55 protein-coding genes and 1 pseudogene (2 of these 56 running past the window's edge) are annotated in these 54,927 nt (G+C 73.5%); 27 read left to right on the forward strand and 29 right to left on the reverse strand.

Translation table 11 applies throughout. From position 1 onward, the window contains the following. On the forward strand, positions 1–288 hold the 3' portion of the coding sequence (locus BMY61_RS19495) for a MarR family winged helix-turn-helix transcriptional regulator (RefSeq protein ID WP_042445607.1). 186 nt of this gene lie to the left of the window's left edge; only the last 288 of its 474 coding nucleotides appear in the window; the start codon falls outside the window, past its left edge; the stop codon is at positions 286–288. Between the two features lie 123 nt (positions 289–411). Here BMY61_RS19495 and atpF read toward each other — a convergent pair whose 3' ends face one another. Beyond that, positions 412–912: a F0F1 ATP synthase subunit B gene (gene atpF / locus BMY61_RS19500; RefSeq protein WP_042445609.1), complete on the reverse strand. Its 501-nt coding sequence runs from the start codon at positions 910–912 to the stop codon at positions 412–414. A 207-nt stretch (positions 913–1,119) separates the two neighbouring features. Here atpF and BMY61_RS19505 point away from each other — a divergent pair, with 207 nt between their 5' ends. Both BMY61_RS19505 and BMY61_RS19510 read left to right on the forward strand, forming a co-directional pair. Continuing rightward, the gene (locus BMY61_RS19505) at positions 1,120–1,917 is read left to right on the forward strand and encodes a hypothetical protein (RefSeq protein WP_143094435.1); all 798 of its coding nucleotides are present in this window, start codon (positions 1,120–1,122) and stop codon (positions 1,915–1,917) included. Between the two features lie 68 nt (positions 1,918–1,985). Continuing rightward, on the forward strand, positions 1,986–2,561 hold the full coding sequence (locus BMY61_RS19510) for a hypothetical protein (protein ID WP_075003976.1): 576 nt from the start codon (positions 1,986–1,988) through the stop codon (positions 2,559–2,561). Positions 2,562–2,605: 44 nt separating this feature from the next. Here the strand turns inward: BMY61_RS19510 and BMY61_RS19515 are convergent, their stop codons facing one another. Further along, the gene (locus BMY61_RS19515; protein WP_042445613.1) at positions 2,606–2,881 is read right to left on the reverse strand and encodes a hypothetical protein; all 276 of its coding nucleotides are present in this window, start codon (positions 2,879–2,881) and stop codon (positions 2,606–2,608) included. 536 nt (positions 2,882–3,417) lie between these two features. Here BMY61_RS19515 and BMY61_RS19520 point away from each other — a divergent pair. Beyond that, a complete protein-coding gene (locus BMY61_RS19520) occupies positions 3,418–4,761 on the forward strand; it encodes an MFS transporter (protein WP_052438561.1) in 1,344 nt (447 codons plus the stop codon). A gap of 33 nt (positions 4,762–4,794) precedes the next feature. Here BMY61_RS19520 and BMY61_RS19525 read toward each other — a convergent pair whose 3' ends face one another. After that, positions 4,795–6,258 (reverse strand): aminopeptidase P family protein, encoded by a 1,464-nt coding sequence (locus tag BMY61_RS19525; protein ID WP_042445619.1) that lies wholly within the window; start codon positions 6,256–6,258, stop codon positions 4,795–4,797. A 109-nt stretch (positions 6,259–6,367) separates the two neighbouring features. On the opposite strand from BMY61_RS19525, the gene BMY61_RS19530 reads away from it, so the two are divergent. From BMY61_RS19530 to BMY61_RS19555, 6 genes are all read left to right on the forward strand, one after another. Further along, positions 6,368–6,964 (forward strand): helix-turn-helix domain-containing protein, encoded by a 597-nt coding sequence (locus tag BMY61_RS19530; protein WP_042445621.1) that lies wholly within the window; start codon positions 6,368–6,370, stop codon positions 6,962–6,964. A gap of 338 nt (positions 6,965–7,302) precedes the next feature. Continuing rightward, positions 7,303–7,887, forward strand: a complete 585-nt coding sequence (locus BMY61_RS19535; protein WP_042445623.1) for an ArsR/SmtB family transcription factor — start codon at positions 7,303–7,305, stop codon at positions 7,885–7,887. 37 nt (positions 7,888–7,924) lie between these two features. After that, entirely contained in the window at positions 7,925–9,139 is a 1,215-nt protein-coding gene (locus BMY61_RS19540; RefSeq protein ID WP_042445626.1) for an MFS transporter, read from the forward strand. Positions 9,140–9,177: 38 nt separating this feature from the next. After that, a complete protein-coding gene (locus BMY61_RS19545; protein ID WP_042445628.1) occupies positions 9,178–10,131 on the forward strand; it encodes a carbohydrate kinase family protein in 954 nt (317 codons plus the stop codon). Positions 10,132–10,230: 99 nt separating this feature from the next. Beyond that, positions 10,231–11,067 carry a hypothetical protein gene (locus tag BMY61_RS46315; protein ID WP_042445630.1) on the forward strand — a complete coding sequence of 279 codons (837 nt, stop codon included), beginning with the start codon at positions 10,231–10,233 and terminating at the stop codon, positions 11,065–11,067. Positions 11,068–11,136: 69 nt separating this feature from the next. Next, positions 11,137–11,697: a hypothetical protein gene (locus BMY61_RS19555; protein WP_042445633.1), complete on the forward strand. Its 561-nt coding sequence runs from the start codon at positions 11,137–11,139 to the stop codon at positions 11,695–11,697. Here BMY61_RS19555 and BMY61_RS19560 read toward each other — a convergent pair. After that, complete coding sequence (locus BMY61_RS19560; protein ID WP_042445635.1) at positions 11,694–11,876, reverse strand: hypothetical protein; 183 nt, start codon at positions 11,874–11,876, stop codon at positions 11,694–11,696. The two genes, BMY61_RS19555 and BMY61_RS19560, sit on opposite strands and share 4 nt — an antisense overlap. A gap of 154 nt (positions 11,877–12,030) precedes the next feature. Here BMY61_RS19560 and hrpB point away from each other — a divergent pair, with 154 nt between their 5' ends. Then, a complete protein-coding gene (gene hrpB / locus BMY61_RS19565) occupies positions 12,031–14,643 on the forward strand; it encodes an ATP-dependent helicase HrpB (protein WP_236655955.1) in 2,613 nt (870 codons plus the stop codon). A 26-nt stretch (positions 14,644–14,669) separates the two neighbouring features. Here hrpB and BMY61_RS19570 read toward each other — a convergent pair whose 3' ends face one another. The 3 genes from BMY61_RS19570 to BMY61_RS19580 are packed head-to-tail and all read right to left on the reverse strand — an operon-like array spanning position 14,670 to position 18,142. Next, positions 14,670–15,656: a redoxin family protein gene (locus BMY61_RS19570; protein ID WP_342342527.1), complete on the reverse strand. Its 987-nt coding sequence runs from the start codon at positions 15,654–15,656 to the stop codon at positions 14,670–14,672. Positions 15,657–15,692: 36 nt separating this feature from the next. Then, complete coding sequence (locus BMY61_RS19575) at positions 15,693–17,039, reverse strand: uracil-xanthine permease family protein (RefSeq protein WP_236655956.1); 1,347 nt, start codon at positions 17,037–17,039, stop codon at positions 15,693–15,695. Then, complete coding sequence (locus tag BMY61_RS19580; protein WP_042445645.1) at positions 17,018–18,142, reverse strand: aryl-sulfate sulfotransferase; 1,125 nt, start codon at positions 18,140–18,142, stop codon at positions 17,018–17,020. Before BMY61_RS19580 ends, BMY61_RS19575 begins: the two co-directional genes overlap by 22 nt. 138 nt (positions 18,143–18,280) lie before the next feature. On the opposite strand from BMY61_RS19580, the gene BMY61_RS19585 reads away from it, so the two are divergent. The 3 genes from BMY61_RS19585 to BMY61_RS19595 all read left to right on the forward strand — a co-directional run bounded on the left by BMY61_RS19585 (position 18,281) and on the right by BMY61_RS19595 (position 21,131). Then, positions 18,281–18,838 carry a helix-turn-helix domain-containing protein gene (locus BMY61_RS19585; RefSeq protein ID WP_042445868.1) on the forward strand — a complete coding sequence of 186 codons (558 nt, stop codon included), beginning with the start codon at positions 18,281–18,283 and terminating at the stop codon, positions 18,836–18,838. Positions 18,839–18,916: 78 nt separating this feature from the next. After that, on the forward strand, positions 18,917–19,789 hold the full coding sequence (locus BMY61_RS19590) for an N-acetylmuramoyl-L-alanine amidase (protein WP_143094436.1): 873 nt from the start codon (positions 18,917–18,919) through the stop codon (positions 19,787–19,789). Between the two features lie 142 nt (positions 19,790–19,931). Beyond that, positions 19,932–21,131 carry a phosphodiester glycosidase family protein gene (locus BMY61_RS19595; RefSeq protein ID WP_042445648.1) on the forward strand — a complete coding sequence of 400 codons (1,200 nt, stop codon included), beginning with the start codon at positions 19,932–19,934 and terminating at the stop codon, positions 21,129–21,131. 38 nt (positions 21,132–21,169) lie between these two features. Here BMY61_RS19595 and BMY61_RS19600 read toward each other — a convergent pair whose 3' ends face one another. Continuing rightward, complete coding sequence (locus tag BMY61_RS19600; RefSeq protein ID WP_042445649.1) at positions 21,170–21,433, reverse strand: hypothetical protein; 264 nt, start codon at positions 21,431–21,433, stop codon at positions 21,170–21,172. A 153-nt stretch (positions 21,434–21,586) separates the two neighbouring features. Between BMY61_RS19600 and BMY61_RS19605 the strand changes: the two genes are divergently transcribed. Continuing rightward, complete coding sequence (locus tag BMY61_RS19605) at positions 21,587–23,113, forward strand: hypothetical protein (RefSeq protein WP_042445652.1); 1,527 nt, start codon at positions 21,587–21,589, stop codon at positions 23,111–23,113. A gap of 115 nt (positions 23,114–23,228) precedes the next feature. On the opposite strand, the gene BMY61_RS19610 is transcribed toward BMY61_RS19605, so the two are convergent. Next, complete coding sequence (locus BMY61_RS19610) at positions 23,229–23,483, reverse strand: hypothetical protein (protein ID WP_042445656.1); 255 nt, start codon at positions 23,481–23,483, stop codon at positions 23,229–23,231. Positions 23,484–23,810: 327 nt separating this feature from the next. Between BMY61_RS19610 and BMY61_RS19615 the strand changes: the two genes are divergently transcribed. Continuing rightward, positions 23,811–24,032, forward strand: coding sequence for a hypothetical protein (locus BMY61_RS19615; RefSeq protein WP_042445659.1), 222 nt, complete (start codon positions 23,811–23,813; stop codon positions 24,030–24,032). 5 nt (positions 24,033–24,037) lie between these two features. Here the strand turns inward: BMY61_RS19615 and BMY61_RS19620 are convergent, their stop codons facing one another. Beyond that, on the reverse strand, positions 24,038–25,027 hold the full coding sequence (locus BMY61_RS19620) for an ArsR/SmtB family transcription factor (RefSeq protein ID WP_042445662.1): 990 nt from the start codon (positions 25,025–25,027) through the stop codon (positions 24,038–24,040). 56 nt (positions 25,028–25,083) lie between these two features. Here BMY61_RS19620 and BMY61_RS19625 point away from each other — a divergent pair, with 56 nt between their 5' ends. Further along, on the forward strand, positions 25,084–26,310 hold the full coding sequence (locus BMY61_RS19625; protein WP_042445665.1) for an MFS transporter: 1,227 nt from the start codon (positions 25,084–25,086) through the stop codon (positions 26,308–26,310). 3 nt (positions 26,311–26,313) lie between these two features. Here the strand turns inward: BMY61_RS19625 and BMY61_RS19630 are convergent, their stop codons facing one another. From BMY61_RS19630 to BMY61_RS46320, 3 genes are all read right to left on the reverse strand, one after another. After that, positions 26,314–27,684 carry an outer membrane protein assembly factor BamB family protein gene (locus BMY61_RS19630; RefSeq protein WP_042445667.1) on the reverse strand — a complete coding sequence of 457 codons (1,371 nt, stop codon included), beginning with the start codon at positions 27,682–27,684 and terminating at the stop codon, positions 26,314–26,316. Between the two features lie 355 nt (positions 27,685–28,039). Beyond that, positions 28,040–30,406, reverse strand: a complete 2,367-nt coding sequence (locus BMY61_RS19635; RefSeq protein ID WP_052438564.1) for a protein kinase domain-containing protein — start codon at positions 30,404–30,406, stop codon at positions 28,040–28,042. Between the two features lie 152 nt (positions 30,407–30,558). Then, positions 30,559–31,104 carry a hypothetical protein gene (locus tag BMY61_RS46320; protein ID WP_161791231.1) on the reverse strand — a complete coding sequence of 182 codons (546 nt, stop codon included), beginning with the start codon at positions 31,102–31,104 and terminating at the stop codon, positions 30,559–30,561. 148 nt (positions 31,105–31,252) lie between these two features. Here BMY61_RS46320 and BMY61_RS19645 point away from each other — a divergent pair, with 148 nt between their 5' ends. The 3 genes from BMY61_RS19645 to BMY61_RS19655 are packed head-to-tail and all read left to right on the forward strand — an operon-like array spanning position 31,253 to position 34,763. Continuing rightward, on the forward strand, positions 31,253–32,929 hold the full coding sequence (locus BMY61_RS19645) for an NAD(P)/FAD-dependent oxidoreductase (RefSeq protein ID WP_042445676.1): 1,677 nt from the start codon (positions 31,253–31,255) through the stop codon (positions 32,927–32,929). Then, positions 32,926–34,413, forward strand: coding sequence for an ATP-binding protein (locus BMY61_RS19650; protein ID WP_042445679.1), 1,488 nt, complete (start codon positions 32,926–32,928; stop codon positions 34,411–34,413). Before BMY61_RS19645 ends, BMY61_RS19650 begins: the two co-directional genes overlap by 4 nt. After that, positions 34,410–34,763 (forward strand): UBP-type zinc finger domain-containing protein, encoded by a 354-nt coding sequence (locus tag BMY61_RS19655; protein ID WP_042445680.1) that lies wholly within the window; start codon positions 34,410–34,412, stop codon positions 34,761–34,763. Before BMY61_RS19650 ends, BMY61_RS19655 begins: the two co-directional genes overlap by 4 nt. 15 nt (positions 34,764–34,778) lie before the next feature. Here BMY61_RS19655 and BMY61_RS19660 read toward each other — a convergent pair whose 3' ends face one another. Both BMY61_RS19660 and BMY61_RS19665 read right to left on the reverse strand, forming a co-directional pair. Next, the gene (locus tag BMY61_RS19660) at positions 34,779–35,555 is read right to left on the reverse strand and encodes a hypothetical protein (RefSeq protein ID WP_042445683.1); all 777 of its coding nucleotides are present in this window, start codon (positions 35,553–35,555) and stop codon (positions 34,779–34,781) included. Positions 35,556–35,695: 140 nt separating this feature from the next. Beyond that, the gene (locus tag BMY61_RS19665) at positions 35,696–36,847 is read right to left on the reverse strand and encodes an MFS transporter (RefSeq protein ID WP_042445685.1); all 1,152 of its coding nucleotides are present in this window, start codon (positions 36,845–36,847) and stop codon (positions 35,696–35,698) included. A 63-nt stretch (positions 36,848–36,910) separates the two neighbouring features. Here BMY61_RS19665 and BMY61_RS19670 point away from each other — a divergent pair, with 63 nt between their 5' ends. After that, positions 36,911–37,906: an ArsR/SmtB family transcription factor gene (locus tag BMY61_RS19670; protein WP_042445687.1), complete on the forward strand. Its 996-nt coding sequence runs from the start codon at positions 36,911–36,913 to the stop codon at positions 37,904–37,906. A 51-nt stretch (positions 37,907–37,957) separates the two neighbouring features. Here the strand turns inward: BMY61_RS19670 and BMY61_RS47740 are convergent, their stop codons facing one another. The 3 genes from BMY61_RS47740 to BMY61_RS46325 all read right to left on the reverse strand — a co-directional run bounded on the left by BMY61_RS47740 (position 37,958) and on the right by BMY61_RS46325 (position 38,940). Then, a complete protein-coding gene (locus tag BMY61_RS47740; protein WP_244904214.1) occupies positions 37,958–38,170 on the reverse strand; it encodes a hypothetical protein in 213 nt (70 codons plus the stop codon). A 330-nt stretch (positions 38,171–38,500) separates the two neighbouring features. Then, positions 38,501–38,767 (reverse strand): WhiB family transcriptional regulator, encoded by a 267-nt coding sequence (locus BMY61_RS19680; RefSeq protein WP_052438565.1) that lies wholly within the window; start codon positions 38,765–38,767, stop codon positions 38,501–38,503. Continuing rightward, positions 38,764–38,940, reverse strand: a complete 177-nt coding sequence (locus BMY61_RS46325; RefSeq protein WP_161791232.1) for a hypothetical protein — start codon at positions 38,938–38,940, stop codon at positions 38,764–38,766. The genes BMY61_RS19680 and BMY61_RS46325 overlap by 4 nt, the downstream gene beginning before the upstream one ends. A 242-nt stretch (positions 38,941–39,182) precedes the next feature. Between BMY61_RS46325 and BMY61_RS19685 the strand changes: the two genes are divergently transcribed. Beyond that, positions 39,183–40,277: a GntR family transcriptional regulator gene (locus BMY61_RS19685; RefSeq protein ID WP_052438566.1), complete on the forward strand. Its 1,095-nt coding sequence runs from the start codon at positions 39,183–39,185 to the stop codon at positions 40,275–40,277. Between the two features lie 15 nt (positions 40,278–40,292). Here BMY61_RS19685 and BMY61_RS19690 read toward each other — a convergent pair whose 3' ends face one another. Beyond that, the gene (locus BMY61_RS19690; protein ID WP_042445691.1) at positions 40,293–40,649 is read right to left on the reverse strand and encodes a VOC family protein; all 357 of its coding nucleotides are present in this window, start codon (positions 40,647–40,649) and stop codon (positions 40,293–40,295) included. Between the two features lie 145 nt (positions 40,650–40,794). Here BMY61_RS19690 and BMY61_RS19695 point away from each other — a divergent pair, with 145 nt between their 5' ends. Next, the gene (locus BMY61_RS19695) at positions 40,795–41,070 is read left to right on the forward strand and encodes a hypothetical protein (RefSeq protein WP_042445695.1); all 276 of its coding nucleotides are present in this window, start codon (positions 40,795–40,797) and stop codon (positions 41,068–41,070) included. On the opposite strand, the gene BMY61_RS19700 is transcribed toward BMY61_RS19695, so the two are convergent. Then, on the reverse strand, positions 41,060–42,169 hold the full coding sequence (locus BMY61_RS19700) for an endonuclease/exonuclease/phosphatase family protein (RefSeq protein ID WP_161791233.1): 1,110 nt from the start codon (positions 42,167–42,169) through the stop codon (positions 41,060–41,062). The genes BMY61_RS19695 and BMY61_RS19700 overlap by 11 nt on opposite strands. An 86-nt stretch (positions 42,170–42,255) precedes the next feature. Between BMY61_RS19700 and BMY61_RS19705 the strand changes: the two genes are divergently transcribed. Together BMY61_RS19705 and BMY61_RS19710 are read left to right on the forward strand one after the other, a co-directional pair. Then, positions 42,256–42,954 carry a response regulator transcription factor gene (locus tag BMY61_RS19705; RefSeq protein ID WP_042445698.1) on the forward strand — a complete coding sequence of 233 codons (699 nt, stop codon included), beginning with the start codon at positions 42,256–42,258 and terminating at the stop codon, positions 42,952–42,954. Continuing rightward, positions 42,947–44,083 carry a sensor histidine kinase gene (locus tag BMY61_RS19710; RefSeq protein ID WP_042445886.1) on the forward strand — a complete coding sequence of 379 codons (1,137 nt, stop codon included), beginning with the start codon at positions 42,947–42,949 and terminating at the stop codon, positions 44,081–44,083. The genes BMY61_RS19705 and BMY61_RS19710 overlap by 8 nt, the downstream gene beginning before the upstream one ends. Here BMY61_RS19710 and BMY61_RS19715 read toward each other — a convergent pair. The 5 genes from BMY61_RS19715 to BMY61_RS19735 form a co-directional block, all read right to left on the reverse strand. After that, positions 44,068–44,661, reverse strand: a complete 594-nt coding sequence (locus BMY61_RS19715; RefSeq protein WP_236655957.1) for a dihydrofolate reductase family protein — start codon at positions 44,659–44,661, stop codon at positions 44,068–44,070. The genes BMY61_RS19710 and BMY61_RS19715 overlap by 16 nt on opposite strands. Positions 44,662–44,768: 107 nt before the next feature. After that, the gene (locus tag BMY61_RS19720; protein ID WP_052438567.1) at positions 44,769–45,875 is read right to left on the reverse strand and encodes a hypothetical protein; all 1,107 of its coding nucleotides are present in this window, start codon (positions 45,873–45,875) and stop codon (positions 44,769–44,771) included. 174 nt (positions 45,876–46,049) lie between these two features. Continuing rightward, positions 46,050–48,308: a M9 family metallopeptidase gene (locus BMY61_RS19725; protein WP_075003978.1), complete on the reverse strand. Its 2,259-nt coding sequence runs from the start codon at positions 48,306–48,308 to the stop codon at positions 46,050–46,052. Positions 48,309–48,505: 197 nt separating this feature from the next. Then, on the reverse strand, positions 48,506–49,447 hold the full coding sequence (locus BMY61_RS19730) for a LysR family transcriptional regulator (protein WP_042445705.1): 942 nt from the start codon (positions 49,445–49,447) through the stop codon (positions 48,506–48,508). 124 nt (positions 49,448–49,571) lie between these two features. Next, positions 49,572–50,267: an AfsA-related hotdog domain-containing protein gene (locus BMY61_RS19735; RefSeq protein WP_236655958.1), complete on the reverse strand. Its 696-nt coding sequence runs from the start codon at positions 50,265–50,267 to the stop codon at positions 49,572–49,574. On the opposite strand from BMY61_RS19735, the pseudogene BMY61_RS47745 reads away from it, so the two are divergent. Further along, positions 50,188–50,471: pseudogene (locus tag BMY61_RS47745) on the forward strand (IS701 family transposase); the annotation flags it as partial. The gene BMY61_RS19735 and the pseudogene BMY61_RS47745 overlap by 80 nt on opposite strands. 17 nt (positions 50,472–50,488) lie before the next feature. Here the strand turns inward: BMY61_RS47745 and BMY61_RS19745 are convergent. Further along, positions 50,489–51,031 (reverse strand): hypothetical protein, encoded by a 543-nt coding sequence (locus tag BMY61_RS19745; RefSeq protein WP_042445709.1) that lies wholly within the window; start codon positions 51,029–51,031, stop codon positions 50,489–50,491. Between the two features lie 495 nt (positions 51,032–51,526). On the opposite strand from BMY61_RS19745, the gene BMY61_RS19750 reads away from it, so the two are divergent. Beyond that, the gene (locus tag BMY61_RS19750; protein WP_174514486.1) at positions 51,527–52,624 is read left to right on the forward strand and encodes a hypothetical protein; all 1,098 of its coding nucleotides are present in this window, start codon (positions 51,527–51,529) and stop codon (positions 52,622–52,624) included. 134 nt (positions 52,625–52,758) lie between these two features. Here the strand turns inward: BMY61_RS19750 and BMY61_RS19755 are convergent, their stop codons facing one another. The 3 genes in view from BMY61_RS19755 to BMY61_RS19765 are tightly spaced (each overlapping or abutting the next) and all read right to left on the reverse strand, a layout consistent with a single transcriptional unit that may run on beyond the window. Continuing rightward, complete coding sequence (locus BMY61_RS19755; RefSeq protein ID WP_042445711.1) at positions 52,759–53,382, reverse strand: TetR/AcrR family transcriptional regulator; 624 nt, start codon at positions 53,380–53,382, stop codon at positions 52,759–52,761. After that, positions 53,375–54,211 (reverse strand): fatty acid desaturase family protein, encoded by an 837-nt coding sequence (locus tag BMY61_RS19760; protein WP_082014926.1) that lies wholly within the window; start codon positions 54,209–54,211, stop codon positions 53,375–53,377. Before BMY61_RS19760 ends, BMY61_RS19755 begins: the two co-directional genes overlap by 8 nt. Beyond that, positions 54,208–54,927: the end of a phytoene desaturase family protein gene (locus BMY61_RS19765; RefSeq protein ID WP_201777548.1), read on the reverse strand. 771 nt of this gene lie beyond the right edge of the window; only the last 720 of its 1,491 coding nucleotides appear in the window; the start codon falls outside the window, past its right edge; it ends in the stop codon at positions 54,208–54,210. The genes BMY61_RS19760 and BMY61_RS19765 overlap by 4 nt, the downstream gene beginning before the upstream one ends.

Genomic DNA, 54,927 nt, shown 5'->3' on the forward strand with positions numbered 1-54,927 from the left:
ATGAAGCAGGTGGCCGACGCGGTCGTCCTCAGTCAGAGCGCCACGACCCGCCTGGTCACCCGCCTGGAGGACCGGGGCCTGCTCGCGCGTTACCTGTGCCCGACCGACCGCCGTGGCATCTACACCGACGTCACCGAGGACGGCCTCCAGTTGCTGGCGCAGGCTCGCCCGACGAACGACCGCGCGCTGAGCGAGGCGCTGGACGAGGCGGCGGCCAACCCCGAGCTGGCCCCCCTGGTCGCGGCGGTGAGGGCGATCAACCCGCCGGCGGCACTCGTCCGGCCCTGAGCGGACCCAGGGCATGAAGGCCGGAGGCTGAAGGCGTGAGCCGGAAGCCTGGTGCGTGAATGCCGGAGGCCGCCCCGCAGCAGCGGGGCGGCCTCCGGCATTGCAGCAGGTTCGGCGTGGCGCTCAGTCGGTCGCCGTCCTGAGGGCGTCCAGGTAGCGCTGGATCGCCGGGCTGTCGTAGCCGGCGTCGTCGAGCGGCTCGCCGACCATGCGCGAGGCCAGCTCCGTCGAGAGCCGGGCGATGTCGACCCGCAGGGCCGCCTCCACGAGCTCGCGATCGGCGTCGAGTTCGGCCTGCGCGGTGGCGAGCAGGCGGTCGCGCTGCTGCTCCGCCTCGCGGCGTGCCTCGGCGACCAGGACGGCGCCCTCCTCCCGCGCCTCCTGCACGATGCGCGCCGCCTCGTGGCGGGCCTCGGCCAGCTGCAGGCGGTACTCCTCCAGTGCTGCCGCCGCCTCCTTGCGCGTGGCCTCCGCGCGGACCAGTCCGCCGTCGATCGCTTCGGTCCGTTCGGCGATGATCCGCCGGGCCCGGGGCAGCAGCACCCTTCCGAGCATCCCGAAGATGGTCAGGAAGCACACGAGCCCGACGACGAGCTCCGCCTTGCTTGGATTCAGCGGTCCCATGCGATCAACCTATCTTGGGCTCAAGCGAGTTGACAATCACACGCGCACGAACGGCCGAGCTCCGGGCCTTGGCCTGTCCGGCGTCCGGTCCCGAACGGCGCAACGGGGCGTGCGAACCGCGTGGCGATGGCTTTTGTTGGGTGAGTGATACGTCCCCGGCCCCGAGCATGGCTCCTTGGGCTCCTCCCGCTCCTGCTGGTCTCCTCGGTGACACCCCAACAGGCCGCGGCCTCGCAGGTGGTGCCGCCACAGACCACCCTGGTCTTCAGTGACCTGTTCAAGAAGGCGGACTGGGGTCGGCCCGGCGCCGTCTGGTGCCCCTACACGTCCGCCTATCCGGACGGCCGGACCAACCCCGGTGACTGGAAACTGGATCGCACGACGGCCGGGGCGATGACCGTCGTCAAAGGCGGCGGGGTGCTCTTCCGCGCCCACCCGCTGACCAGCTCGCCGTTCGGGCTCTGGGCCACGGGTCTGCTCACGACGGAGCCCTGGGACGGCGGCCCCTGCGGAGGCGACGGGTTCATGGTCCAGCCCGACGACTTCCTGCTGGTCCACCTGCGCCTGCCCGGCAAGAGCGATGCAGGCGGGCACGCGGCCTGGCCCGGCGTGTGGACCTGGAAGGACGGGGACAACGAGATCGACGTCCTGGAGTGGCACAGCGAGTCGCCCGGCGCGGCGGAGTTCGTCAACCATGTGGACGGCGACGTCGGTGGACTCGTCCGGAGCAGTCTCCTCGGCTTCGGCAAGTGGGTCTACGTCGGCGCCCGCCTCGGCAGGGACAGCGTCACCTGGTATCTCGGCGACACCGTCCGGGACCTGAAGGCCGTCTTCAGCGACCACAAGGGCGTCCCGGCCGACTGGAAGGCGTACCTGATCCTCAATCTCAGCGTCTCCGGGCAGCCGAGCCGGGAGCCGAGGGCCCTGACGCCCATCACGAGCGAGATCTCCGGGGTGCAGGTCTACCGCCCGGTCGCGAAGCCCATGGGACGGACGGCCCCGTGACCCGGGGTCGTCCGCCGCTTCTGCCGCTGTCACCGCTTTCGCCGATCGAACGTCCGAAGGAGAAGTTCATGCGACGAGGCCTCACCATTGTTGCCTCCGCTCTGGTGGTTGCGTCCTCACCTGCGCTCGGCGCCGCAGCTCCCGTGCATGCGGCAGGAGTTCAGCTCCTCTCCTGCGCCGTCAGTTCCGAGCTGAACTTCACCCCGGGCGTCCAGATGGTGTCCGGTCCGCAGAGCGTCCTCGGGGCTCTGCAGGGGGAGCGGAGTACGGGGCCCGCCTGTGCAACGTCCGCCGACGGCATCACCGGAGCGGAGGCCACCTTGGCCGGAACGGGCTCGGCGGCCTGCCTGCCGGATCCGGTGCTGGCGACGGTGGACCTGGCCGGCACCATGGCGGTCACCTGGAAGAAGGCCGGTGGGGCGACCGTCGGCTCTTCCCAGATCACGTGGACGGCGACTCGGCTGAACCTCGGGAGCGTGGTGTTCACCGGCACCGTGTCCTCGGGACTGTTCAAAGGGGCGGCCGCGTCCGTTTCCGGCCTCTCGGCGGACGCGGTGACCAGTGTGAACGGTGGATGCATGGGGAGTTCGCCGCTCACGAGCGTCCGCACCACGGAGTCGTACCTGCGGCTCACGCAGAAGTGACCGGCGCGAGAAGCGGTCGACTCAGATGTGTCATATGTGAAATACTACTGCGCACCGAGGTGGGTCGATCGATCGGAGACTGACGGTGGCGCGGCCATGGAGCAGTGTCCTGGGTGTCCGCGCCCTGAGCCTCCGGGGCCGCGAGAGCCGAAGGCCGCGCCGTCGGTGACGGCCCAGGAGACGGCGCCGCGGGGCGCGCTGAGCACGCGCGAGCCCGCCGAGCCGCGGACCGGCAGGCCGTTGGTGCGGTCGCCGCAGGCGCGGACGCCGAGCACGAAGTGGCAGGGGCCGAGGTCGCCGTCCTCGTCCGGCAGCTCCAAGGTCGAGGCCTGCCCCGCTCGTTGGCACGTCCAACCCTTGACGTCGGTCGGCCGGGTGCCGGTCGGCCGACTGCCGGGCTGCGGCGAGCTCCCGCGGGCTGTGCTCGGCGCGCAGCCGGTCCAGGGAGTGACGGTTCTCAGCGGCGAACATCGACGGGCTCCGCAGGCGGGGCCGAGCCGGCGCGGGGGGACGAGTGCGAGGACCGCGTCCGGATTTCCGCCGCCGACGGAGAATGCTCGGGCGAGGTAAATCTTCCGGTCCCGACGACAATTCCCGCCCGGGGTTCGGGGAAGCGGGGAGCCTCCTGGGACGCACCCTTGAATCGGACCATTCCGGCACCTACCAGCCAGGTGGACAGGCCTGGTTGATGCGGGTGTTGACGCCGCCGCCTTTTCCGTGGCTAGATTTCGGGGCGGCCGGAACGCCCGCATTCGCCGGTGCCGGTTCATTCGTTCACCCACTCCCTCGAAATGGCAGTCACATGGCCGATGCGACCAGTCTGGATAAACCGCTCCGGGCGGCGGAGGACGTCGGGGTGGTGCGACCGCGACGGGTCCTCGTGGCGGCGAGCCTGGCGACCGGCATGTGCGTCATCGACATCAGCATCGTCAACGTCGCGATCCCGGCGATCCGGGCGGACCTGCGGGCGGGCCTTCCGATGATGCAGCTCGTCGTCGACGCCTATGTGGTCGTCATGGCGGGTCTGGTGCTGGCCGGTGCCGCCCTGGTCGGTCGGTACGGGGCCGTCGCGATGTTCCGTCTCGGGGTGGCTGTCTTCGGGACCACGTCGGTGCTGTGCGGTCTGGCGCCGGACGGGCCGGCGCTGGTGGCCGCACGTGTGCTGCAGGGACTGGGCGGGGTCCTGCTGACCCCTGCCACGCTGGTGATGCTCACCGACACCTACCCGGACGGGGAACAGCGCGCCAAGGCGATGTCGGTGTGGGCGATGGTCGCCGGCAGCCCGGCGGCCTTCGGCCCCGTCCTGGGCGGCGCGCTGGTCACGGCGGTCGGGTGGCGCAGCATCTTCCTCGTCAACGTGCCCGCGGTGGTGGCGATCCTGTGGCTGTCGTCCCGGAACATGCCCCGCGGCCGGGCGAGCGCCACCCGGCAGCCCCAGGACTGGCCGGGCCAACTGCTGGCGGTCGTCGCCCTCGGCGGCCTCGCCCTCGCCCTGACGGAGGGACGCGAGCTGGGCTGGACCTCCGCTCTTCCTGCCGCCGCGACGGCCACGGCCGTGCTGGCCCTCGGCGCGTTCGTCGTGCGGCAGCGCCGCTGCGCGCACCCGATGATCCCCGGTGACCTGCTCCGTGCACCCGGCTTCCGCAGCTTCGCCGTCCTCGGACTGTTGCTCTTCGCCGGCTACTACGGGCTGGTCTTCTCCGTCAGCGTCTTCCTCCAACAGGTGCGCGGCTACGGGCCGGTCACCACCGGCGTCTGCTTCCTGGCCTCGGCGCTGCCGATCACGCTGATGCCACTGGTGGCGGGACGCGTCCACGCCCGACTGGGCGCGCCTCGGGTCCTGGGCATCGGCGCGCTGCTGACGCTCCTCGGTGGCGTCGTGCTGACCGTCGTCGGCGGCGACGCCCCGGTCGGCACCTGCGGCGGACTGTTCTTCATCGGCCTCGGCTTCGGGCTGGTCACTGTTCCTCAGATCACCCTGACGCTGGCCAACGTCCCGCCGCACCGTTCGGCGATCGCCGCCGGACTGATGTCGGCGGGACGCTCGACGGGCACCACGATCGGTGTCGCGCTGCTCGGCGGCCTCCAGGCGGGCCCTGGGATCACCGCCCCGGCTTTCGCGGCCGTCGTCATCTACCTGCTCATGGCGCTGGCGCTGGGCGTCGGCAGCCGCGCGCTCCCCGCCGCCGCGCCTGCGTGACGCCCGGCCGCCGCCGTTCTCGGGCCAGGGGGATCAGCCGCGCAGCGCGGCCATCCAGGCCTCGACCTCGTCCGGCGTGCGCGGCAGGGCCGCGGAGAGGTTCTCGTTGCCGGCTTCGGTGACCAGGATGTCGTCCTCGATCCGCACGCCGATGCCGCGGTACTCCTCGGGCACCGACAGGTCGTCGGACTGGAAGTACAGGCCCGGCTCGACGGTCAGCACCATGCCCGGCTCCAGGGTGCCGTCGACGTAGGAGGCGTTGGGGGCCACGGCGCAGTCGTGGACGTCCATGCCGATCATGTGGCCGGTGCCCGCCAGCGTCCAGCGGCGGTGCAGGCCCAGCTCGAAGGCCTCCTGCACCGACCGCCCGCCCAACAGGCCCCAGGCCACCAGGTGCTCGGCCATGGTCCACTGCGCGGCGTGGTGGAAGTCCCGGTAGGCGGCGCCCGGCTTGACGGCCGCGATGCCCGCCTCCTGGGCGGCGAGGACCGCCTCGTAGACGCGGCGCTGGATCGCGCTGAACCGGCCGCTGACCGGCAGGGTGCGGGTGACGTCGGCGGTGTAGAGGGTGCGGGTCTCCACGCCCGCGTCGAGCAGCAGCAGGTCGCCGGGGCGCGCCTCGCCGTCGTTGCGAACCCAGTGCAGGGTCGTCGCGTGTGGGCCCGCGGCCGCGATCGTCAGGTAGCCGAGGTCGTTGCCCTCGATGCGGGCGCGCAGGAAGAAGGTGCCCTCCACCGCGCGCTCCAGGGTGGGCGAGTCGGTCGCCAGCATGCGGACCACGTCCTCGAAGCCGTGGGCGGTGGCCGTGCAGGCGTGGCGCAGTTCGCCGATCTCGAACTCGTCCTTGACCAGGCGCATCTCGGACAGGAAGGTGCGGAACTCCGCGTCGCGCTCGGCGGCGAGTTCCACGTCCGCGACGCCCCGCAGGGCGGCCTCGATGCCCGCGTCGTAGCCGCGCAGCACCCGGACCGGGCCGTCGGCCGCGCCCAACTGCTCGGCCAGAGTGCGCACGTCGCGGCAGGACAGGCCGAGCAGGCGCTCGTTCTCGGTCAGGCTGTTGCGGCGGCCGGTCCACAGCTCGCCGTGGTAGTCCAGCCAGAACTCCCCGTTGTCGCGGTCGGATCGGGGCCGCACGTAGGCGAACGCCTGGTGCCCGCCGTCCGCGACCGGCTCCAGCACCAGTACCGCGTCCTCGGACTGGTCGCCCGTCAGGTAGACGTAGTCGGAGGAGGGGCGGAAGGGGTAGTCGACGTCGTTGACGCGGACCTTGGGGTTGCCCGCCGGGACGACCAGCAACTCGCCGGGGAACCGGGCGGAGAGCGCGGCGCGGCGGCGCGCGGTGTGGGCTGCCTGGGGGAGCGGTTCCAGGTCGAGCCGCTCGGTGTCGGCCCAGCCCTGGCGCATGTGCGCGGCGAGCTCCTCGCTCACCCCCCGGTAGAGGCCGTTCTTGCGCTTCGTGCGCTCGTCGTCGGGGGCGCCAGAGGTCCGCTCGGTCACAACCGTCTCCTGGGTCGAAAGGTCCGCACTGCCCGGCGGCTGGGATATTGATCCAGTCGGGGCATTGCCCGTACGGTATACCGAACGGCAGGCGGAGAGAAGAGGAAGTGTGAGTGCCACCGAGGGCTCGGTCCGGGACGTGCTGGCCGCCAACCTGAAGCAGGTCCGCGCACGGCGCGGCCTGTCCCTGTCGGAGGTTTCACGGCGCTCGGGGATCGGCAAGGCCACCCTCTCCCAGCTGGAGTCGGGCACCGGCAATCCCACCATCGAGACGGTCTTCAGCCTGGCCCGGGTGCTGGAGGTGCCGATCTCGGACCTGGTGGAGCGCAGGCCCGCCGCCGGTCTGACGGTGGTACGGGCGCAGGACGCGGAGGTCCTGCGCGGGGAGGGCGTCGACCTGCGCTCACTGCGCCGTTTCGAGGTCGGCGACGGCGTCTTCGAGCTCTACGACCAGCAGGTGCGCGCCGGTTGCACGCAGGAGTCGCTGGGCCACGGCGGCACCGAGCACACCGTCGTCCAGGCAGGCCGGCTCGGCGTGCGGGTGGACGGCCAGGAGGTGGAGCTCGGGCCCGGCGACTACGTGGGCTTCGACGCGTCCGCACCGCACGCCTACACCGCGCTGGACGGCACCGTCCGCTCGGTGCTGCTCATCCAGTACCCGGCCCGGCCCCGGCCGCACCTGGCCGGCCCGGACGACGAGGACTGATCCTCCCGCTCTCAGGTGTTCGGTCTATCGAACGGTTGAGGGCGGGCTCGGCCGCACGTAGCGGCGGCCGAACTCGGCCTCCGGCACGGCTCCGGCCCGCAACGGCGCGTCCTCCCAGGGCGCTCGCCCACCGGCTGCACGCCGATCGGAGGGCCGTTGTCGGCGAAGCCCGGCGGCAGCGGCAGCGGCAGCGACATCGCCGGCTGGCCGGTGGCGGAGCGAGGGCGGCGGCGAGGGCGAGGGCGACGGCGAGCGCGACGGCGATGGGCGGAGCTCGCCAACTCGGCTTTCCAAGCGATTGCTTGACATGGCGTCGGGCAGGCGCCGATACTCCAAGCATGTCCTTGGAATCTGGCCCCGCCACTCCGGCGGACCCCGCCGGCAGCGCCGTGGCACTGCGGGCCCTCGCCCACCCGCACCGCCTGGCGATTCGCGAACTGCTGACCAGGCAAGGCCCGTTGAGTGCCGCCGAGGCGGCGCGGGAGCTTGGCATCAGCCAGGCGCTGGCCTCCCACCACCTGCGCCTGATGGCCAAGTACGGCCTCGTCCTCCCGGCCGCCGCACGCGACCAGCGGGAGCGGCGGTGGCGTCTCGCCAACGCCGAACTGTCCCTCGGCGGCGGCGAAAAGCAGGGTGTCGAGGTGGAGCAGGCCACCCAGGCCCTCGAACGGCTCTACCTGGAGCGGGCCCTGACCCGGTTCACCCGCTGGCAGGAGCAGCGGGAGAGCAGCCCCCGCGCGTGGCAGGACCAGGCCGGCCTGAGCGACAGTCTGCTGCGGATGACCGTCGACGAGCTCGCCGAGTTCAACCGCGCGGTGCAGGCGCTGCTGACCCCCTTCGTGCAGCGCGCCGCGGAGCCCGGGCGACAGCCGGCGAACGCCCAACCCGTGGCGATCACCATCCTCGTGACACCGGGCAGTTGAACTCCCCCTCGGCAGACACCTCGTAGTCAGGACCCCGATGCGCACCCTGCTGACCCACCGCGACGCCCTGCTCTTCCTGGGCGCTCAGAGCCTGTCCCAGTTCGGCGACAACGCGATGCTGCTGGTTCTCGGCGTCTGGGCGAAGACCCTCACCCACAGCAACGCCTCGGCCGGGCTCGTCTACTTCGCTCTGACCGTCCCTACGCTCGCGGCACCCCTCGGCGGGATGCTGGTCGACCGGGTCCGGCGACGCCCGCTGCTCGTCGCGGGCAACCTCGCGACCGGCACGGCCGTCCTGTGCCTCCTGGCCGTCCACGACGCGGGCGGCATGGCACTCCTCTACGCGGTGGCGCTGGTCTACGGCGCGTCCCGCAGCGTCCTTGGCGCCGCGCAGTCGGCGCTGCTCACCACGCTGCTCCCGGCCGAGCTGCTCGCCCCCGCGAACGCGGCCCTGCAGACCACGAGCCGCTCCCTGCGGTTGCTCGCACCGCTCGCGGGTGCCGGCCTCTTCGCCGCGTTCGGGGCGGGCCCGGTGATCTGGATCGACGTCACCACGTTCGCCGTAGCGGCCGCCGCGACCGCGGCTCTCACCCACCGCGAGGCACGCCCCACGCCCACCCCGGCCGGCACGCGCTGGAGCGAGCGCGTCCTCGCGGGCAGCCACCACCTGCTGGCCCGCGGCCCGCTGCGGGACGTGACGCTCGCGGCCGCGGCCGCGATGCTCGTCCTCGGCTTCGGCGAGACGATCGTCTTCGCCGTCGTCGGCACCGGCCTGCACCGCCCGCCCGCCTTCCTCGGCGTGCTGCTGACCCTCCAGGGCATCGGCGCCGTCCTCGGCGGGCTGACCGCCGCAGCCGTCATCCGGCGTCTCGGCGACGTCCACGCGGCCGCGCTCGGCATGGCGGCCTGCGCCCTGGGCAACGCCTGCTACCTCACCCCGTGGCTCGGCACGGTCACGGCGGGCTTCGCCGTCAACGGTCTCGCCACCAGCTGGGTCGCCGTCGCCTTCGTCACCACCTTCCAGTCGCGCACCCCCAAGGACCTCCAGGGCCGCGTCTACGCCGCCGCCGACCTGCTCACCAGCGGCCCCCAGGCCCTCTCCATCGCCGTCGGCGCCGCGCTGGTCGGTGTGCTGGACTACCGCGTCCTGCTGCTGGCCATGACCACCGTCCCCGCCGCCGCCGCGCTCCGCCTGCGCCTCCGCTCTGCGGCCCGCCCCGCGGCGCCGGTCGCCGACGGTGCCGCGGGATAGGCTGCCGGGAAGCTGCAGCACGACCGGAGTGTGAGGGCATGTCCGACTTCCTCGTGATCGGCGAGAGCGTCGCCGACATCGTCCGCGCGCCCGGGCGGGCGGACGTGCCGCATCCCGGGGGCAGTCCGGCCAACGTCGCCTACGGCCTGGCCCGGCTCGGGCACGACGCCACGCTGCTGACGCAGCTCGGCGACGACGCGATGGGTGGGCTGATCCGCGCCCACCTGGAGTCGGCAGGGGTGCGGTTGACGGACGACGGGCAGCGAGGCGTCCGGACGCCGACCGCCGTGGTGTCGCTCGACGGGGACGGGAAGGCGTCGTACGCCTTCGACATCGCGTGGACGCTGCGGCCGGTGGCGCTTGCCGGGCCACCGCCTGCGCACGTCCACCTCGGCTCCATCGCCGCAGTGGCCCACCCCGGAGCCGATGCGGCGCTCGCCCTGGTCGAGGAGCTGCGCGAGCACGCCACCGTCAGCTACGACCCGAACGTGCGCCCCGCGCTGATGGGGGAGCGGGCGGAGGCGCTACGGCAGGTGGAGCGCTGCGTCGCCGCCGCGGACGTGGTCAAGGCCAGTGACGAGGACCTGTCCTGGCTCTACCCGGACGAGCCGGAGGCGTCGGTGGCCGCCCGCTGGCTGGCGGCAGGCCCCTCGCTCGTCCTCGCGACGCGCGGCGCCGCCGGAGCCGTGGCCTACACCCGGACCCACACCGTCGCGGCCCCGGCGGGCCGGGCCACGGTGGTGGACACGGTCGGCGCGGGCGACTCCTTCATGTCCGCCACCCTCCACACTCTGCGCGCTCTGGCCCCGGACCGCGCCGGGCTCGCCGCCCTCGACCGGGCCGGGCTCGCGACCGTGCTGCACTGGGCGACGGTGGCGGCCGCGCTCACCGTCTCCCGTGCCGGCGCCAACCCACCGACGGCTGCGGAACTGGCCGCCACGCCGGCATCGGTGTCCCGCGGCCCGGAAGGCCGTATGATCACGGGCGGTTGACCGGTCAAGGGGGATGACGCAACCGTGATCAGTGGGTCCGCAAACGCTGCACACGCAGTTCCGTCGGTGGTCGTTCAATCCGGCCGGACGAGGGCCTGGTTGACCCAGGACGGGATCCTCTGGGAGCCGGGCGGACGGAGCGACGAGGAGCGTCGGTTGATCCCGTACCGCGCGATCCGCAGCGTGACGGCCGAGCCCGACCGCCGTCGAAGCTGCGCACTGCGGATCGAGGCCGTCCTCTCGGAGTCCGCGGCATCGGAGATCTTCGCCCTGCGCTGCGGGCGCAACGACGGGATCGCCTTCGCGGACGTGGTCACCCGCCTGCTGCCGCACCCGGCCGCGGCCGAGGCGGCGACGGACGCGGCGACGGACGCGGCGACGGACGTAATGACGGGCGCGGAACGGAAGACGACGGGCGCCGCGCTCTGGTGGTGGTCGGGCGGCGCGCTGGGCGCCGCGTGGCTCGCCCAGTTGCTGTACGTGTTGTCCGAGCACCGGAACGACGCGGTCCTCGGCACTGTGGTGGGTCTCGTCCTCTGGGGGGCGCTCGGCTTCATGATCTTCTGTGCGCGCGTCATCCTGGGCGGCGCCTGGCGGGCTTGGCGGTACGGAGTCCACTTCGAGTCCCGCTTCGTTTCCACCCGGATCAAGCGCAGCCGCCAGTACAACAGTGCCACCCGATCCTCCACCACCTCCACCACCGTGCTGGACGCTTACGAGTTCGTCGACCTGCACGGTCGGGTTCGGCACTACGAGAGCACAGGCAAACGCAGGCCGACGCGCACGGTGCTGGCCGTGTCGGGGGACGAGGGCACGGCCGACACCGCCCTCGGCACTTATCTGCTGGCGGTGTTCGTGTCCGTGCTGTACTTCCCGCTCGCCTTCCTGGTGGGCGTACTGGCCGTGGTGTGTGTTCCGGGGATCGCTCTCGAGTAGGTCCAGGGGCAGGAAGCGGGGCCGGCGGAGACCGTTCCTTACGGGCCTGCCACCGGTCACGATGGCCGGGTGAACCTCGAAGTCGTCTTCGCCGGTGACCACGTTCGTCTTGCGGAGCCTGTCCTCGCGTCGGCCGACCTCGCGCCGGGGAGCGTCATCCCTGCGACGGCGATACGCGACGCCGACCCGGATGCCGTTCCACCGGAAATCCGTACCGTCTCGGGCAGGACTGTCTTCGTGTCAGCGGTACAACGTGCCGAACTGGAACGCTTCTGCCTCGCCAACCGGATCCGTCTGCAGTCCAGGCCGAACGTATGGGGAGACCTTCTCGAACCGTTTCTCGACACCGAGTTCACTCCCGAGCGCAGGACCGTAACTCAGGCACGTCTGAGCCAGGTCGGTCTGGATGAGGACGCGGTGGCCGGCATCAGGGCGAAGGTCGCCCCACTCATGGTCGCCTACAACGCGATGCACTGGGACTGGTGCGACCTCGGCCTCGCCGACCTCATGGACGCGGCAACCGCCCCGTGGATTCCCGAGGACCGGCAGATCAAGCCCGCCGAAAGATCTGCCTTCTGCACCTGGGCCATGAAGATCGCGGATCTCGGCCACTCCCACGACAGACCCTAGCTACAGCTGACCCGGACGGACGACGCAGCCCTTGTCCGCGGCCGGCGCGCCAGCCGGAGTGGGGCCCGGTCGGTGGCGGCCGGGGTGGCCCCGTCCAGGGTCGGGCCGGCCGGATCGCAGGCGGGGAGGCCGAGCGCGAGCGCGCCGACCGCGATCACCAGGGTGGGGATCCGCTTCATGCCCCGCAGCCTGCTGCCTCGGTCGAGGTGGCGTCAGGGAAGTCGCCGGACCGTGACCGAACGGGCGAGCGAGCCCGGAGAGGGTCAGCCGCACGATCCGCTCCGCCGTGAACGCGCCGCGAATGCGCCGCGGGTGCGTTCGCGGGGATCGCCGGTGATCGGGGAGACTGCCGGGGTGAACCCCGCCTGGCTCGACCTGCCCGTCCGTACCGCCGTGCCCGCGCTCTGGCGCGCCCTGGAGGAGCGTGGGGCGGCCGTGCTGGAGGCGCCGCCCGGGACGGGGAAGACGACGCTGGTGCCGCTCGCGCTCGCGGGGTTGGTGGAGGGACTGCCCCGGGAGGTGGAGGACGGCGCGCACGCGCGGCGGGTGTTGGTGGCCGAACCGCGGCGGCTGGCGGTGCGGGCGGCGGCGCGGCGGATGGCGTGGTTGTTGGGGGAGCCCGTGGGGGAGCGGGTCGGGTTCACGGTGCGCGGGGAGCGGAAGGTCGGGCCGCGGACCGTCGTCGAGGTCGTCACCACCGGGGTGCTGCTGCAGCGCCTCCAACGTGACCAGGAGCTGGCGGGGGTGGACCTCGTCCTGCTCGACGAGTGCCACGAGCGGCACTTGGACGCGGACACCGCGCTGGCCTTCCTGCTGGACGTGCGGGCCGCCCTGCGGCCCGAACTGCAGCTGGTGTGCGCCTCGGCGACCTCCGACACCGCCGCCTGGGCCCGCCTGCTCGGCGGGGAAGCCGGGGAGCCCGCGCCGATCGTCGAGGCCCACGGCATCCAGCACCCCGTGGACGTGGTCTGGTCGCCGCCCCCGCGCCCGGTCCGGCCGCCGCAGGGCCTGCGGACGGACCCGGCCCTGCTGGAGCACGTCGCCGCGACCGTGCTGCGGGCCCTGCGCGAACGCGACGGCGACGTGCTCTGCTTCCTCCCCGGCACGGGCGAGATCGCCCGGGTCGCCGGGCTGCTCGGCGCCGTGCGCGACACCGTGGACGTGTTGCAGCTGCACGGTCGCGCCGACCGTGCCGTGCAGGACGCCGCGCTCTCCCCCGGCGCCCGGCGCCGCGTGGTGCTGACCACGTCCGTCGCCGAGTCGTCGCTGACGGTCCCGGGCGTGCGCAGCGTCGTGGACTGCGGGCTGGCCCGCGAGCCGCGGACCGACCACGCACGGGGCCTGGCCGGGCTGGTCACCGTGCGGTCCTCCCTGGCGACCGGGCGGCAGCGCGCCGGTCGCGCGGGACGGGAGGCGCCCGGCGCGGTCTACCGCTGCTGGGCCGAGGCCGAGGACGCGCTGGCGCGGGCGCTGCCGACACCGGAGATCATGCAGGCGGACCTCACCTCCTTCGCGCTGCAGACCGCCTGCTGGGGTGCGCCCGGTGCCACCGGGCTCGCTCTGCCCGACGCTCCGCCGTCCGGCGCGATGGCCGCCGCGCACACGACGCTCGCGGCCCTGGGCGCCGTCGACGCCGAGGGGCGGGCGACCGGACGGGGCGTCCGCATCGCCCGCACCGGCCTGCACCCCCGCCTCGGCCGGGCGCTGCTGGACGGGGCAGCGCTGGTCGGCGAGCAGCAGGCAGCCGAGCTGGTGGCGCTGCTCTCCGAGGAACCGCCGCGCTCGCTGGGCGAGGACCTCGCCGCGGTCCGCCGCGCGGTGCGCGGCAGCAAGGACCCCTACGCGGCACGCTGGCGCGAGGAGGTCCGGCGGCTGCGCCGGCATCCGGACGCCGAGGAGCCGCCGCAGCAGGTCGGCGACGCCGCCGCGGCCGGGCTGATCGCGGGGCTGGCGTTCCCCGAGCGTATCGCCAGGGCGCGCACCCCCAAGGCCGGGCAGCCCAGGCCCGAGCCGGGCGCGCCGGCCGCCTACCTGATGGCTTCCGGCACCGCCGCCGCGACCGGCGCGGGCTCGGCCCTGTCCGGCGCGGAGTGGATCGCGGTGGCGGTCGCCGACCGCCCGGCCGGATCGCCCTCGGCGCGGGTCCAGTTGGCCGCCGTCACCGACGAGGCCACCGCCCGGCGCTGTGCGGCGGCGCTGCTGACGGACCGTGACGAGGTGCGCTGGGCGGTGCCCCCGGGGTCGCGTCGCGGCGAGGTGGCGGCCCGCCGAGTGGCGTCCCTGGGCGCGGTCGAGCTCGCCACCGAGCCGATCGCGGCGCCGGATCCGGCGCTGCTGCGGGCGGCGCTGCTGGAGGGACTGGCCACCGAGGGCGTCGGCGAGCTGCTGACCTGGTCGGCCGAGGCGACCGGTCTGCGGCAGCGCATGGCGTTCCTGCACCGCGTGATCGGCGACCCGTGGCCGGGGGTCGACGACCGCTCGCTGCTGGAGCGGGCCGGGGACTGGCTGGAGCCGGAGCTCTCCCGCGCCCGCCGCCGCACCGACCTGGAACGGATCCCCACCGCCACGGCCCTGGCCCGGCTGCTGCCCTGGGCCTCCGGCGCGGCCGGTCGCCTCGACGAACTCGCGCCCGAGCGGATCACCGTCCCCACCGGCTCCCGGATCCGCGTCGACTACTCCACCGACCAGCCGTTCCTGGCGGTCAAGTTGCAGGAGCTCTTCGGCTGGCAGGACGCGCCCCGGCTCGCCGACGGCCGCGTCCCGCTGACGATCCACCTGCTCTCCCCGGCGGGCCGTCCGGCCGCCGTCACCGGCGACCTGGCGTCGTTCTGGCGCGAGGGCTACCGCGCTGTCCGCGCCGAACTGCGCGGCCGGTACCCCCGTCACCCGTGGCCGGAGGACCCGACCGCCGCCGAACCCACCCGCCGGGCCAACCCGCGGCGCTGACCGGCCCGTCCGATCGAGCCGGGTGTTCAGTTCTCAGGGTGCTCGCGCAGCCAGGCGAGGACCTGGCCGGCGTGCGCGTTGGGCGGGAAGATCGGGTAGAAGACGTGCTCGATCACCCCGTCGCGGACGACCAGCGTGATCCGCTTGAACAGCGTCATCCCGTCCACCTCGAAGGTGGGCAGGTCGAGCGCGGCGGCGAGGGCCAGCCGCGTGTCCGAGAGCATCGCGAACGGCAGCCGCAGACGCTCCACCAGCTCGCGCTGGTAGGCGGTGTCCTGACTGGAGAGGCCGAAGACCCGCCGGGCGCCGGCGTCCAGCAGCTCCTGGTGGTGGTCGCGGAAGTCGCACGCCTCGGTGGTGCAGCCGCGGGCGCCGGGGATGGCGTCCCAGCCGTCGGGCAGGTCCGCCTCCGGGTGGCCCGTGAGGGGGTAGAGGTAGAGGACCGTGCGGCCGGTGCCGAGGGCGGCGAGGGCGACGCGCTTCCCGTCCGTGCCGGCCAGGGTCAGTTCCGGGGCGGACCGACCGACGAGGTGGTCGGCCGCGCCGTCGTCCTGCGGGACGGGGAGGTTCTCGGGAAGCCGGTACAGGTCGCTCATCTGGTGCTCTCCATGGTGCGTCTGGGTCGTCCGGTCCGGCGGCGGGGTGCCGCCGTTGCGATGAGCGGCCTCGCGCAGCTGCGCGACCAGCGTCCGCCGACGGGACGACAGCGCGTCGATCCGCTCGGTCAGTTCGTCGATCGCCGCCCGGTAGCCGGCCAGCGACGCCGGGCAGTCGTCGGCGTGCTCCCGCCCGGACGCCAGGCAGTCCAGGAAGGGCCGCGTCCGGTCGACCGCGATGCCGAGGCCGCTCAGGGCCCGGATCTCCGCCACGACGCGGACGTCGTGCTCGTCGTAGTCGCGGTAGCCGTTGGCCAACCGGCGCGGGGTGACCAGTCCCAGCGACTCGTAGTAGCGAATCGCCTTGATGGTCACACCGGCGCGGCCGGCCACGTCGCTGATCTTCATGCCGCTCATCTCCAGGAACGCTAAACCCTGCCCCTTGGGGCAAGGTCAACCCTGTCCGGAGACTTTCACGGACCGGCCCACCGGCCAAACCCTGCGCAGGCCGGTCAGCAGGACCGCCGCGACGGTCCCGGCCACCACGCCGCTGCCCAGCACGCTGCGGGGCGCGTCCGGGAGCCCGGCGTAGAGGCCGGGCGCCACCACCGGCAGCAGACCCGCCGTCAGGGCGAGGCCGACGACGAGCGCGTCCGCGTCGGGGGCGTTCTCACGGGCGCCGAGGCGCTGCTGACCGAGAAGCCGGACGCCCAGCACGGTGATCGTCGCGTAGACCACCAGCGCCGAGCCCGCCACCACGGTCGTCGGCAGCGCCGCCACCACCCGTGAGAGCGGCGACAGCACACCCGCCGCGATCAGCAGGACACCCGCCGCCGCGGTGACGTAGCGGCTGCGGACGCCGGTGAGGGTCGTGACGCCGATGTTCTCCGAGCTCGTCACCATCGGCGGCGCACCGAGCACGCCGCCCACCAGCGAGACCAGCGCGTCCGCGCGTGCCACCCGGGGAACGTCCCGGCCGAGGTCGGGCACCTCGCTGTTGAGCGCCGTCTGGCCGGTGGCCTCGGCCAGCGAGGAGAGGCTGAACAGCAGCAGCGGCAGCGCGGCCGACAGGTCGAACCGGGGCGTGCCGTAAGGCAGCGGCTGCGGCAGCGAGACGCCGGCCCCGCCGGTCGGGGCGAACGAGGCCAGGCCGCAGGCGACGGCGACCACGGCGCCGCCCACCAGCCCGACGAGCACCGCCGACTGTCGCCAGGCGCCGCGCAGCAGCAGGTGGGCCGCGAGGGTCAGTACGACGGTCAGACCCGCGGCGGCCAGGGCGCGTGGCCCGGCCTGCCCGCCCGGGCCGGTCAGCAGCTGCGCGGAGATCCGGACCATCGAGATCCCGACGAGCAGCACCGTCACGCCCGTCACCAGCGGCGGGAAGAGCCGGACGACCTTGCCGTACAGCGGAGTGACGGCGAGCAGCACGGCCGCCGCCAGCAGGACCGAGCCGGAGGCCACGGCCGGGCCGTGGTCGCGCGCGACCTGGAGGAAGAGCGCGGTCGCGGCGCCGCCCGGCAGCATCACGAACGGCAGCCGGGCGCCGAACCCCCACAGCCCGAGCGACTGCAGGACCGAGCCCGCACCGGACAGCAGCAGTACGGCGCCGAGCAGGGAGGAGGTCTGGCCGGGCGTCAGACGCAGCGTGGTGGCGGCGAGGAACACCGTGGAGACGGGCGTGGCGGCCATCGCGACCACGTGCTGCACCGCGAGCGGGACCAGGCGACGCAACGGGGGACGCGCGTCGACGGCGGGCGTGGGCGGGGGCGTGGGCGTCGTCACGGGCGGGCGTCCAGCCACGGGATCTCCTCGGGGGCGTGACGGTAGGCGCGGAAGACGGCGTTGGGCTCGGCGGGGAAGAGCGAGCGGACCTCGGACTCGGTGTACGCGCCGAAGTGCGGCACGACGTACTCCCAGCACAGGTAGCCGTCCGCGGTCACCTCGAACAGGCGGCCCGCCGGCGAGTCGGTGACCAGGGTGGTGCCGCCCGGCAGCCGCTGCGCGGAGCCCATGAACGGCGCGAAGAAGGACTCCTTGGCCGGGTCGTGGTACTCCCAGGCGACCTTGCCGGAGGCGCGGTCGATCTCGACGACGCGCGAGTACGGCACGTCGTGGCCGGGCCGGAAGACGCCGTTGTCGAAGACGAGCAGGCGGCCGTCGGCCTGTTCGGTGGGGTGGTGCTGCTGCGAGACGGTGCCGGGTTCGGAGCGCCACAGGATCTCGCCGGTGGTCCGGCTGATCACGACCACGGCGGAGACGCTGCGCAGACTGGCCAGCACGTTGCCGTCGGCGAGCGGCGTGACGCTGTTGATCAGCGGCCAGTGTTCGCGTGCGTAGTCCGGGTGGAGGGGGTAGGCGTCGCGGTCGAGGTGGTCCGCGGCACGCCAGGTCCAGCGGGGCGAGCCGTCGGGGCCGACCTCGGTGACGGTGTCGGCCCACACGGTGTCTCCGCCGGCCTCGGAGCCGGGGACGCCGCCGCGCACCGCCGCGGCCTCGGCGCCGCGCAGCGGCTCGACCCCGGTGTACAGGACGCCGCCGTCGTCGAGGTGGTGGGCGTCGTGGTGCTGGCGCGGGTCGCGGTGCTCCCACAGGACCGTGCCGTCCGCGGCGGCGCGGAGCATCACGCCGCCCCGGTACTTGTGCCACATCGGGAAGAGCGCCGCCTCGCCGGGCAGCACGCCGTTGTAGGCGAGCTCGCCCCCACGCACGATCCGGGCGTGGCGGCCGGGGCGGTAGGGGAGGTGCCAGCGGTGGGCCTCACGGCCCGCGAGATCCACCAGGTACACGGCGCCGCCGCCGGTCAGCGGGGCGAAGAGGGTGAACCCGGGGAAGGCGGCGTCCGGATCGAGGGCGATGAGCCCGGTGCCGCGGCGGCGGCGCTGGTTCTGGTCGACTCGGGACATGACGACGAACTCCTGTCAAAGATTGTTTGATGAGCTCAAAGTGCTTTGACCCTAGGAGTGTCCTGTGACGACTGTGTTGCAGCCGTGCGAAACGTGCCGGGAGGGTGCGTAAGGTGGCTGCAGGGAGGAGCGGTGATCATGGACGAATCGGAACAGGGGGAGGCGCGCCTGGGCGGCGCCGTCCGGCGCCGGCGCCGAAGCCTCGACCTGACGCTGGCCCAGGTCGCCCTGCGCACCGGCCTGTCGGCCCCGTTCCTCAGCCAGGTCGAGAACGCCCGCGCCCGCCCGAGCATGCGCTCGCTCCAGCGCATCGCCGACGGGCTGGAGACCACCGCCGTCGACCTGCTCGCGGCCGCCGACGCCGTCGACCGCCCGGTCGACCTGGTCCGGTCGTCCGACGACGACGCGGGCCTGGCCCGGGACGCCGGGACGCGCAGCCTGGTGCGCGGCCGACGGCAGCTCCACGCCCTGGAGTTCACCGGTGAGCACGCAGCGGACCGGGAGTTCCTGCACCCCAACGACGAGCTGCTCCACGTCGTCGACGGAACGGTCGAGGTCGAGGCCGACGGCCGGGTCCACCTGCTGCGCCGGGGCGACACGCTCTACCTGGCCGGCGGGGTCCGGCACCGCTGGCGCAGCACCGCCCCCGACACCCGCCTGCTCGTCGTCGCGGTCTCCGACCACGTCACGGCGTGAGCCCGTCCGCGTGACGGACACGCCGTGTGGTCGGGAGGGACCGGCCCGAATGCGACAATCGTGCTTATCGTCGTGGGCATGCTCGTCGAACGGCGTTTGATGCTGCGCAGGGCGGCCCAGGTCGCCCTGGCCGGAGGAGTGACCGCTGCGACCGCGTGGGCCGCGGCGGAGTTCGGGTCGAGGCCGAAACAGGCTCCGCGCGCGTGGGCCGACCCGGCCGCGGTGCGGTGGGTCGCGAACCAGCCCGCGATCGTGCGCCGGGCCGACTGGGACACCGTCGCCCCGCACAAGGGTCCGCTGCCCGCGCCGCGTTACGCGAGCGGGGTGCGGGCCGCCTTCGTGCACCACACCGACAGCGGGAACGAGTACGGGGCGGGGGAGGTCCCGGACATCATCTGGAGCATCTTCGACGACCACACGGGCCGTCAGGGCTGGGACGACATCGGCTACAACTTCCTGGTCGACCGGTTCGGCACCGTCTACGAGGGGCGCCACGGCGGGATCGACCAGCCGGTGATCGGTGCGCACGTCAGCGGATTCAACGTCGGCACCGTCGGGATCGCCGCGATCGGCACCTTCACCGAAGGGACCGAGGTGCCCGCGGCGATGCTGCGGGCCATCAGCGGCCTGGCGGCGTGGAAGCTGAGCCTCGGCGGCGTGGACGCACTGTCGACGACGACGCTCACCTGCTGCGACTCGCTCAGCCGCTACCGCGCCGGCAGCCGGGCCACCTTCGCGGCGGTCTCGGGCCACACCGACGCGGACTGCACCTACTGCCCCGGCTCCTCGCTCTACGCGGCGCTGCCGCGGATCCGTCAGGCGGCGGCGGCCGTCCAGCGGGCCACCACCCACCCGGTCTTCGGCCCCCAGCGCCCGATGCTGCTGGCCCGGCCGGACGCCCGTCCCTGTTCGGCCGGTGGGGACTCGGCGCCACCGCCGTCGTGCGGGTGATTCGACGCCGGATCAGGTGTCACCCGTCGCCGGGCACGGCATGGATGCAGTCAGACAAGCCGATGAACGGCAGGCGCCCGAGGTCGCAGACCGCGCCTGGCCGCCTCGGTGCCATGCCGCCGCCCGGGACGAGGGAACCACCATGACCACCACCGACGAAGCCCCCGCCAAGCCACCGCGAGGGCGCCGTCGGCGCCTGCTGCCGTGGAAGCACCGCCGCGACCTGACCCCCGGTCAGCTGCGCCGCCGCCGGATCGTGACGCGCAGCGTGCTCGCGGTGGGAGTGGTGTGCACCGCCTGGCTCGGCTGGTCGGTCGGCCAGGCCCTGACCTACCCCGGCAGGGACGGGGTCGAGGCCCGGCTCGCGGAGTGGGGGCGCGACCACGACCTCGGCCTCGTGGTCAACCAACTCGAGGACTGGCAGTACGCGCTGGACCCGCCCCGCGTCGGCGGATCGCTCTCGCCGGAGGCGCTGGAGCGGATGCGGGCGACGCAGAGCGCGAGCGCGGCGACCGCCGTCCCCCTGCAGGCCCCGATGCCGACCAGCGTCACCCCCCGGCTCCCCGGCGAGGGTGTCTGGCGGACGCTGGTCAGCTACCACGGCCTGCCGCTCGTCCAGGGCACCTACGTGCGCCCCGACACCGAGCACACCTCCTACGAGGCCGCGGTGGCCTGGATCAGCGCCGCGCACGCGACCTTCCACCTGCATCCCGGCTTCATGGAGCCCGGCGGCAGCTTCGCCGTCCCGCCGACCATCCCCGTCGGGCAGCGCACCGGGCTCATGGCCACCTGGAACGGCGGTTTCCGGATCACCGACGGCACCTCGAAGGGCGGCTTCTACCTCGACGGCCGCACCGACGGGACCCTGCGCGACGGCGCCGCCTCGGAGGTGTTCTACCGCGACGGGTCCATCCGGATCGGCACCTGGGGGCGGGACGTGCGGATGACCCCGGACGTGGTCGGGGTCCGGCAGTGCCTGAAGCTCATGGTCGACGGCGGGCGGCTCGCCGACGACATCGACGTGCCCTACCAGTACGGCTGGGCGTACCAGGGCAAGAAGTTCGTCGAGCGCTCCGGCGTCGGGGTCACCGCCAAGGGCGACATCGTCATGGTCGTCGGCCAGGCCCTGTCCGCCCGCACCCTCGCCGAACTCATGCAGCACGCCGGCGCCGTCCGCGCGATGCCGCTCGACATGAACGGCGCCTGGCCGTCTTTCATGAGCTACGACTCGACCGTCTCCCGGACCGACCCCAAGCCCAGCAACATCCTGGACTTCGGCGAGGCCGCCGACCGCTACTACACCCAGGCCACCCGGGACTTCGTCGCGGTCTACGCCAAGTAGGCCCGGCAGGTCACCGTCACTGCGACGTCACTGCGACGTCACTGCGACGCGGGGACGGGGGCGGCGCCCTCGTCCTCCGCCTCCGCAGCCTGGCGCAGCAGCAGGTGGGCGACGGCGCGCGCCTCGTCCGGGGTGAGCCCCGCCCAGGCGCGCGACCGCCCGCCGGGCTCCGGGCCGACGTCCAGCGTCACCCGCGCGTGGGCCCGCGAGCCCAGCGCCACCCGGAACTCGCCCACACGGATCCGCCGCCCGCACGCCGTCGTGAACTCCTGCCGCCGACTGCGGCCCACGCCCTCGTCCATCGTCCTCACCTCACCGGGAACCCCTCGCGAACACCCGGATCAACCCCGGCCGGACCCCGCGCATTCCGGGGCGGGCCTCGGTCCGGCGGCCGCCGCGGACGGGCGTGGTCGGGCAGCCGCCGGCTGTCGGTGGCCGGTGTTACGTTCTGCGTCATGACCGATCACGCACTACGGCTGCTTCGGCAGGACCGCCGCCTGGCGGAACTGGCGGCCTTCCCCTTCGATTTCGACCTGGACCGGGCCGTCCACGGCCATGTCGAGGAGGTCCGCCTCGCCTCGGGCGGGCCGCTGGAGACGGTGGCCGGGGACGACACCGGCGGTACGTACTTCGTGTGCGCGGACGGCTCCGTGCTCTACGCGGACTCCGAAGGCGCCGCGGGGATCATCGGCTCCAGCGTCGACGAGGCCCTGGAGCTCGTGATCGGACTGCCCGGCTGGCGCGGGTACGCGCGTCTGTCGCCGGACGACGGCGAGGACAAGATCCTCACCTGTGTCGCGGAGGCCGAGGACGAGATCCGCGAGTACTACGGAATCGACGAGGAGCGGGCCGAGCTCCGCACGGCGATGGGCTTCCCGGAGCGCTCCCCGGCCGAGTTGGTGGGCAGGCTGCATGCCGCACTGCTGCGCACCGAGCCGGGCTACGTCCTGCTCAACGCGGACGAGGGGTGTGCCTACGAGCGGATCGGCCCGGCCGGCCCCCCGCTGTGGGAGCCGGTGCTCGCGGCGGGCCGCGCCGATCTCGCCCGGCTCCGGGACGGCGACCGTTCGGCCTGGCGGGACGTCGCCGAGGATCCGACGCGTCGCCGGATCACCCTGCGGGCAGCGCAGTTCGACCGGGCCGAGGGCGATCAGGAGTTGCTGCGTCATCTGCTGCGGCACGAGGCACGCTCGTCGATGACGGACGAGCTGCGGCTCGCGGCCGTGCTGGTGGGGCTGCGCGGGGACACCGGGGACCTGCCCCTGTTGCTCGCGGTCCGGGAGACGGACTTCGACACCGCGTGCGGCCTGGGCGGCATGCCGGAACCGGGTGCGAGCGCGGACGAGTTGCAGCAGTGGGCGCGGGCGCTCGACGAGTCGATGTTCGGGACGGACCCGTCGGACGAGCCGGTCTCCACATGGATCGATCTGGCGCGATGCCAGGGGATGACGGATCTCGCACGGGTGACGCTGATCCGCGAACTCGACAGCATCTCCATGGACCAGAGCAGACTCCGTCGCCCTGAGGCGCCCCGCACGTTGGACACGGCTCCGCTGAGCGGGCTCGCCCGGGACTTCCAGGAACTCGGCGATCTTCCCCAGGCGCTGCGCGCCCAGCGCCTGTACGCCGCCCTTCAGGACACGGCATGGGACCGGGCCTCGGCCCGGCACACCCTGGCCTGCCTGGAGCGGGAGGCGGGCCAACTGCCCCAGGCGGTGGCGAGCCTCGCCGCCGTCCGCGGTGCCCTGTTCAACCCGGGCGACGACTCCCTGCGCCACTGGCAGCAGGTCAACCTCGGCCGCTTCATCGCCGAGGAGCACTACCGGCTCACCCTCGCCCTCGTGGACGCGTGTCGCCCCGAGGAGGCCCGTGCCCTCCTCGCGGCCGCGGATGCCGTCCTGGGTGAGCTCTCGGAGCACGCGGCCAACGGCATCCGCGAGCTCGCCGAGCGGACCGCTGCGCGGGTGCGGGAGGCCGGCTGAGACCGAAGCCGACCTGGACGGCATCCCTGCGTGTGCGGCTCTTGGCCGGGCCCCCGTCCCGGCGGTCACGGGGGATGGTGCCGCCGGGACGGGGAGTGCGGCGGGCGGGGAGCCGTCAGTCCTTCGCCGGCTCGATGGAGTCCAGCAGCGCGGTCAGGCGCTCCGCCGTGTCCTGGTTGACCCGCCCGAGCATGATCAGGGGTTTGTTGCCGAGTGGATGGTCGGCGTGCAGGGACGGCAGCGTGATGCCGTGGCGGCCGAGCGCGGCGCGCAGTTCGGTCGCCAGCGTCTCGCCGAGGCGATTGCCGTCGACGGGCCGTGGTGCGGGGGTGGCGCGCACGGAGGCGGCCTCGTCGGTGGGTGATGGCATGGGTGTGGAACCCCTCGGGTCGAGCGGTGGCGTGCGGTCTGCCGTGTCCAGAATGCCGCTGACCGGCGGCTATTGACATCAAGTCCAGCAGAGTTGGCATGTGCCATTCGGCCACGGACAGCGGGGGTGGCGAACCGGCGGCGATCCTTCGGGTCGTCGGGGTGATACCCCCGGCGGGCATGCACGGGGGGCGCCCGGGCGCAGAGATCCGCTCCCGCGTGCTCCCGGGCGGCGACCGGACGCCGGTTCCGGACCGCACGCTCGGGTATGCCGTGACCGGGCCGACCCGAGCGGGGCGGCCGTACGGCCTCGACGCGGGGAGTGGACATGGACCAGCGTGAGACGAGCCGGCTGGAGCCGGTGGCGACGTTCTGCGGCAACTGCGACTGCGGCTGCCCGCAGCTCTTCGTCGACCCGAGCGCCCCCGCGGAGCGCCGGGTGGTGCTGACCGACGACTTCGGCCAGCGGATCCAGATGAGCGCCGACCAGTTCGCCTCCTTGGTCGAGGAGGCGAAGGCGGGCCACCTCGACTCGGCCGCGAAGGCATAGCCGGATCACGGCGTCAGCCGGTCGCCCAGGGCGCTGCGCCGGTAGAGGACCTGGCGTCCCTGCCGGGCCCGGGCGACCAGGCCGGTCGCGTGCAGCACCTGCAGGTGCTGGGAGACGGCACTCGGGGTGACCTCGAGGCGGCGGGCGAGCTCGACCGTGGGCAGCGGCTCCGCGAGAAGGACGAGCAGCCGGGCCCGCGGAGCGCCCAGCAGTGAGACGAGCGCCTCGGCCGCGGGCGGGGGAGTCGGCGCCCACAGCGTCGCCGTGCCGCGGCACGGGTAGACCAGCGACGGCGCCTCGTCCGGGCTGACGGGCGGCGCCGGCTTGTGGGCGAAGACCGACGGCATCAGCAGCAGTCCGCGCCCCGCGGCCGCGACACGGTGACGGCTGATCATCTGGCTGATGTGCAGCACGCCGTCGTCCCAGCGCAGGTTCGGGTGCATGTCGGCGAAGAGCAGTCGGGCCCCGCCGGTGGCCAGCCGACGGGCGCGGTAGGTCATGTCGGCCTCGACCACGAGGCGGATCTGCGGCCAACCGGGGGCGACGGCGAGCTCCCAGTACTGCTGCAGAAGGTCGCAGACGGCGTCCCGGAGAGCCGCGACGTGGCCTTCGTTCTCGGTGGCACCGGCACCGGTCCCGGCAGCGGCGAGCGCGGCGGGCAGCGGGTCCGGCGCGTGGGCCAGGACCAGGTCGTGGCGGACCCGGGCGGGGGGCGTGCGCCGCACCAGGGCGAGCTCGGCCTCGAAGGCGGGCGCGAACTGTGTCGGATTGGGCGTCAGGAAGTCCGGGATGGTACGCCTGCGCGCGACCAGCGACATCAGCAGCCCGGTGTCGATGCCGTCGAGTCGGCCGAGCACCGCTCTGCGCCAGGGCAGGTGCACCGCGGACAGGCCGGGGTCCTGCAGCACGCGCAGGCTCATCAGCGTCTCGTGCAAGGGCGAGACCGCGAACCTCGTGTCCGCCAGGTCCTCGACGCCGAGCTCGAAGCTGATCATTAAGCTCCAGGCTACATCGATGGGCCGGTGCGCGGGGATGCCCTGCACTGGAACGCATGACACAGACAGGACGGCCGAGCCGTCGCCTGACGCTCGTGCTCGCCGTGGTGTGCGGCGTGGCGGTGGGGAACGTCTACTTCCCGCAGGCCCTGACACCGGTCGCCGCGGCCTCGTTGCACGTCCCCGCCGACGCGGCTGCGCTCGCGGTGACGGCCACGCAGGTCGGCTACACGGTCGGCATCGTGCTGCTGGCGCCGCTCAGCGATCGGCTGCCGAACCGGTCCCTGTTGGTCGCCCTGCTCGTGCTCAGCGGTGCCGGTCTGGTGGCGGCAGGGTGCGCACCGGCGCTCCCCGTGCTGGTGGTCGCCGGCGGGCTCGTCGGGCTCACCTCCGTGGCCGCCCAGGTCGTCGGCCCGCTGGCGGCGTCGCTCACGGCGGCCGACCGCCAGGGATCGGTGATCGGCATCCTGCTCAGCGGCTCCACCGGCGGCATGCTGCTGGCGCGCGCCTTCAGCGGGACGCTCGGTCAGTGGCTGGGCTGGCGCGCTCCCTACCTCGTCGCGGCGGCGGCGACGCTGCTGCTGGCGGCCGTCGTCCGCCTGGCCGTGCCGCCGGGCGTGCCACCGGCGCGCGAGCCCTACCGGACACTGCTGACCGAGCCGCTGCGGCTGCTGCGCGCCGAGCCCTCCCTGCGTCACGCGAGCCTCAACCAGGCGGCCGTCTTCGGCGGTTTCTCGGCCGCCTGGACCGGCCTGGCCTTCCTGCTCACCGGTCCGTCCTACCGGCTCGGGGCCGCGTCCGTCGGTACGTTCGCCCTCGTCGGCGCGGCGACGATGTGCTGCACCCCGTTCGTCGGCCGCCTCGTGGACCGCCGCGGGCCCGACGGGGTGAACCTGGTCTGCATCGTCGGCGTGCTCGCCTCCGCCGCGCTGCTCGTCGCCGGAACCGGGGGCGGCGCCGTGGGTTTGGCGGCACTGACCTTCGGCATGCTGCTCCTCGACGTCGCGATGCAGTCGGGCATGGTGGCCAACCAGGCCCGGGTCTACGCCCTGCGCCCGAACGCCCGTGGCCGACTGAAGACCGCTTACATGACCTGCGCCTACAGCGGCGGAAGCGCCGGGAGTTGGCTCGGCGCGCAGCTGTGGGGCCGGGCCGGCTGGCCGGGCGTCTGCGCGCTGCTCGCCCTGCTGGCCGGGCTCGCCCTGACCGGTCACCTGCTCGCCGTCCATCGCCGGAGCAGCGGTGCGGCCGAGGCGCCCGCCCCGGCGAACGGCCCGGCGTGAGCCTCACTGCAGGGGCAGCACCACCAGCGTGTTGCCCTGCAGCGCCGCGACCACGGTGGCGGCCGGGTCGTTGGCGATGTCCCACGGCTGGGTCGTCGTGCCTGGCTCGCTGTAGCTCCAGCGGTGCGAGCCGTCGGAGGTGGACAGCACCCAGAAGCCGTCCGTGCCCGAGGCGGCCGGGACGGCCAGGACGTCGGGGCCGCAGAGCGCGATCGCGCCGCCGTCGGTGCGCAGGGCGCCGGGCGAGGCGCGCCACAGGACCTTGCCGGTGGCCGCGTCGACCGCCATCACGGCGTTGGCCGGGCCGAGTTCGGTCGTGTAGAGGGTGCGGCCGTCGGGGGAGAGCAGGGAGTTGCCGAAGTGGTTGGCGGGCGTGCTGGGCTCGATCCCCCACCGTTTGGCACCCGTCCGGGCGTCCCAGGCGACGGTCTTGCGGCGCGTGGTGAAGAACAGCCCGAGCGGCTCGGAGACGGCGTTGAACGCCACGCCCTTCGCGCCGATGCCCGGCTCGGAACCGATGTTGACGTCCCACAGGGCCTTGCCGGTGGCGGGGTCGCGGCCCGTCACGTGGTCGGCGATGTCGACGCTGAACACCAGCGGCCCCTGGCCGGCGAGGTAGGTCGGCTGGACGACCGCCAGGGTGCCGAGGCCGGGCTGGTGCCACAACAGCTGGTTGGTCGTCGCGTCCCAGGCGGCGACCGTGGCCGGGGCGCTGTTGGCCAGCCCGTCCCCACCGGGGTTGTAGGTGCCCCAGGTGTAGACGGTGTTGCCGTTGGTGGCCTCCACGACCAGGACGTACACGCCGGTGCCCGGGCCGAGGTCGCCGCTCTTGCGACCGGTGGCCGGGTCCAGGACGAGGACGGTGCCCATCTCCTCGCGCATCACGACGTGGTTCCCGGCAACGTAGGCGTGTGTCACGTCGAGCGCCGCGACGCCGGGATACGTCCAGCTCAGGGTCCCCTTGGCCTGGTCGTACGCCTGCAGGTCGGCGATCTCGGTGGCGTCCTTGGTCACGTTGGCCTTGACCAGTACCTTGCCCGCCGCCAGCACGGGCCGCTCCTGCGAGGCCCGGTTGAGGCTGATCCGCCACAGCGGCTGCGGCGCGGTCCCGGGCGCGTGGGACGCCGGGGGCGAGGCGACGGTGGAGGCGGTGGGCTCGGCGGGCCGCGAGGAGGTACCGGCCCCCGGCCAGCCGCTCGCCCTGCCGTGCCCGGAGCCCGTGCCGCCGCGGGTCAGCGCGTATCCGAGGGCGGTGCCGCCCGCGAGGACCACACCGGCCCCGATGCTCCACAGCAGGTGCCGTCGCCCGTGGTCGACGGCGGTCGGCTCCAGGCTGCCGCCGGTGGCGAGCGGGTCCGGGAGAGTGGGGTGCACCGGAGCGCCGGAGGCCCGCGCCGACTGCTGCGCGGGGATCCACCCGCCGGGCTGGGCGGTGGCCGCGGGTTCACCCGGGCCTTGGGACGGCCATCCCGTCGGGCCTTGGGACGGCTGCCCGGGCGGGCCCGGGGGCTGCTGCTGGTTCGGCCAGGACCATCTCGGTGCGGCGGGGGTCGCGGGTGGGCCCGTAGGGCTCGGCTGGGCAGGGGGATACGCGTCCGGCCCGGGTCGGGACGTGCCGAACTCGCCCCCGTGGTCTGGCTGCACCTTCTCTTCCTTCCTCGTCAGTCGGTCATTCCGTCGGTCGGTCATTCCGTCGGCCGGTCCGTCCGTCGGTCCGTTCCTGGGTCCGTCAGTCGGCGGGCAGCGCCGCCAGGACGCCGCTGCCGGTCAGCGCGAGGACGACGCCCGCGCTCGGTACCGCCGTCAGCCGCCACTCGTTGCCGGAGTCGTCGCTGCTGTCCCGGTACTGCCATTCGTCGCCGCCGTCGGCGGACTTCAGCGCCACCAGCACCGGCTGCCCGGTGACCCCGAGCAGGATCAGGCCGCCCGCCAGCACCGGGCGGTGGTAGGTCGGGTTGGGGTAGTCGATGGTCCAGCGGGTCTGCCCGGAGCGGACGTCGGAGGCGACGAGCTGGCCGACGCCGTTGTGGACGCAGTAGGCGCGGGTGCCGTCCGCGCTGAGCGCGGTGGGGCTGTAGGAGTCCTGCCCGCCGTCGGCGGTGAGGCTGCCCTGGGACCAGAGGTGCGTTCCGGTCGACGGGTTCCATGCCGTCAGCCGGCCGCGGGCCGCCAGCAGGACGCCGCTCGCGAGGGTGAGGTCGACCGGCGGGTTGCCGGCGAGGTCGCTGCTCTCCCCGAGGCCGGCGGTCCACCGGACCGCGCCGGAGGCGACCGTACGGGCGGTCAACTGGTGGGTGTGGTCGGCGAGGACGACCTGCTGGTCGTCGGCGACGGCGGAGGAGGGCAGGGCGTGGTCGCCGGTGCCGGTCTGCTGCTGCCACAGCCGGGCGCCGTCGGCGACCCGCACCGCGGTGAGCGTGTAGGCGGCGGGACCGCCGGTCCCGGGGGTGGCCGAGACCTGTCGGCCGAGCACGAACGCGGTCGAGGCATTGACCGTCAGTACGGACATGAAGACGTGGCCGGGATCCGGCGGGACGGTCCGCACCGGGCTGCCCGTCGCGGCGTCCACCACGACCAGGCCTCCGTCGCGGTTGACGGCCAGCACGTCGGTGCCGAAGGCGGTCAGGTCGTTCAGGTCCCCGTACCCGGGGTCGCTCCAGCGCTGTCGGCCGGTGGCCAGGTCGAGCCCGGTCAGGGTGGCGACCCCGACGCTGCCAGCGTTGTCCTCGGTCTTCACCAGCACCGTCTGCCCGACCACCAGGGGCGTGGCGTCGGCAGGCTTGGTCAGTCGCACGCTCCACACCGGCTCGGGCGCGACACCCGCCGGTCGGGCGGACGGCTTGACGCTGAAGCCGCCCGAGGGACCGGCCGCTCCCGCTCCGCGACCGCCGCCGCCCGCGTTCGCGTGCGTCTTGCCGGTGAGGTCGTAGGCGAGCACGGCGCCGCCGCCGACCAGCGCGGTGCCGGCGGCGGCCAGCACTCCGGCGAGCAGTCGACGTCGCGACGGCGAGGCCGGCCCGGGGGAGGTGACGCCCTCGTGGCCCGGGGAGAGCAGCACCGTCCCGTCCCTGGGCCCGCCGTCGGACCAGGCCATCGAGGGCCCCGGGACGCCGTCGGCGGGCGTCGGCGCTCCCGGTCCCCAGCCGCCGGGGCTGCCGTGTCCGCCGAGGTCGCCGCCGCGCGCGCCGGGCGGGAGGCGGTTCGGCGACTCCAGGTCGACCAACTGGGCGGCGGCGCGGGCGATCGCCGCGGTCACCGGGCCGGGCAGCCATGCTCCCGTCAGTGCGGCGGTGGCGCCCTGCGGGCACAGCACGGCCGCGAGGTCGCGTGGCGCCGGGCGCCGTGCGGGGTCCTTGGCGAAGCAGGGCGCGAGGATGTGCGTGAGGGCGGCCGGGACACCGGTCAGGTCGGGTTGGCCGTGGACGACCTGGTAGAGCTGGCCGGCCGCGCTGCCCTCGCCGAAGGGCGCCCGGCCCGTCGCGGCGTTGGCCAGCACGGAGGCGAGAGCGAACACGTCCCCGGCGGGTCCGGTTGCCGCACCCGAGGCCTGCTCGGGTGACATGAACCCCGGTGAGCCGACGACCACGCCGGTCCCGGTGATCCTGGTCCCGTCGACGGCCCGCGCGATGCCGAAGTCGATGACCCGCGGGCCCTCCGGCGAGAGCAGCACGTTGCCGGGCTTGAGGTCGCGGTGGACCAGCCCGGCGGCGTGGATGCCGACCAGCGCCTCGGCGAGCCCCGCGCCCAGCGCCCGCACGCTCGACTCGGGCAGCGGCCCGTGGTCGGCCAACGCCTCGCCCAGCGTGGGGCCGAGGATGTAGGCGGTGGCCAGCCAGGGGGTCTGCGCCTCGGTGTCGGCGTCGACGACGGGCACCGTCCACCGGCTCGAGACAGCCCGGGCCATCTCGACCTCACGCGCGAACCGTTCGCGGAACTCGTCGTCCGAACTCAGGTCCTGGCGTACGACCTTGACCGCGACGGTCCGGCCCGTGGACGAGTGCGCCAGGTAGACCCGTCCCATCCCGCCGGCACCCAGCCGGGCCAGCAGCCGGTACTGTCCCAGCTGCCGTGGGTCGGAGTCCTGCAGTGGCCGCACGCGTGTCCCCCTCGATCGCCGTCGCCTGGCACCCCCTGACGCAGGCTCACGCATCGTAGTGGTACGGATGCGAACCTCGCGACGGCGGAGTGACCGAGTATCACAGTACGGAATGGATGGTCGTGGCGCGCAAGGTGTCACGGATCGCGAGATCAGGAACTGAGTTGTGAGATCCGCGTCGCGAAGGCGGTGAACTCACCCACGGCCGCCATCATGGCGTTCCCGGTCCGGTGCAGGCCCGTCACATCCTGACGGCCGGCCGCGGGGACGCAGGTGGTGGCCGCCAGGTGCAGATCCGCCAGGGCCTTGGACCACTGCGTCTCGGCGGCGGCGTCCGGCACCGGCCGGTGTTGTTGCAGGGTGACGACAACCTGGGCCAGACCGGTGCACCGCGCCGGGAGGTCGGCGAAGTCCAGGCGCTGGATGTCGGTCACGACCGGCCGCACGGCAGCGGTGATCGCGCTGGTGTCCGGGTTGCCGACCTCGTCGAGCCATGCGCCCAGCACCGCCCGCTCCTCGGACGGGGGCGTCGCCGCGAACGTGGGTGCCGGGGCGGGCGTCGAGGGCGACGCGGACGTCGTCGCCGCACCGGCGGAGGCCTGCGGAGAAGGCCCAGGGCCGCCACTGCATCCCGCTGCCAGGCATGCCACTGCTGCCGCGGCTGCGGCGCGCGCTGCGCCGCCCATGATGATGATCATGGCGCGAGTGTAGGGTCCCCGCCCCAGGGCGGCCCTGGATCGGCCGCTTCGCTGCCGATTCGGAACGCGCCGTGGTGCGCACCGGCACGGGGACTGGAAAGGTGGTGCCCACAAGCCACAGCCCTGCGACAGCTCCGGGTGGTGAACCATGGCAGAGGCCGCCGACGCGGTGCGGACCGTGATCGTGACCGTGGACGACGATCCCGCCGTCTCCCGTGCGGTGGCCAGGGACCTGCGCCGCCGCTACGGGGACCGCTACCGGGTGGTCCGTGCCGAGTCCGGCGCGTCCGCGCTGGAGGCCCTGCGGGAGCTGAAGCTGCGCGGCGTGCCGGTGGCGGCGATCCTCGCCGACTACCGGATGCCGCAGATGAACGGCATCGAGTTCCTGGAGGAGGCGCTCGACCTCTACCCGGGTGCGCGCCGGGTGCTGCTGACCGCCTACGCGGACACCGACGCCGCCATCGACGCCATCAATGTCGTCGACCTCGACCACTACCTGCTCAAGCCGTGGGAGCCGCCCGAGGAGAAGCTCTACCCGGTCGTCGACGACCTGCTGGAGTCGTGGCGGGTCACCGACGGCCTGGCCGTGGACACCACCAAGGTCGTCGGCCACCGCTGGTCGGCGCAGTCCTCGCAGATCCGCGAGTTCCTGGCCCGCAACCAGGTGCCCTACCGGTGGTACTCCAGCGAGGAGCCCGAGGGCAGGCGGCTGCTGGCCGCCGCGGGGGAGTCGGGGCTACGGCTGCCGCTGGTGGTCACCCCCGGCGGCACGGTGCTCGTCGAGCCGTCGGAGCGGGACCTGGCCGCGCAGGTGGGGTTGTCGACGACCCCTGCGGCCGACTTCTACGACCTGGTCGTCGTCGGTGGCGGCCCGGCCGGGCTCGGCGCGGCCGTCTACGGGGCCTCGGAGGGGTTGCGGACGGTCCTGGTGGAGCGCGAGGCGACGGGCGGCCAGGCCGGGCAGAGCTCCCGCATCGAGAACTACCTCGGCTTCCCCGACGGCGTCTCCGGCGCCCAGCTGACCGAGCGGGCCCGGCGCCAGGCCACCAAGTTCGGCGCGGAACTGCTCACCGCCTGCAAGGTCACCGGCCTGGAGGTGAACGGCGCCGCCCGCACCCTGCGGTTCGCCGACGGCGCCGCCGTCTCCGCGCAGGCCGTGATCCTGGCGACGGGCGTCTCCTACCGGCAGCTGAACGTGCCGGGCGCGGCCGAGCTGACCGGGCGCGGGGTCTTCTACGGTTCGGCTCTGACCGAGGCGGCGGCCTGCCAGGGGCAGGACGTCTACATCGTCGGCGGCGCGAACTCCGCCGGTCAGGCCGCGATGTTCCTGTCACGGACGGCCCGGCGGGTCACGCTGCTGGTGCGGGCGTCGCAGCTGGCCGCGTCGATGTCGTACTACCTGCTGCAGCGGGTCCAGGACTCCTCGAAGATCGAGGTGCGCACCGACACGGTCGTGGAGACAGCGCACGGCGAGGAGCACCTGGAGGGGCTGACCCTGCGCAACCGGGCCACCGGCGAGGCCGAGCGGGTCGACGCGCAGTGGCTGTACGTCTTCATCGGCGCCGAGCCGCTCACCGACTGGCTGGACGGCACCGTGCTGCGCGACGCGCACGGCTTCGTGCTGACCGGTCCCGACCTGACCGCCGACGGGCGCCCGCCCGCCGGCTGGACCCTGGACCGGCCGCCGTACCACCTGGAGACCAGCGTGCCGGGTGTCTTCGCCGCGGGCGACGTGCGCGCGGAGTCCGCCAAACGGGTCGCCTCCGCCGTCGGGGAGGGCGCCATGGCCGTCATGCTCGCGCACCGCTACCTGGAGCAGTCATGACCACCCGCCCGGCCGGTCCGGCCCTGTGCAGCGAGGAGGAGCTGCGCACGCTCTTCCTCTTCGAGAAGCTCACCCCCGAGCAGCTCCGCCGCCTGTGCCGGGACGGCCACGTCCAGTGGTTCGAGCCGGGCCCGGTGTACCGCGAGGGCGACCCGGCCGAGAACCTGTACGTCCTTTTCCACGGCACCGTCGTGCTCTCGCGCGACGTCGGAGGCCAGGAGGTCGACGTCAGCCGCACCTCCGCGCCCGGGGTCTACGCCGGGGCCTTCCAGGCCTACCTGGGCGACCAGGTGCCGCAGGTCTACAACAACACGCTGCGGGTGACCGAGCGGTCCCGCTTCTTCGTCCTGCCCGCGGACGCCTTCGCGGAGGTCATGCACGCCTGGTTCCCGATGGCGGTCCACCTGCTGGAGGGTCTGTTCTTCGGCTTCAAGACCGCGCAGGAGGCCATCGGCCAGCGCGAACGACTGCTCGCCCTGGGCTCGGTGACGGCCGGGCTGACCCACGAGCTCAACAACCCGGCGGCGGCCGCGATGCGCGCCACGGCGACGCTGCGCGAACGCATCGCCCGGACCCGCCGCGAGTTCGGCGCGCTCGCTGCGAAGCCGCCGCACGGGGAGGAACTCTCCTGTCTGGGCGAGCTGCAGGACCTGACGATCGGTCGGATGGGCCGGGGCGAGCCGCTCGGGCCGCTCGAGGCGGCGGATCGTGAGGACGAGGTCGACGACTGGTTGGCGGACCACGACGTCGCCGACGCCTCCCAGTTGGCACCGGTCCTGGTCCAGGCCGGGCTGGGCACCGACTGGTTGGAGGAGATCGCCGACGCCGTCCCCGAGCCCCTGCTGCCCGGAACGCTGGACTGGCTCGGCTGCACCGTCGAGTCCGAACTGCTGCTGGGCGAGATCGAGGACGCCACCCACCGCGTCTCCGCGCTGGTGGGCGCGGCCAAGCAGTACAGCCAGCTGGACCGGGTGCCGTACCGCAACGCCGACGTGCACGAGCTGTTGGACAGCACGCTGCTGCTCCTCGACGGGAAGCTCAGCCCCGGGATCACTGTCGTGCGCGACTACGACCGCGCCCTGCCGACCGTCCCCGGCTACCCCGCCGAACTCAACCAGGTCTGGACGAACCTCATCGACAACGCCGCCTGGGCCATGCGCAACACCGGCGACGGGACCGGAACCCTCACCGTGCGCACCGCGCGGGACGGCGACCGGGTGCTCGTGGAGTTCCGCGACACCGGGCCCGGCGTCCCCGCCGAGATCCAGAGCCGGGTCTTCGACCCGTTCTTCACCACCAAGCCGGTCGGCGAGGGCACGGGCCTCGGTCTGGACATCTCCTGGCGCATCGTGGTCACCCGGCACGGCGGCGACCTGCGCCTCACGTCCTCCCCGGGGGACACCCGCTTCCAGATCCGCCTGCCCGTCGACCCCCCACCGTCCGAGTCCGCTGTGACGACCGATCCGAAACAGGAGCCGCGATGAGCGCCGAGAGCCCGATCGACCCCACCGTCCCGCCGAGCGGCACCGGCTGCGTCGAATGCGACGCGGCCGGCGGCTGGTGGCTCCACCTGCGCCGCTGCGCGCGCTGCGGCCACATCGGCTGCTGCGACGACTCGCCGTCCAAGCACGCCACCGCACACGCCAAGGAGACCGGCCACCCGGTGATCCGCAGCTTCGAACCGGGCGAGGTCTGGTTCTGGAACTACGACACCTCGGAGTTCTACGAATCCGGCCCCGACCTCGCCGCCCCCGACAGCCACCCCTTGGACCAACCCGTCCCCGGCCCGGCCGGCCGCGTCCCGGCCGACTGGTCCCAGCGGATCGGCGGTTGAGGGCCTGCGGCCGACTCAGCCCGGACAGACGAGTGACCCGAGCGGCGGACAGGGAACGACCAGCGTGCTGACGCCAGGGCGCTCGACGAAGGCGCGGGCGGTGGCGGCCTGGCGGCGCTGGGAGTCCAGGTCGTCGGCTCGCCAGGCGTCCTGGCGGGCGCGGGAGTCGTTCCGGTTGTAGGAGACGGCGCTGATGGAGGCGTTCCCCCCGGCGCGGCTGATCTTGGCCTTCATGATGGCGCGTTGGAGCGCGGTCTGCGTGGCGGCGAGGTCGATCCGGGCGATCCGGACGCCGGGGGTGTTCGGCACCCGGGTCGGGATGAAGGCCTGGGGGAGCCGGGAGATCCCCATGTCGAGGCGGCCGATGTTCTCGGTGGAGGCCCTCGCGGCGTCCCGGGACATGTGGTGCATCTCCTGGTGTATCCAGGTGAGTTCGTCGAGGTCGGCCATGGTGATCCGGATCCGCTCGTAGATCGCTCGGAAGCGGGGGTCCTCGTGCAGCGGCCGGAGCGCGGAAGCGTGGAGGGCGACGCAGTCGTTGAACCCGGCCGTGACGGCGGCGTCGAGATGGGACAGCGCCCGGTCGATCTGCCGGTGCAGGAAGGCCACGGCGGCGAGCCCGCTGTGCCCGGCGCCGACCAGCCAGGCCGCGTCCGGACCGAGCGCGGTGGCGCGCGCGATGACGTCGTGGAGGCCCTTGGCGACGTCGGCGGCCGAGGCCGCCGGATTGGTCAGGTTCGCCACCAGCAGCTCATGGACGCGGGAGGCGAGCGAGTTGATGGTGTCGACCATGGAACTCCTCGGGCTGGGACGGCACATGCGGTCGGTCGGCACCAACGTACGGCAACGGTCGGACAATGCCGGGTGCCAACCGTGCACAGCCGGCCCCTGCTCGAGGTGTGCACCCGCCGCTCCCCGAGCGCGGCCGTGCGTCAAGAGAGCCGTCGGGCCAGCAGCGCGGTGACCGTCAGGGAGGCGGCCGCGGTCAGTGTCATGCCGATGGCCGGGGACGTGAGTTGGGCGGCGGTGCCCGCCGCAGTGGCGCCGAGGCCCTGCATGGCGAGCATGCCGGAGCTGTGCAGGCCGAGGGCGTGGCCGCTCGACTCGTCCGGGGTGAGCGCCAGCAGGCGGTCCTGGAGGAGCAGGCCGGACCCGTAGCCGACGGTGGCGATCGCCACCAGGACCGCTGCCGCCGCCGGGGCCGGACGCAGAGCGAAGAGCAGGTAGGGAGCGGCGAGCAGAGCGCACAGCGGGACCGCGGCCCGGTGGCGCCAGGACGAGGGGAGCAGACGTCCCACCACCGCGTCCCCGAGGAGCATGCCGAGCGCCCCGACGGCGAAGAGCAGCCCCGCGCTCCCCGGCGCGTAGGGGACGTAGAGCGACTCCACCCCGACCACCAGTCCGTTCGGGACCCAGAGCGCGAGCAGCACGCTGCGGCGCGAAGGGGAGGACCACAGCCTGGCGTTGGCGCGCCAGGTCTGCGGGACCGAGGGGCGGCCGGTGGCGCGCGGCGGGCGCGGACGCAGACCGAAGCGGGTCGTCGCTGCTGCCGCCAGGTGCAGGGCGGCCGCGGCGAGCAGCGCGCCGCGTGGTGAGAGCGTCGCCACGAGCAGGCCGCCGACCGCGAAGCCGCCGATCTGGACCGCCCCGGCGCACATGCCGAACACCGAACGGCCGAGCAGGTAGCCCGTGCGTGGCAGGATCTCGTGGAGCAGGCCGTAGCGGACGCCGCCGCCGACCGATCCGGCCAGGCCCAGCGCGAGCAGCACCGCGAAGAGCGCCCACACGGGCAGCCCCCGGATCGCTTGGAGCCCGGTGGCCAGGGCCGAGAGCAGGTCGAGGACGGTCAGCGTCGCGCGCGGCGGCAGCCGGTCCGCTCCGGACAGCACCGTGGCCGCGCCCAGCAGCTGGGCCAGGGCGGGTCCGAACATGGCGAGGGAGGAGAGCAGCGGGGAGCCGGTCCGGTCGAGGACGAGCAGGCCGAGGGCGAGCCCGCCGACCGTCTGCGCGCCGGTCAGTCCTGCGAAGGCGAGCAGCAGCGGGGTGAACTCCGGGGTGCGGAAGAGGTCGCGGTAGGTGCGCATGGGCGGGGAGTCTGTCTGGCATGATCGGCGGGGCGTGAGACTTTCGCACGGAGGCGAAACCACATGGGTTGGTGGCAGGTCAGCGCGGACACGCTCGCCGGGAGCCGGTTCGTGACCTCGCCCCTCGCCGAGACGGTCGCGGCGCTGAAGACCCTGCATGACGCGAAGGCGGCCCACCCAGGTGAGCGCGCCTGGTTGGACGCCCATCTGGCCGACTACCGGGCCTGGTTGGCCGCCGACCCGATCACGGCGGCGCTGGTCGAGACGGCGCTCGGGGCGCGCTGGAACGCGACCTTCCTCACGCCGACGCCGTCAGGGGACGGGGCGGGGTTCGAGGAGGAGCTCGCCCGGATCCGCCGCACGCCCGCAGAGGTCGCCCGCGCCGATCTGGTGGAGTCGTCGGACGGGCGGCTGCCCGCCGGGCTGCTGGATCGCAAGGACCTGCCGGGGCGGGCCGCCGATCTGCTGGAGCGGGTGTGGCGCGAGAGCGTCCGGCCGACCTGGCCGCGGCGCCGCGGCATCGCCGAGGCGGACGTCGTCGCCCGCACCACGCGGCTCGCCGCGGGCGGCTGGGCCGCCGCGCTGGCCGACATGCGTCCGGGGATGCGCTGGCTGGGCGGCGACCGCCTGCAGATCACCACCCGGGAGAGCCCGCCGCTGGAACTGGCGGGGGTGAGCCTGCTGTTCGTCCCGGTGACCTTCGCCCGGAGCTGGGTCTGCTGGGACGTGACCACGGACACCGTCCCTGCCGCATCCGGGCGCCGGTTTGCGGTGGTGTATCCGTGTTCGGGCGTCCTGGCCGCCGCGGCGGACGGTGCGGGCGCGCCCGGCGCGCTGGCGGCACTGCTCGGCTCGGCCAGGGCCGAGCTGCTCGCGTGGCTGGAGAGTCCGTGCAGCACCACGCAGTTGGTCGCTCTCACCGGCCTGCCGCTGGGCTCGGTCGGCCGCCATCTGCGGATCCTGCGGGAGGCCCGCCTGGTCGAACGCCGCCGCGCCGGCCGGTCCGTGCTCTACTACCGCACGACGGCGGGCCAGGCTCTGCTGGACGCGCAGGGGTAGCGGTTGCGCGTGCCGTGAAGGCGCGTGCTCGCCCGGGCTCCGCCGCCCGCCTCACTGCTCGCGCAGGCGCTGATGCCACCAAGGACCCGCCGGGGGCAGCGGTTCCGCGAGAGTCCGGCGCAGGAGTTCGCCGTCCAGTCGGTCGACGATCACGCGCAGATCGGCGCGGGCCCGAGGCGGTAGCGCGAGCAAGGCCGTCTCGAGCGTGTCGCGGGCCGAGACCACGTCACAGCACGGGCAGTTCGCCCACGGGAGATAGAGCACTCTCCCTGGGCTCCTGAGGAATCGGCGGAGTGTCACGAGCGCATCGAAAACTGCGCCCGACCACAGTCTCCCGGCCTCGAGCCGAGTCACCGCCGCCTGTGAGCCGCGGGCGAGACCGTCGATCTGCTCGCGTCGCCGATCTCTGTCACGAGGGCGTCGTGGAGCGCGCACAGCGCTGGGCGGCCTACGCGGCATTGCCCCTTCGGGTCGTCATGGCTGGATTCTGCCATGCGTCGGGGCGCCGACGGGGGCGAGTTTCTCCGGTCGCCATCGGCGTTGTCGAGATGGACGCTGCCGCCTCCCCCTTCGCGGCTCGCGGTGGCGGTGGGCTCACCTGGCGCGGGAGCCGTGCTCGCGTTCGGTGTGGCCGCCCCAGATGCCCCACTCCTGGTGGCGCAGGGCCCAGGTGCGGCACTGGTGGCGGCGCCGGTCGGGGCAGGCGTCGCAGAGGCGGCGGGCCTGGGCGACGCGTGTGGTGCGCTGGAGGGTGGACTCGGCCGCGTCGTCCGGGGCGAAGAACAGGTCGGGCTGCCGGGTGCAGGGCAGGACCTCGTCCGCTGTGGGGGGTACGAACGCCGGGACGTGGAGGACGGTCATGGCGCGACGGCCTGGAGGGCGGCCAGCGAGATGATCGTCGAGAGCAGGACGAGGAGCACGGCCACGCCGACGACGACGTGCCGGCGTGCGAGCTCGTGTCGCTCGTCCGCGTCGAGCAGTGCGCGCAGGTGGGGCGGGATGGTGTCGATCTGGGCTGCCTGGTGGGGACGCACGGGAATCTCCTCGGGGTGCGCGGCGTGCTGCGGGGGTCAGGGAGTGACCACCTCGTCCACGCTAGGCACGCCGTACGGGGCCGGGCAGTGGCCGAGGGCCTGTCGTGCGCGTGCCGTTGGACCCGGTCGGGCGGTTCGGAAGGGGCAATCCTCCCGCCACAATTGGTCCAGACCAATTGTGTATCATGGCCCTGCGCCATCCACTTTGACGATGCATGGACAAGACCTGTGGGGGGTCATACATGCCGGCCAGCAAGCGGTCCACGTCGGATCGCCACAAGTACGCACGCATCGCCGACCAGATCGGGGAAGCCATCGGCCGCGGAGAGTTCCCGCCGGGCCACAACATCCCCTCGGAGCGGGACCTCGCCGAGCGCTTCGGCGCCAACCGGCAGACGATCCGCGCCGCCGTCCTGCGGCTCCGCGCCGAGGGACGCCTGGCGAGCGACAGTCTCGGCACCCACGTGCTGCCGCCGCCCGCCGGGACCGGGGAGGAGCAGGACGAGTTCCCCGGCCTGCTCGTCCCCGCCCGCGGGCCGGTGCGCGCCCGTGGCAGGCTCAGCGAACTCCAGGGCCGGGCAAGGGAGGTGGAGCTCCCGGCCGAGCACGAGTCGGTGGTGTTCGAGCACGACGTCGAGTCGCCGGAGGCGGTCCGCCTCCAGCGGTCCGTCTCCACCTTCCATCCGCTCCTCGTGGACCGGACGCCCGCCCTTGCGGGCGCGCTCGTCCGCCTGCGGACGCGGGCCGACGGCGCCTCGGGCCCGGCCACCGAGCTCGACCTGCGCGACCTGCACCGGGGGCTGCGCACCGCCTTCCCCGCCCTGCGCCGCACCGACCGGGTCCACGTGCAGGCCGCCGATCCGGCGGCCACCGGGTCGGTCCGGGTCGAGCGGGTGCTCCAGAGCCCCGGTGGGCCCGTGCTCCTGCGGACGGTCTTCCACCTCGACGGTTCCACCGTCCTGCTGCCGTCGGCGCCGCTCGCTCCCGGCGCGCCCGGCGGCGAGCAGGAGCCGCTCGTGCTCACTCCCGCCGAACGCGCCTGGCTCGAGGCCTGGACCCTGCCGGGCGCGACCTCGCGAGCGCTGGCGATCCGGGCGCGCATCGTGCTGGCCTGCGACCGGTCCACGATCCGCGACGCGGCCGAGGCGCTGCGGCTCAACCCCGATCTCGTCCGCGCCTGGCTCGCCCGCTTCCGCGCGGGCGGACCCCAGGCGCTGCGCCAGCGGGTCAAGTCGGCCCGCGGCCCCGGCGACGGTCACGGCGACGAGCAGCGCCCGCGCCCCGGACCGGGGGCCACCCGGCGTGCCGCACTCCCGCTCGGGGCGCCCGCCGCCTGAGGCCGGTCACTCCGGTCAGGCGGGCTGCCACAGCTCGATCCGGCGGCCCTCGGGATCGGTGACCCAGCCGAACGTGCCCACCCCGTCCATCTCCTGTGTCTCCGCGTCCACGTCCGCGCCCTTGGCCCGCAGCTGCGCGAGCATCGCATCCAGGTCGCGGACGCGGAAGTTGAGCATGATCTGCTGGGTCGGGGAGCCGAAGTAGTCGGTGCCGGGCTCGAAGGTGGCGAACACCGTCGGGCCCGCGTCCGGGTGCCACAGGCCGTTCTCGTCCGCGTCCAGACCGAGGCAGTCCCGGTACCAGGCACCCAGGGCCTCCGGATCGGCGACGGAGCGCAGGAAGTAACCACCAATACCAAGCACGCGTTCCATACCGTCATGCTGCCAGGCCGCGCATGGCATCGTGGGCCGACGGGCCGGTACGAGGGGAGACGTCGGAGTGGGCCGGCACGTCCGGAGCCGGTGCCTGGCATGGGGGGCGAAGCCGGCGGGCCAGGCCGCACTATGATCGGCGGCCATGGAATCCTCGCCACCGCAGGACGTCGTCGTCGGCAACAGCGTCGTCTCCTTCGACGGGCGCGTGCTGGAGCTGTTCGGGCATGCCGCCAGGCAAGGGAACCGCGTGCATGTCGCGCTGGTGACGGGCGTCGTCGTCCACGACACGCAGGCCGTGGTCACCGTCCGGGGTGGCACCGACTACACGGTGGTGCTGTCCGGGGTCGACGAGGCGACGAAGGCCGGGGTGCGCGCGCTGATGGAGCGGGTCGCGCAGGCCGCAGGCCTCACCAGCTGAGACGGGCGGCGATCGGCAGGTGGTCGCTGGTGGTGGCCGGCAGGATCCAGGAGCTGTCCGGGGTGAGGCCGCGCACCAGGATCTGGTCGATGCGCACCATCGGGAACGCCGCCGGCCAGGTGAAGCCGAAGCCGTTCCCGGCCGCGACCTGGGCCGAGCGCAGCTGCGAGGTGAGGCCGCCGAGCTCGCGGTCGTCGACGGTGCCGTTCAGGTCGCCGAGGAGCAGCACCCGCGGGCTCGGATCGGCGGCGACGGCCGCGGCCAGCGCCTGCACGCCGATGTCCCGCGAGGTGGTCCAGAAGCCCGTCCGGGGCGTCACCCGGACCGATCCCAGATGCGCCACGTACACCGTGAGCGGGCCCCGGTCCGTGGCCACCGTGGTGCGCAGCGCGCGGTTCGCGGTCAGCTTGGCGGCGGCCGGCTTCCGGGCCGCCAGCGGTCCGAAGTCCATGATGTCGATCGTCCGGGTGTCGGACAGCGGCAGCCTGCTCCACAGACCGACCGTGCCCTGCACCGTGTGGTACGGGTACGTGCCGGCCAGCCCCCGCTCGTAGTCGGCGGTGGCCCGCGGGGTCAGCTCGACCAGGGCCAGCAGGGACGCGCCGGAGCGGGCCAGGGAGCGGGCGGTGCCGGCCGGGTCCGGGTTGCCGGCGTTGACGTTCTGCTCGGCGACGGTGAGGTCGCCGCCCGCGTGGGACTTGTCGGCCAGCAGCCCGCCGAAGAGCGTCACCCACGCCACCACCGGCAGCAGCAGCGCGACCACCGTGGCGGGGGAGCGGCGCCACAGCGCCGCCGCCAGCAGCAGCGGGACGAACCCGCCGAACCACGGCAGCAACGTCTCCACCAGGCTGCCCAGATTCCCGAACCCGTTCGGCAGCTGTCCGTGCAGCAGCATCAACAGGCCCAGCAGCAGCGCCGACGCCGTGAGCAGCGGGCCGCGCCGCCAGGTCCCGGGCCGGGCTGCGGCCCGCGCCCCACGGCGGACCAGGCCGCGGACGCGACCACGGGCGCGCGCCGCCCGGGAGGTCCCGGAGGCGGCGTCGCCACCGTCCGATCGGTGGTCGTTCGAGGGCGGCGCGGTGGGCGGAGTGCTGGTCATGGCGCCAGTCAACACGGCTCGCCGTTGTCGGCGCGTATGCGGAATTCGATACGCCGCGCATACACGCCTGCTCGTAGCATCAGGGGATGCGCGTGCTGATCGTCGAGGACGAACCCTTCCTGGCCGAGGCCGTCCGTGACGGTCTGCGTCTCGAGGCCATCGCCGCCGACATCGCGGGCGACGGCGACACCGCCCTGGAGATGCTGAGCGTCAACAGCTACGACATCGCCGTCCTCGACCGTGACATCCCCGGGCCGTCGGGGGACGAGATCGCCCGGCGCATCGTCGCGTCCGGCAGCGGCATGCCGATCCTGATGCTCACCGCCGCCGACCGGCTGGACGACAAGGCCTCCGGGTTCGAGCTCGGCGCCGACGACTACCTCACCAAGCCGTTCGCCCTGCAGGAGCTCGCGTTGCGGCTACGCGCCCTGGACCGCAGGCGCGGCCACAGCAGGCCGCCCGTGCGGGAGATCGCGGGTCTGCGCGTGGACCCGTTCCGGCGCGAGGTCTACCGCGACGGGCGTTACGTGCCGCTCACCCGCAAGCAGTTCGCGGTGCTCGACGTCCTCGTCGCCGCCGAGGGCGGCGTCGTCAGCGCCGAGGAGCTGCTGGAACGCGCCTGGGACGCGAACACCGACCCGTTCACCAACGCCGTGCGCATCACCGTCTCCGCGCTGCGCAAGCGCCTGGGCGAGCCGTGGATCGTCGCGACCGTGCCGGGCGTCGGGTACCGGATCGACGCGCCCCCGCAGGATGACCGCGCCGACGGGGCGGCCCGTGGATAGGGCGCCGGGGCCGAGCGTCCGGCTCCGGCTGACGCTCAGCTACACCGGGTTCCTGCTGCTGGCCGGCGTGCTGCTGCTCGCCGCGGTGTGGGTGTTCCTGCTGCGCTACGTCCCCGAGCGCGCGCTGATCGTGCCCGGCTCCACCGGTGGCACCGCCACTCCGGGCGTCTTCCCCGTCCGGTCCGAGCTGCTGCGCGTGTTCGCGCCGCGGGCGGCCGTCGTGATGGCGGTCCTGCTGCTGCTCGGCCTGGTCGGCGGATGGTTCCTGGCCGGTCGCATGCTCGCACCCGTCGCGCGGATCACCGACGCCACCCGCCTGGCCGCGACCGGATCGCTCTCCCACCGGATCCGGCTGCCCGGCCGCCGCGACGAGTTCCGCGAGCTCGCGGACGCCTTCGACACCATGCTGGCCCGGCTCGACGCCCACGTCGCCGAGCAACGCAGGTTCGCGGCAAACGCCTCGCACGAGCTGCGCACCCCGCTGGCGACCACGAAGGCACTGCTGGAGGTGGCCCGCACCGATCCCGACCGCGACACCGAAGAGCTCCTGGCCCGCCTGCAGGTCGTCAACACCCGAGCGATCGACCTCACCGAGGCGCTGCTGCTGCTCGGCCGCGCCGAGCAGCGGAGCTTCACCCGCGAGCGGGTCGACCTGTCCCTGGCGGCCGAGGAGGCCACCGAGACGCTCCTGCCGTTGGCGGAGAAGCACGGCGTCGCTCTCGAGACCGGCGGCGAGCTGACCACCCTCACCGTCGGATCGCCCGCGCTGCTGCTGCAACTGACCACGAATCTGGTGCACAACGCGATCGTCCACAACCTGCCGACGGGCGGCCGGGTGTGGATCGACACCGCCGTGCGGGGCGACCGCGCCCTGCTCACCGTGGAGAACACCGGGGAGCAGCTCACCGCGGCACAGGTCGCGACCTTGACCGAGCCGTTCCGGCGCGGCACCGAGCGGGTCCACAGCGACCACGCCGGGGTAGGCCTCGGCCTCGCCATCGTGCGCAGCATCGCCCAGGCGCACGACGGCGCCCTCGCGCTGACCCCGCGACCGGGTGGTGGGCTGCGCGTCACCGTGGGCCTGCCGGCGGCGGAGGCCCCGACCGGTGGCGGTCAGACGCGCGCGTAGCGCTCGTAGAGAATGCGCGAGGGGAACGTCCTGGCCTCCAGCAGCTCCAGCCGCAGCGGCTCGGTGAGTGGCGGCAGGTAGGGCGTGCCGCCGCCGAGGACGATCGGACAGCGGAAGATCCGCAGCTCGTCCACGAGGCCGAGCGTGACGGCCGCGCCCGCGAGCTCGGCGCCGCCGATCTCGACGGGTCCGTCGGATGCGTCGAGGGTCGCTTCGATCTCCTCGGCCAGCGGGGCGCGGGCGAGGCGCGCGTTGCCCTGGACGCTGTGAAGGGTGCGGCTGAAGACGACCTTCGGCAGCGCGGACCAGACGTCGGCGAAGGCGGCTCCGGCCTCGCTGCCGCGCAGGGAGGGGTCGGTCTCCCACACCAGCATCGTCTCGTAGAGTCGGCGGCCCAACAGCGTGGCACCGAGCTCGCTGACCCGGGCGAGGTGGGCGCGGAACAGTTCCTCGTCGGGGGCCGACCAGTCGATCCGGCCCTCGCGGTCGGCGACGAAGCCGTCCACCGAGACGGTCATCGAGTACAGCAGCTTCGCGCGTGACACCGGGCTCTCCGTCCCTGCGGGCTGGTGGTCCACCGCCCGATGCTACGGCCACGCCCGCCCTCCCCGGTCCCGCCGGACCGGGGAGGGCGGGTGCCAGGGCCCGTCCGGCGGACAGGCCCTGGTCCGACCGGGTGGACCGGTCAGTTCGCGGCGCTCCAGGTGGGGCTCTCGGCGATCGCCGTCAGCTGGGCGATGCTCAGCACCGGGGTCGGGCGCGTGCGGGTGCCGTCCGGGCCGACGCTGTTGAGGGCGATGACCGTGACGATGGAGTGCCCCCGGTACACGGCCACCCAGTACTGCTCGGTGCCCGCGTGGGGACCGGCGACCTTCTTGACGCCGAGCCAGCCACCGCCGGGCAGGGCCGTCGCGTGCGGGAACTGCTTGTGGAACCGGCTCGACAGGAAGGCCGCCGAGTTCGAGGAGTCGACGGTGTTGTAGACACTGCCGCGGCCGTGGGCGTCCCGCAGCACCATCGTGTTGCCGGGCTCGGGGAACATGCTTCCCGTGGCCCCGGAGATGCTGAAGCCCGCGGGGATCAGCCGGTAGAAGATCGCGCCGATGCCGTCGGGGCCGAACGGGGTGTTGAGGTTGCTCGGCTGGGCGTCGGCCGCGGGGATCTCGTTCATCACCCGGGTCCACACCGGGCTGGTGGCCGCGGCCTGCAGCTGGGCGAGCGTCAGCGGCGGGTTGACGCGGGTGGCGGGCTGCTTGTCGTAGACGGAGTTGGACTCCTGGAGCACGACCCGGCCGCCGTCGTGGCGGGCGTAGGTGGCGGTCCAGATGCGCTCCCAGCCGCCCTGCGGGTTCGGGTAGTCCTGCCGCGTCAGGTTGAGCACGGCGCCGCCGGCCAGGTGCTCCACGGTGCAGTGCCGGTTGCTGCCCGAAGGCCCGACCGGCTTGCAGGTGAACGGCTCCAGGTGGGCGTCGGGCCGGTTCCAGCGGGTGACGTCCACCCAGATGCCCGCCGGGCCGTGCCCGTCGTCGTACTTGACCCAGGCCGTCGGCTCGTACAGGCCGTCGCCGTAGGGGCTCGGCCACCCCTTGTCCTTGAGGCCGCGCCCGGTCCCGTCGCTGACCTTGCCGTGCGCGGGCAGCACGTGGGTGAGCAGGGCGACCATCTGCGGGCCGGTGACGCTGCCCCCGGCCGCGCTCTGCGCCGGGTGGGCGGCGGGCCGAGTGGCGGCCATCGCGCTCGGCAGCACCGCCCCGGCCGTGGCCACGGCCGCGGTCACGGCTGCGGCCGCCACGGCCCGCCGTCGTATGGACCGCCCGCGCGGTGCGGCACTCGTCTGATCAGGGATCACGCTTTGTTCCCTCACGTTCGTCAGGACGGGCCGGTGACCACCGTCGCGGTGGTCACCGAGCCCCTTCACTGACTGAACACGAACGACGTCGGGAAAACGTTGGGGTCGGTGTTCGGGTCAGTACCGCGTGGTGAGGGTGGCGCCGCTGAAGTCCGTCTGCGCGTACAGGCTGATGTAGCGGTATCCGGCCTGGGTGTTGCTGACGGTGAGCGTCTGCGTGGTGCCGTTGTCGAACGAGCCCTGGGTGTAGGTGCCGGGAGCGGCCCAGGTGTCCGGGTCGTAGAGGAGGTAGGCGGTGCCGGTGCCGCCGCTGGTGCTGACGGTCAGGGTCGAGGTGCCGGCCGGGAGCCAGAGCCAGTAGTAGGCGACGTTGCCCTGGGTCTCGGGCTGGACGGCCCGGTAGCAGTTCTGGCCCATCTCCTGGGGGTTGGTCGACGTGCACGGCGAGGCGCCGGTGGCGAGGGAGCCGAGCCAGGAGTCGAAGTCGGCATCGTAGGCGGTGCCGATGGAGTTGTAGACCGCGTAGCCGCCCGTGTAGTCGCCGGTGCGGAAGTGGGCCAGCATGGCGGCCACGACGTCGGGGTGACGTTCGACCATGTAGCGGACGGCGAGGTAGCCCCAGGCGTAGGTGCGGGTCTGGTCGCTGTTGGTGTAGGTGTTCTGGAAGAGCGTGCTGAGGGCGTAGGTGTGCTTGGGGGCCTCGCCCAGCGCCCAGGTGTCGGTGACGCCGCGGTAGGTGTAGGAGACGTACTCCGCGACACCTTCGATCCACCACACGTCGGGGACGGCGATCTGCTGCGAGAAGGTGCCCTTCATGTCGTAGCGGCCGTCGAGGGCGTGCGTGTACTCGTGGTTGAGGTTCCAGATCCGGGCGGTGAAGCCGTTGTCGGTGGGCCACTGGTAGGTCAGCGAGAGCGGCTGGTTGGTCGGGTCGGTCGGGTTGCCGACGAGGGTGATGCCGCCGTTGTTGGTGCTGACGCCGTAGATCCCGCCGGCGTAGGTCTGGTAGTCCTGCTGGCTGGCGAAGACGACCATCTGCAGGGACGACTCGTACTGGCCGGGGATGGGCCCGTTGTCCTTCACCAGGCCGTGGACGAAGGCGTCCTGGTGCTCCAGGCTGGTGCAGACGGCAGCGAGGTCGGCGGCGGTGAGCGACTGGGCGCGGATGGTGTGGGTGGCGTCGCAGGTGTGGCTGATCGGCAGTGCGGCGGCCGTCAGTTGCTGCGGCAGGTTGCACACGCCGTAGTAGGCGCAGTTGCCCTGGTCGTAGTAGGCGGCCATGCCGGCGACGCCGACCCAGAGCGGTGCGGTGGGGCCGGTGATGGAGGAGGCGTCGAGGAGGCCCTTGATCAGCGGGCGGACCGTGGCCTGCAGGGCCGCGTGCTCGATGAAGCGGGACGCCTCCAGGCCGGCGTTGGCGTCGAGGAACGACTGCGCGGTGCCGAGCAGGCCGGTGTGGTTCAGCGCGAAGGTGTCGAGGGTGGTGATGATGCTCGGATCGGCGGTGACGGCGGCGACGTAGTCCGGGTTCTGGTGCCCACGGAACAGCGGCGTGAACACGCTGTTGACGAAGTTCGTCATGTACCACGAGGAGTTGTACGCGCTGGTGTAGGCGTTCAGCACCCGCGCGTAGGTGCCCAGGTAGCGGGCCTGCAGGTTGGCGCTGTCACTGAGGATCATCATCTCGCCGGCGACCTGGCCGTTCCCGTCGCTGACGTCCAGGAAGTGCGGGCTCGCGACGAAGGTGTCCAGGGCCGAGGCCACCGCCCCGGTCAGCGTGGCGTCGTAACTGCCGACGTCGGTGCCGTCGTACCACTGCACGTAGTACCCGGCCTGCAGGAAATAGCCCAACTCGTAGGCGCCGCCCGAGTCGTCGCCGGTGTAGCCGGCCGCGACGCTCTTGAGGCCGTTGGCTATGGTCAGCATCTGGTTCTCGCTGAAGACCGCGGCGGCGGTCGGCCCGGTGAGCGGGAACAGCGTGTTGAGGCAGTCCTGGCCCGCGGACTCCACGAAGGAGACGAGTGCCGCCCCGGTTCTGCCGCTGAAGTCCGCCGGGGTGCAGGAGGCGGCGGTGGCTGCGGCGTGGGCGAGTGCGGCGTGCGTGTGCGGCTTGCTCCTGGGTGCGGTCAGCGGGCTGTGCGGGGGCAGCAGGGCGGCCGGCAGCCGATGGTCCTGCACGGCGGACTGGCTGGAGGTGCCGAGTGTGGCGGTCCCGCTGGGCGGCAGCAGCCGCGACACGGCGTGCGTCGGTTTGGGTCGGGGGGCCGGCCGGGTCGCCGGGGCGGCGAGGCTCGGTGTGGCGAGCAGGCCGACGAGGGCTGTGCTCGCTGCGGCGACGCCTGCCAGGAATCTGGGCAGACGCAAGGATTGACGCATGGTCAACTCCGGGCGGTGGGAGGGTCGGGTGGGGGACGACGCCCTCGTGCGGCTCGGGCGGGCGGGGCGCCGACGCACCGTCTCACGCGGTTCACCCGGCGTTCAATAGCGTGTGACATGCCATATGGCTCAATGGCCATGCGCTCCGTGCATGCCCTCCGTGCATGCCCCGACCGGTCGGGACGTGCGGCCGGCAGTCAGAGCCAGGAAGCGCAGGCCTGCAGGTGCGACGCCTGGGTGATCAGGTCCCGGTAGGCGGCGGTGGCGGCGCCGAGAAGCGTCTCCGCGAGCTCCTCGTCCACGCGGTCGCGGTGCCACAGCAGGACGTAGCGGCAGCGCAGCGGACGGCCGGTCAGCGGCTTGATGACGACACCCGGTACGGGGACGCGGGTGGCCTGGACCGCCGCCACTCCCAGCCCCTGGGCGACCATGTCCTGGAGCTGGAGCGTGTCGCCCAGGAACTCGTGGACCGGCGCCGGACGGAACCCGGCGTCCTGGCACGCCCCGTAGAACACCTCGTGCCACCCGGCCCCGTCGTCGGGGGTGAGAAACCAGGCGTCCTCGGCGAGCTCCCCGAGGGCCACCTCGGGACGCTGCCGCAGCCGGTGCCCGCTCGGCAGTGCGACGAACGACGGCTCTGTCACGATGCCCCGTCCGGTGACCGACTCCGGAAGGCACAGCTCCTGGCCCGGATAGTCCGCCGCGATCGCCGCGTCCAGCCGGCCCTGCTCCAGCAGCGCCACCATGGCGGGCGAGCCGTAGGCGCTGTTCAACTGCAGCCCCAGGTCCGGGAGTCGGCTGTGCACCCGGCTCACCATGCCCGGCAGGATCGGAGTGTTCGTCGCCGCGAGCCGCAATCCGGGGCGCGTGCCCCGGTGGCGGCTCGCGGCGCGGCGCGCGAGGGCGTCGGCGTGGGCGAGCACCTCGCCCGCCTCGGCGAGAAGTTCGGCGCCGTACGCGGTGGGCTCGACGCCGGACGGGCCGCGCTGGAACAGCGTCTCGCCGAAGTACTCCTCGATCCTGCGCAGTTGCCGACTGATCGCGGGCTGCGAGTAACCCAGCACCACCGCGGCCCGACTGACGCTGCCGGCTTCGGCGATGGCGCGGAGCGTGCGCAGGTGGTGCAGTTCCAGGTTCATCGCAGCATCCTCGTCGTCCCGCCCTCGCCGTCGCCGCATGCTAGCGCCGTGGCCGGCCAGGTCGACCGTGCTGTGCCGCCCCGTTCCGCCGCGCCTCGCACCCCGGGCCCCGCGCGCCGTGGCGTCACGGCAGGTCGAGGTCGACCTCCGCCACCGCGTCGCCGTCCTGCTCGAAGGTCACGCGGGCGCCGTGAGGGCGTGGCTCGTGCCGCAGCAGGACCGGGCCGTCCCACTCGCAGAACCGGGTGGTTCTCAGCGTCAGGCCCGGAACGGCGTCCGGGCGGGCCGTCGTCGAGCCGAGCAGGCGCGAGCACTGGCGGGCCGCCTCCAGCAGCACCATCCCCGGGACGTGGTCGCTGGGGTGGTCGAACCAGACCGGGTGGCCGTCGTCCTCCACGTGCAGGCGCAGCCGGCCCTCCGGGGTGCGGGCGAGCAGCACGTCGCAGGCGTCGCGGACCCCGACCTGGTCGGCGGTCGGGCGGAGCCCGGCGGCGGGGGAGGCGGCCGTCGGACGCGCGGCCAGCCGGGGGCCGCGCAGTCGGCGGTAGGCGGCGTCGGACACGACGGAGGCGTGCCCGGTGCACCGGGCGAACTCCACGCCGTCGTGGGAGAGGAGGGCCTCCAGGGTGAACCCGCGCAGTGGTCCGCGGGTGGGCTCGAGGTCGAGGCGGACCAGCGCCGTCAGGTCCCAGGCTCCGCTGTGAATGTGACGGCGCAGGTGGTGCGCGTCCGTCCGGGTCGAGCACCAGCTCCGACGGTGGACGTCGTGGCACCGCTGGGTCACCCTCGCGATGCTCGCGCACGCCTTTCTGGCCGTCACCAGTGCAGAAGAGCGCGGCCACCGGCCCGCTCCGACGGGTCCGGTCCCGCTGACCTGCAACGAGATCCAGCATCTCTTCGCGGCCCTGGCCGCCCGGCCCGCCCACGAGGTTGCCCACCGCCTCACTGGTCCCACTGGAGGCGACGCCATCAGGCCAGAGCGCGCCGCAGCCACAACGAGCGTCAGAGGACCGACCACCCGTGAGCGCGACAACAGATCGATCAGTCAGTGCACAGGATCCGGCGCTCGTGCGCTCTGGCATTCGGTCCGGTGCCAGGTCCGTCCGCCTCGTGCGCGGTGGGATCGGCCGCGCCGTCCATCAGCCCGGCCGCGTACATCATGGCCTCAGCGACCAGGCGTGCGTGGTCTTCCTCCAGGTCCGGCATGAAGTGGCGCAGGGTGTCGATCCTCGCCTGGCCCGACAAGCCTGCCGCGACGAGCAGGACGGCGCGCTCCGATCGCCCCGGACCGGTCGCCTCGAACGCGCGGCCGTCACGACTGAGCTCCAGCACCTTCGCCAGCGCCTCATCGAAGTGCGTGGACGCCCACGGACGCGGCCGATCGCCCTCCAGCCTGATGAAACCGTTGCCGACGAGCCACTGTCGCAGAGTGCCGACCTGGAAGATCAAGCGCTCGGCGGCTTCCACCTGCCACACCGTGCTCGCACCGCGCATCAGCAGCCGGTACAACTCATCGGGGTCTTCCGGAAGGTCTCCGCTCTCCGTCGCCATCGCGCCGCTACTCCCGACCTCGATCACCGCCATACCTGTGCCGCGCGATCGTACGCCACGCCCAGCAGCAAGATCGCGATCTACAGCTGGAGTACTAGGCTCCGTCCGACAAATGGTCACTGGGTCGTGGTGCGGCCCAGTTCAACTGCCTTGCCGTTCGGGGCACCAGCCGGTGATCCCGGGCCGGTGCCAGAACAGGCAGAACGAAGGCGACGGGAAGAGTCGCACGCCAGCGGCTTGCTGCTCGTACCGCCGGACTCGGGACGCTGGGAGGTAGTCCTTCAGGCCGGAGTGCACATCGCCTGAGCCGATTCGTGACGGACCCCGCCTCCGACGTCGGCGGCATGCCTCGTCGAGTGGCCGAGATTGAAGGCGTGCTGTCCGTCAGTCGGAGGCCGCGCCAGGGGCCGGTGAGCAGCGTGGTGTGACAGCCCTGTCGCGGCACTGATCCGTCGGGCGGCGTCGCACCTCCCCATAGGGTAGGACGTCAGGCTCTCGCATCGTTCGTCGTCCGTGGCTGGAAGAACCGTGACCATCTCCGTCCGTCTCGTCACCACCATCGCCGCTCCCATGGACCCGGCGTCCTCAGGGGCTCCGCAGGTCCTGCACTGGCCCGATCGCAGGTTTCTCGTTCAGCGTGACGACACCGAAGTGGTGGCCCTCGACATGGACGTGCTCCCCGCTGGTCGAGCCTCCGAGGTCCGTTTCCCGGCGCCCTGGCCGCGCCGCTTCGGATCGGTGACGGTGTCGCCGGAGCGGGATGCCGCGGTGTTCGCGGGCGTGCACGCGGTGCGTTCGGTGGACGCGACCGGTGCGACGCGCTGGGAGGTGCGGCATGGCTGCTGGTGCGGAGGTTGCCCGCTCTTGCACCCATCCTTCGACGCATACGCGCACGACGAAGACCATCTCTACGCTGACGGCGGCTCAGTCGCCGTGAGTGCGGGCGGCAGGCTTGTCTGGGCGCACGTCCGGGCACCGCTGGGCGGCGACGGGGACACGGAGGACGACCAGGAACTATGGGTGGTCTTGGACGCCATGGACGGAAGAGTCCTGGGGCGCGTGAACACCACGACCGCGGCCTCCCACTCCGAGCACACTCCCCATCTGGATCCGGCGCAGATGGGGCTGAGTGTCGGCGAGGGCGAGGAGGGATCGCCCGCGCTGTGGGGACGCTGGGACGGGCGGCAACTGACCGCCGCGCAGATCGGGTTCGATCTGGTCCTCCTCGCGGTGAGCCCGGCCGGCCGGCACCTCCTGACCGTCGACGCCGGGCAGTGGTCGCTCGGCCTCCACCGGGCGGAGGACGGCTCACTCCTGCGAGAACTGAACGCCCAGGGCACGGTGCCGTCGCACCCGCGTGACACGGGCGACGACAGGGTCTACTGGGACTACGACGCGGCCTTCGTGGATGAGAACACCATCGTTGCCGGCACCTCCGAGTGCGACGCCCCGCACGGCACGGCCCGCCATTGGCTGGTCGACGTGCAGGAGATGACCCTGCGCGGCGAAATCTCCTACCCCTTCCTTGTCTCCGGGCCGGCCCGTTCTGCGGGGGACGGCGCGTGGTACACGGTCTCCAAGGACCGGACGGCTGTGCATCTGTGGAAGTTGGCCGGCGAGATCTGACGCCGGCCGGGTCATGCCCTGACCGTTCGCCGAACGGCAGACCGACGTCGGGTTGACCGACGTCGGGAGCGCCGTGCGCGGGCGGTTACGTCTTCGGGCCGTCGAACGCTCCGCGGTGGTCGAAAGAGCCGTGGTCAGTGGCGTCTCCTGCGGACGCGCGGGATGCGGTCGAAGACGGCCGCCGCGCGCTCGGCCTGGGCGAAGAGGTCCGCAGGGCGGCTGCGGTCCTGGTCGAGGTGGGTGAGGGTCTCCAGGCCGAGGTAGAACGCCACCGCCGCGCGCGCCGCGACGGGGATCCTGACCAGGGTGGCGAGCGGCTTGCCGCGCAGCAGCGTGGTCAGCAGCTCCTCGGCCAGTTGCTCGAAGCGGGTGGTCTCGACGGCGAGCCGGTCGGCGAGCCGGGTGCCGGGGCGGGCGCCGCCGTAGATCTCGCAGACGGCGGCGACGTGACCGCTCGCCACGTCCTCGGCGTACAGCTCGCGCAGGATGCGGACGGCAGGGCGAGCCCGGTCGACTCCGTCGAGGGCCTCGCGGTAGCGGCCGAGACGGCCGGTGCAGCTGTGGGTGAGGGCGGCGACGATCAGGTCGTCCAGGTCGTCGAAGTGGTAGTAGATGACGCCGGGCGCGAAATCGCCGCACTGCGCGACCGCGCGGGCGGTGGTGCCGCCGAACCCGTGGGCGGCCAGGCAGGCCAGCGCGGCCTCGACGACGCGGGTGCGGGTGTCCGACCGGCGCTCGGTCCGTCCGGGCTCAGACAACGCGCACCGGCCGGACGCCGTGGCCGCTCAGGTAGCCGTCGAGACGGCGGGCCAGCTCCGGCAGGTGGTGGCTGGGGACCTCGGGGTACAAGTGGTGCTCCAGGTGGTAGGTCAGTTCCAGGAAGAGCGCCGGTACGAGGCGACCCCGCAGTGTGCGGGTCCAGGTCAACGGCGAGTCCCCGTAACCGTGGTGGGGAAGGTACACGGTCAGCAGCGGATACACCCAGCTGCCGACGGTGACCAGGCACGCGTAGAGCAGCACGCCGGGAGCGTCGGGCCACAGGAGCGCCCCGGCCGCGAACGCGACGAAGGGGGCCGCCGCCTCGGCGAGCAGCCACCGCCGTGCGGCGGCGGAGCCGGCGCGCCGGTAGGCCCACCACCACAGGCGCGGCAGGAAGACCGGGCCCTGGCAGATCGCGCCGAGCAGACCGAGGTCGGCCGGGGCTCCCTCGGGATCGTCGTGGTGCGGGAAGAACCCGTGGTGGCGGGTGTGCGTGGCCCGGTAGGCGTGACCGCTCTCCAGCAGGAAGAGCCCCAGGACGAACAGCGCCGCCTCCGTGGCCCGCGCGGAGAGGCCGAGCGTGCGGTGCACCACGTCGTGCGTCGTCGTCACGACGCAGACGAACACCGCGAAGACGAGCGGCGGTGTGGCCCACCACCATCCCAGCCCGGCGGCGACGGCGAAGAGCGCGACGCAACCGGCGGGACGGGTCAGTGCGACGATGCGCTGTCGGGGCGAGGTCCGCAGCAGGTCCTCGCCGAGCTCGGTCAACGTCGGCGCGTCGGACGGGCGGTGGCGCGGGTTGCGGGCGGCCGCCGGGGCGGTCACCGGCGGAACCCCCGCTCGCGCAGCATGCCCTCCGCGACGATCCGACTGGAGAGCACGCAGGCGACCGTCCCGAGACCGGGCCAGGTGGAGTCGCCCACGAGCCACAGTCCGCTGCCGCGTCCGGCGAGGTCGTGCGGAACGGCGTGCTGGTTGGCGTTGCCCGGGTGCTGGCGCGGGCCGCCCACGGCCCCGAACGGGCGCTGGGCGAACCGCGCGTAGGCCCGCGGTGTCGCCACCGAGGCGTAGACGGCACGTTCCCCCAGCTGCGGATAGGCCTGCCGGGCCCGGGCGACCAGGTGCTCGCCGAGCTCCTTCTTCCGCTGCTGGTACGCCGGTTCGTCCAGGCCCCGCCAGGAGGACAGCTCGGTGTGGGTGGAGAGCATCACGGCCCGGTGGCCGGGTGGCGCACTGGCCGTGTCGCCCGCGGCGGAGACGGACACGAACATGTTGTTCCCCTCCCCGAGCGGGCGCGTGTAGCTGTCCAGCAGTTGATGATGTGTCATCTCCTGGCCCGCGACCTCCCCCTCCGGCACGCCGAGGAAGACGACGCACGCGCCGCCGAGCGCGTCCGCGTCACGACGCACGAAGCGGGCGAGCCGCGCGGCGAGCGGGAGGCCCGCGCAGACGCGGGCGGCGCTCTGCGCGGGGACGGCGAGGACCACGCGGCGGGCGGCGACCACCCCGCGCCGGGTCGTGACCGTGTAGGCGCCCGGTCG

Source organism: Streptacidiphilus jiangxiensis (assembly GCF_900109465.1).
Taxonomy (GTDB): Bacteria; Actinomycetota; Actinomycetes; order Streptomycetales; family Streptomycetaceae; genus Streptacidiphilus; species Streptacidiphilus jiangxiensis.

Excerpts from the sequence above, each read along its gene's own strand:
- BMY61_RS19605 (WP_042445652.1), top strand. The coding sequence starts at position 21,587 with ATGACCGATCACGCACTACGGCTGCTTCGGCAGGACCGCCGCCTGGCG.
- BMY61_RS19705 (WP_042445698.1), top strand. The coding sequence starts at position 42,256 with ATGCGCGTGCTGATCGTCGAGGACGAACCCTTCCTGGCCGAGGCCGTC.
- BMY61_RS19660 (WP_042445683.1), bottom strand. The coding sequence starts at position 35,555 with ATGGTCGACACCATCAACTCGCTCGCCTCCCGCGTCCATGAGCTGCTG.
- BMY61_RS19620 (WP_042445662.1), bottom strand. The coding sequence starts at position 25,027 with ATGATCAGCTTCGAGCTCGGCGTCGAGGACCTGGCGGACACGAGGTTC.
- BMY61_RS19655 (WP_042445680.1), top strand. The coding sequence starts at position 34,410 with ATGAGCGCCGAGAGCCCGATCGACCCCACCGTCCCGCCGAGCGGCACC.
- BMY61_RS19730 (WP_042445705.1), bottom strand. The coding sequence starts at position 49,447 with ATGAACCTGGAACTGCACCACCTGCGCACGCTCCGCGCCATCGCCGAA.
- BMY61_RS19670 (WP_042445687.1), top strand. The coding sequence starts at position 36,911 with ATGGGTTGGTGGCAGGTCAGCGCGGACACGCTCGCCGGGAGCCGGTTC.
- BMY61_RS19645 (WP_042445676.1), top strand. The coding sequence starts at position 31,253 with ATGGCAGAGGCCGCCGACGCGGTGCGGACCGTGATCGTGACCGTGGAC.
- BMY61_RS46320 (WP_161791231.1), bottom strand. The coding sequence starts at position 31,104 with ATGATCATCATCATGGGCGGCGCAGCGCGCGCCGCAGCCGCGGCAGCA.
- BMY61_RS19745 (WP_042445709.1), bottom strand. The coding sequence starts at position 51,031 with ATGGCGGTGATCGAGGTCGGGAGTAGCGGCGCGATGGCGACGGAGAGC.
- BMY61_RS19610 (WP_042445656.1), bottom strand. The coding sequence starts at position 23,483 with ATGCCATCACCCACCGACGAGGCCGCCTCCGTGCGCGCCACCCCCGCA.
- BMY61_RS19680 (WP_052438565.1), bottom strand. The coding sequence starts at position 38,767 with ATGACCGTCCTCCACGTCCCGGCGTTCGTACCCCCCACAGCGGACGAG.
- BMY61_RS19595 (WP_042445648.1), top strand. The coding sequence starts at position 19,932 with ATGACCACCACCGACGAAGCCCCCGCCAAGCCACCGCGAGGGCGCCGT.
- BMY61_RS19685 (WP_052438566.1), top strand. The coding sequence starts at position 39,183 with ATGCCGGCCAGCAAGCGGTCCACGTCGGATCGCCACAAGTACGCACGC.
- BMY61_RS19545 (WP_042445628.1), top strand. The coding sequence starts at position 9,178 with ATGTCCGACTTCCTCGTGATCGGCGAGAGCGTCGCCGACATCGTCCGC.
- BMY61_RS19535 (WP_042445623.1), top strand. The coding sequence starts at position 7,303 with ATGTCCTTGGAATCTGGCCCCGCCACTCCGGCGGACCCCGCCGGCAGC.
- BMY61_RS19625 (WP_042445665.1), top strand. The coding sequence starts at position 25,084 with ATGACACAGACAGGACGGCCGAGCCGTCGCCTGACGCTCGTGCTCGCC.
- BMY61_RS19700 (WP_161791233.1), bottom strand. The coding sequence starts at position 42,169 with ATGACCAGCACTCCGCCCACCGCGCCGCCCTCGAACGACCACCGATCG.
- BMY61_RS19540 (WP_042445626.1), top strand. The coding sequence starts at position 7,925 with ATGCGCACCCTGCTGACCCACCGCGACGCCCTGCTCTTCCTGGGCGCT.
- BMY61_RS19580 (WP_042445645.1), bottom strand. The coding sequence starts at position 18,142 with ATGTCCCGAGTCGACCAGAACCAGCGCCGCCGCCGCGGCACCGGGCTC.
- BMY61_RS19695 (WP_042445695.1), top strand. The coding sequence starts at position 40,795 with ATGGAATCCTCGCCACCGCAGGACGTCGTCGTCGGCAACAGCGTCGTC.
- BMY61_RS19665 (WP_042445685.1), bottom strand. The coding sequence starts at position 36,847 with ATGCGCACCTACCGCGACCTCTTCCGCACCCCGGAGTTCACCCCGCTG.
- BMY61_RS19725 (WP_075003978.1), bottom strand. The coding sequence starts at position 48,308 with ATGCGTCAATCCTTGCGTCTGCCCAGATTCCTGGCAGGCGTCGCCGCA.
- BMY61_RS19560 (WP_042445635.1), bottom strand. The coding sequence starts at position 11,876 with ATGAAGCGGATCCCCACCCTGGTGATCGCGGTCGGCGCGCTCGCGCTC.
- BMY61_RS19590 (WP_143094436.1), top strand. The coding sequence starts at position 18,917 with ATGCTCGTCGAACGGCGTTTGATGCTGCGCAGGGCGGCCCAGGTCGCC.
- BMY61_RS19510 (WP_075003976.1), top strand. The coding sequence starts at position 1,986 with ATGCGACGAGGCCTCACCATTGTTGCCTCCGCTCTGGTGGTTGCGTCC.
- BMY61_RS19585 (WP_042445868.1), top strand. The coding sequence starts at position 18,281 with ATGGACGAATCGGAACAGGGGGAGGCGCGCCTGGGCGGCGCCGTCCGG.
- BMY61_RS19650 (WP_042445679.1), top strand. The coding sequence starts at position 32,926 with ATGACCACCCGCCCGGCCGGTCCGGCCCTGTGCAGCGAGGAGGAGCTG.
- atpF (WP_042445609.1), bottom strand. The coding sequence starts at position 912 with ATGGGACCGCTGAATCCAAGCAAGGCGGAGCTCGTCGTCGGGCTCGTG.
- BMY61_RS19615 (WP_042445659.1), top strand. The coding sequence starts at position 23,811 with ATGGACCAGCGTGAGACGAGCCGGCTGGAGCCGGTGGCGACGTTCTGC.
- BMY61_RS19570 (WP_342342527.1), bottom strand. The coding sequence starts at position 15,656 with ATGAGCGGCATGAAGATCAGCGACGTGGCCGGCCGCGCCGGTGTGACC.
- BMY61_RS19690 (WP_042445691.1), bottom strand. The coding sequence starts at position 40,649 with ATGGAACGCGTGCTTGGTATTGGTGGTTACTTCCTGCGCTCCGTCGCC.
- BMY61_RS19600 (WP_042445649.1), bottom strand. The coding sequence starts at position 21,433 with ATGGACGAGGGCGTGGGCCGCAGTCGGCGGCAGGAGTTCACGACGGCG.